44 protein-coding genes and 1 tRNA gene (1 of these 45 running past the window's edge) are annotated in these 50,323 nt (G+C 30.7%); 17 read left to right on the top strand and 28 right to left on the bottom strand.

All coding sequences use genetic code 11. The features are described 5' to 3' along the window. Positions 1-465, top strand: partial view of an AbgT family transporter gene (locus L992_RS08870; RefSeq protein WP_047395742.1) — the end only. 1,143 nt of this gene lie to the left of the window's left edge; only the last 465 of its 1,608 coding nucleotides appear in the window; the start codon falls outside the window, past its left edge; its stop codon occupies positions 463-465. Between the two features lie 36 nt (positions 466-501). Here L992_RS08870 and L992_RS08875 read toward each other — a convergent pair whose 3' ends face one another. Then, entirely contained in the window at positions 502-1,224 is a 723-nt protein-coding gene (locus tag L992_RS08875; protein ID WP_047395745.1) for a hypothetical protein, read from the bottom strand. Positions 1,225-1,325: 101 nt separating this feature from the next. After that, positions 1,326-1,538 carry a hypothetical protein gene (locus tag L992_RS08880; RefSeq protein WP_047382286.1) on the bottom strand — a complete coding sequence of 71 codons (213 nt, stop codon included), beginning with the start codon at positions 1,536-1,538 and terminating at the stop codon, positions 1,326-1,328. A 132-nt stretch (positions 1,539-1,670) separates the two neighbouring features. Between L992_RS08880 and L992_RS08885 the strand changes: the two genes are divergently transcribed. The 4 genes from L992_RS08885 (at position 1,671) to mscL (ending at position 4,537) form a co-directional block, all read left to right on the top strand. Next, positions 1,671-2,378 (top strand): TrkA C-terminal domain-containing protein, encoded by a 708-nt coding sequence (locus L992_RS08885; RefSeq protein ID WP_047382284.1) that lies wholly within the window; start codon positions 1,671-1,673, stop codon positions 2,376-2,378. A 73-nt stretch (positions 2,379-2,451) separates the two neighbouring features. Continuing rightward, a complete protein-coding gene (locus L992_RS08890; RefSeq protein ID WP_052193953.1) occupies positions 2,452-3,783 on the top strand; it encodes an MATE family efflux transporter in 1,332 nt (443 codons plus the stop codon). Positions 3,784-3,866: 83 nt separating this feature from the next. After that, positions 3,867-4,106 carry a hypothetical protein gene (locus L992_RS08895; protein ID WP_047382281.1) on the top strand — a complete coding sequence of 80 codons (240 nt, stop codon included), beginning with the start codon at positions 3,867-3,869 and terminating at the stop codon, positions 4,104-4,106. 35 nt (positions 4,107-4,141) lie between these two features. Next, entirely contained in the window at positions 4,142-4,537 is a 396-nt protein-coding gene (gene mscL / locus L992_RS08900) for a large-conductance mechanosensitive channel protein MscL (protein WP_047395746.1), read from the top strand. Positions 4,538-4,590: 53 nt separating this feature from the next. On the opposite strand, the gene uidA is transcribed toward mscL, so the two are convergent. Genes uidA through L992_RS08930 form a run of 6 tightly spaced genes read right to left on the bottom strand, consistent with a single transcriptional unit; the run spans position 4,591 to position 11,738 of the window. Beyond that, positions 4,591-6,429: a beta-glucuronidase gene (uidA, locus tag L992_RS08905; protein WP_047395747.1), complete on the bottom strand. Its 1,839-nt coding sequence runs from the start codon at positions 6,427-6,429 to the stop codon at positions 4,591-4,593. A gap of 25 nt (positions 6,430-6,454) precedes the next feature. Then, positions 6,455-7,882 (bottom strand): MFS transporter, encoded by a 1,428-nt coding sequence (locus tag L992_RS08910; protein ID WP_047395748.1) that lies wholly within the window; start codon positions 7,880-7,882, stop codon positions 6,455-6,457. Positions 7,883-7,899: 17 nt separating this feature from the next. Then, positions 7,900-8,706: a sugar phosphate isomerase/epimerase gene (locus L992_RS08915; protein WP_047395749.1), complete on the bottom strand. Its 807-nt coding sequence runs from the start codon at positions 8,704-8,706 to the stop codon at positions 7,900-7,902. Beyond that, positions 8,703-9,689 carry a Gfo/Idh/MocA family protein gene (locus L992_RS08920; protein ID WP_047395750.1) on the bottom strand — a complete coding sequence of 329 codons (987 nt, stop codon included), beginning with the start codon at positions 9,687-9,689 and terminating at the stop codon, positions 8,703-8,705. Before L992_RS08920 ends, L992_RS08915 begins: the two co-directional genes overlap by 4 nt. 2 nt (positions 9,690-9,691) lie before the next feature. Continuing rightward, positions 9,692-10,861, bottom strand: a complete 1,170-nt coding sequence (locus tag L992_RS08925) for a Gfo/Idh/MocA family protein (protein ID WP_052193954.1) — start codon at positions 10,859-10,861, stop codon at positions 9,692-9,694. Positions 10,862-10,874: 13 nt separating this feature from the next. Next, positions 10,875-11,738, bottom strand: coding sequence for a sugar phosphate isomerase/epimerase (locus tag L992_RS08930; RefSeq protein WP_047395752.1), 864 nt, complete (start codon positions 11,736-11,738; stop codon positions 10,875-10,877). A 147-nt stretch (positions 11,739-11,885) separates the two neighbouring features. Between L992_RS08930 and L992_RS08935 the strand changes: the two genes are divergently transcribed. Continuing rightward, complete coding sequence (locus tag L992_RS08935; RefSeq protein ID WP_047395753.1) at positions 11,886-13,097, top strand: AraC family transcriptional regulator; 1,212 nt, start codon at positions 11,886-11,888, stop codon at positions 13,095-13,097. A 47-nt stretch (positions 13,098-13,144) separates the two neighbouring features. Here the strand turns inward: L992_RS08935 and L992_RS08940 are convergent, their stop codons facing one another. From L992_RS08940 to yvcK, 4 genes are all read right to left on the bottom strand, one after another. After that, positions 13,145-14,311, bottom strand: a complete 1,167-nt coding sequence (locus L992_RS08940; protein ID WP_047381301.1) for a M20 family metallopeptidase — start codon at positions 14,309-14,311, stop codon at positions 13,145-13,147. A 10-nt stretch (positions 14,312-14,321) separates the two neighbouring features. Then, positions 14,322-15,434, bottom strand: coding sequence for an ethanolamine utilization protein EutH (locus L992_RS08945; RefSeq protein ID WP_047381303.1), 1,113 nt, complete (start codon positions 15,432-15,434; stop codon positions 14,322-14,324). A gap of 95 nt (positions 15,435-15,529) precedes the next feature. Then, positions 15,530-16,465: a nitronate monooxygenase family protein gene (locus L992_RS08950; RefSeq protein ID WP_231549773.1), complete on the bottom strand. Its 936-nt coding sequence runs from the start codon at positions 16,463-16,465 to the stop codon at positions 15,530-15,532. Positions 16,466-16,569: 104 nt separating this feature from the next. Beyond that, the gene (gene yvcK / locus L992_RS08955; RefSeq protein ID WP_231549774.1) at positions 16,570-17,541 is read right to left on the bottom strand and encodes a uridine diphosphate-N-acetylglucosamine-binding protein YvcK; all 972 of its coding nucleotides are present in this window, start codon (positions 17,539-17,541) and stop codon (positions 16,570-16,572) included. A 112-nt stretch (positions 17,542-17,653) separates the two neighbouring features. On the opposite strand from yvcK, the gene L992_RS08960 reads away from it, so the two are divergent. Genes L992_RS08960 through L992_RS08970 form a run of 3 tightly spaced genes read left to right on the top strand, consistent with a single transcriptional unit; the run spans position 17,654 to position 19,869 of the window. Continuing rightward, on the top strand, positions 17,654-18,736 hold the full coding sequence (locus L992_RS08960; protein ID WP_047395755.1) for a histidinol-phosphate transaminase: 1,083 nt from the start codon (positions 17,654-17,656) through the stop codon (positions 18,734-18,736). A gap of 15 nt (positions 18,737-18,751) precedes the next feature. Continuing rightward, positions 18,752-19,597 carry an outer membrane protein OmpK gene (locus L992_RS08965; RefSeq protein WP_047395757.1) on the top strand — a complete coding sequence of 282 codons (846 nt, stop codon included), beginning with the start codon at positions 18,752-18,754 and terminating at the stop codon, positions 19,595-19,597. A gap of 20 nt (positions 19,598-19,617) precedes the next feature. Beyond that, positions 19,618-19,869, top strand: a complete 252-nt coding sequence (locus L992_RS08970) for a hypothetical protein (protein ID WP_047381318.1) — start codon at positions 19,618-19,620, stop codon at positions 19,867-19,869. A 30-nt stretch (positions 19,870-19,899) separates the two neighbouring features. On the opposite strand, the gene L992_RS08975 is transcribed toward L992_RS08970, so the two are convergent. Beyond that, a complete protein-coding gene (locus L992_RS08975) occupies positions 19,900-21,291 on the bottom strand; it encodes an aminopeptidase P family protein (RefSeq protein WP_047395759.1) in 1,392 nt (463 codons plus the stop codon). Between the two features lie 360 nt (positions 21,292-21,651). On the opposite strand from L992_RS08975, the gene nrdD reads away from it, so the two are divergent. Both nrdD and nrdG read left to right on the top strand, forming a co-directional pair. Beyond that, complete coding sequence (gene nrdD / locus L992_RS08980) at positions 21,652-23,841, top strand: anaerobic ribonucleoside-triphosphate reductase (protein ID WP_047395760.1); 2,190 nt, start codon at positions 21,652-21,654, stop codon at positions 23,839-23,841. Positions 23,842-23,858: 17 nt separating this feature from the next. Beyond that, entirely contained in the window at positions 23,859-24,368 is a 510-nt protein-coding gene (gene nrdG, locus L992_RS08985) for an anaerobic ribonucleoside-triphosphate reductase activating protein (RefSeq protein ID WP_047381323.1), read from the top strand. A gap of 48 nt (positions 24,369-24,416) precedes the next feature. Here the strand turns inward: nrdG and mglC are convergent, their stop codons facing one another. The 3 genes from mglC to mglB form a co-directional block, all read right to left on the bottom strand. Further along, on the bottom strand, positions 24,417-25,454 hold the full coding sequence (gene mglC / locus L992_RS08990; protein WP_047381325.1) for a galactose/methyl galactoside ABC transporter permease MglC: 1,038 nt from the start codon (positions 25,452-25,454) through the stop codon (positions 24,417-24,419). A 16-nt stretch (positions 25,455-25,470) separates the two neighbouring features. After that, a complete protein-coding gene (gene mglA, locus L992_RS08995; RefSeq protein ID WP_047381326.1) occupies positions 25,471-26,967 on the bottom strand; it encodes a galactose/methyl galactoside ABC transporter ATP-binding protein MglA in 1,497 nt (498 codons plus the stop codon). 65 nt (positions 26,968-27,032) lie between these two features. Then, positions 27,033-28,016 carry a galactose/glucose ABC transporter substrate-binding protein MglB gene (gene mglB / locus L992_RS09000; RefSeq protein WP_047381328.1) on the bottom strand — a complete coding sequence of 328 codons (984 nt, stop codon included), beginning with the start codon at positions 28,014-28,016 and terminating at the stop codon, positions 27,033-27,035. 186 nt (positions 28,017-28,202) lie between these two features. On the opposite strand from mglB, the gene L992_RS09005 reads away from it, so the two are divergent. Further along, positions 28,203-28,279 (top strand) — tRNA-Arg (locus L992_RS09005). Between the two features lie 2 nt (positions 28,280-28,281). Here the strand turns inward: L992_RS09005 and L992_RS09010 are convergent. After that, positions 28,282-29,265 (bottom strand): DNA processing protein DprA, encoded by a 984-nt coding sequence (locus tag L992_RS09010; RefSeq protein WP_047395761.1) that lies wholly within the window; start codon positions 29,263-29,265, stop codon positions 28,282-28,284. 311 nt (positions 29,266-29,576) lie between these two features. Between L992_RS09010 and L992_RS09015 the strand changes: the two genes are divergently transcribed. Beyond that, on the top strand, positions 29,577-30,899 hold the full coding sequence (locus tag L992_RS09015) for a YjiH family protein (RefSeq protein WP_047381332.1): 1,323 nt from the start codon (positions 29,577-29,579) through the stop codon (positions 30,897-30,899). A gap of 59 nt (positions 30,900-30,958) precedes the next feature. Here L992_RS09015 and L992_RS09020 read toward each other — a convergent pair whose 3' ends face one another. Next, positions 30,959-32,284 (bottom strand): MATE family efflux transporter, encoded by a 1,326-nt coding sequence (locus L992_RS09020; protein WP_047381334.1) that lies wholly within the window; start codon positions 32,282-32,284, stop codon positions 30,959-30,961. A 142-nt stretch (positions 32,285-32,426) separates the two neighbouring features. Here L992_RS09020 and L992_RS09025 point away from each other — a divergent pair, with 142 nt between their 5' ends. Beyond that, a complete protein-coding gene (locus L992_RS09025; RefSeq protein ID WP_052191650.1) occupies positions 32,427-33,176 on the top strand; it encodes a glucosaminidase domain-containing protein in 750 nt (249 codons plus the stop codon). Positions 33,177-33,214: 38 nt separating this feature from the next. On the opposite strand, the gene L992_RS09030 is transcribed toward L992_RS09025, so the two are convergent. The 3 genes from L992_RS09030 to L992_RS09040 all read right to left on the bottom strand — a co-directional run bounded on the left by L992_RS09030 (position 33,215) and on the right by L992_RS09040 (position 36,997). Further along, positions 33,215-34,495: a rhodanese-like domain-containing protein gene (locus L992_RS09030; protein WP_052193955.1), complete on the bottom strand. Its 1,281-nt coding sequence runs from the start codon at positions 34,493-34,495 to the stop codon at positions 33,215-33,217. Between the two features lie 14 nt (positions 34,496-34,509). Then, entirely contained in the window at positions 34,510-35,751 is a 1,242-nt protein-coding gene (locus L992_RS09035) for a GNAT family N-acetyltransferase (RefSeq protein ID WP_047381336.1), read from the bottom strand. Between the two features lie 79 nt (positions 35,752-35,830). Then, positions 35,831-36,997 (bottom strand): dicarboxylate/amino acid:cation symporter, encoded by a 1,167-nt coding sequence (locus L992_RS09040; protein ID WP_047381339.1) that lies wholly within the window; start codon positions 36,995-36,997, stop codon positions 35,831-35,833. 266 nt (positions 36,998-37,263) lie between these two features. Here L992_RS09040 and ahpC point away from each other — a divergent pair, with 266 nt between their 5' ends. Both ahpC and L992_RS09050 read left to right on the top strand, forming a co-directional pair. Beyond that, the gene (gene ahpC / locus L992_RS09045; RefSeq protein WP_047381341.1) at positions 37,264-37,827 is read left to right on the top strand and encodes an alkyl hydroperoxide reductase subunit C; all 564 of its coding nucleotides are present in this window, start codon (positions 37,264-37,266) and stop codon (positions 37,825-37,827) included. A gap of 84 nt (positions 37,828-37,911) precedes the next feature. Further along, on the top strand, positions 37,912-39,546 hold the full coding sequence (locus L992_RS09050) for an FAD-dependent oxidoreductase (RefSeq protein WP_047395762.1): 1,635 nt from the start codon (positions 37,912-37,914) through the stop codon (positions 39,544-39,546). Positions 39,547-39,612: 66 nt separating this feature from the next. Here L992_RS09050 and L992_RS09055 read toward each other — a convergent pair whose 3' ends face one another. Next, positions 39,613-40,122: a flavodoxin family protein gene (locus tag L992_RS09055; protein ID WP_047381346.1), complete on the bottom strand. Its 510-nt coding sequence runs from the start codon at positions 40,120-40,122 to the stop codon at positions 39,613-39,615. 13 nt (positions 40,123-40,135) lie between these two features. Beyond that, positions 40,136-41,365 carry a coproporphyrinogen-III oxidase family protein gene (locus L992_RS09060; RefSeq protein ID WP_047381347.1) on the bottom strand — a complete coding sequence of 410 codons (1,230 nt, stop codon included), beginning with the start codon at positions 41,363-41,365 and terminating at the stop codon, positions 40,136-40,138. Between the two features lie 125 nt (positions 41,366-41,490). On the opposite strand from L992_RS09060, the gene L992_RS09065 reads away from it, so the two are divergent. Further along, complete coding sequence (locus tag L992_RS09065; RefSeq protein ID WP_047395763.1) at positions 41,491-43,617, top strand: TonB-dependent receptor; 2,127 nt, start codon at positions 41,491-41,493, stop codon at positions 43,615-43,617. Between the two features lie 49 nt (positions 43,618-43,666). Here the strand turns inward: L992_RS09065 and L992_RS09070 are convergent, their stop codons facing one another. From L992_RS09070 to L992_RS13530, 5 genes are all read right to left on the bottom strand, one after another. Then, positions 43,667-44,701, bottom strand: a complete 1,035-nt coding sequence (locus L992_RS09070) for a ribonucleotide-diphosphate reductase subunit beta (protein ID WP_047381351.1) — start codon at positions 44,699-44,701, stop codon at positions 43,667-43,669. After that, positions 44,694-46,940 (bottom strand): ribonucleoside-diphosphate reductase subunit alpha, encoded by a 2,247-nt coding sequence (locus L992_RS09075; RefSeq protein WP_047395766.1) that lies wholly within the window; start codon positions 46,938-46,940, stop codon positions 44,694-44,696. The genes L992_RS09070 and L992_RS09075 overlap by 8 nt, the downstream gene beginning before the upstream one ends. Position 46,941: 1 nt before the next feature. Then, positions 46,942-47,145, bottom strand: a complete 204-nt coding sequence (locus L992_RS09080; RefSeq protein ID WP_047381357.1) for a glutaredoxin domain-containing protein — start codon at positions 47,143-47,145, stop codon at positions 46,942-46,944. Positions 47,146-47,320: 175 nt separating this feature from the next. Further along, complete coding sequence (locus tag L992_RS09085) at positions 47,321-49,795, bottom strand: heavy metal translocating P-type ATPase (RefSeq protein ID WP_156110671.1); 2,475 nt, start codon at positions 49,793-49,795, stop codon at positions 47,321-47,323. 12 nt (positions 49,796-49,807) lie between these two features. Then, entirely contained in the window at positions 49,808-50,071 is a 264-nt protein-coding gene (locus tag L992_RS13530; protein ID WP_047381359.1) for a metal-sensing transcriptional repressor, read from the bottom strand. Between the last annotated feature and the right edge of the window lie 252 nt (positions 50,072-50,323).

Genomic DNA, 50,323 nt, shown 5'->3' on the forward strand with positions numbered 1-50,323 from the left:
GTTTATGTTTTCTCAAAATCAAACATCGGAATTGTTATAGCTGTTAAGCTTGCTGATGTATTAAAAGATTTAGGAATTTCTGGAATCTGGGCTGCGGTTGGATTAATCTTCTTAACTGCGTTTGTTAACCTATTTATCGGAGGAGCTTCTTCTAAATGGTTAATGCTATCTCCAGTATTCATTCCTATGTTTGTTGAACTAGGATTAACTCCTGAATATACTCAATTAGCATACAGAATTGGAGATTCGACTACTAACATTATATCTCCATTAATGTCTTACTTCCCAATCATAGTTGGTTTTGCTTCTAAATATGAGGAAAAAGAGGGATCAATGGGAATTGGAACTATCATTGCTATGATGCTACCATACTCTATTGTATTCTTAATTGGATGGACAATAATGTTCGTTGCATGGACTTATTTAGGATTACCAATTGGACCTGGAGTAAGCATGTTTATGTAAAAAAACTAAAGGATGAAGAAAATTTCTTCATCCTTTTTATATATCCTTTTCTTCTCCTACTTCTATTATATCAATATATTTTTTCATCTCTTTTCGAGCAGCTTCTCCCTTAGAAAAAATTGTAATTACATTTTCTGGATTTAAGGTTCTAATAAAACTATTTAACATAACTAAATCCATAGTCTTATCGTCACTGAAATAACTATTTTTTATTCTTCCTATATTTGCAATCATCAAATCTATTGGATAATATATAAGATTTTTTATTATGTTTTCAGCATATATAGTATCCGCTGTTATGTATATTCGTTTCACTTTCCCTTCTCCATCAATTATTGTCAAAAAATAACCATTAGCCTTCCCCAAAATTGGATTTGATAAAAATCCACCACCTTTATAGGTCGGTATTACTTCTATTATTATTTTATACCCTTTTATCTCTATCTCTCTTTTTTTAAACCATTCGACAAAATCTATATTTGAGTTTTTTTTATCTCTCAAAAGTTTTCCAGATTCTTTTCTAGTTATAATTCTAGCGTTTTCTTCTATAATTTTAGCACCCTCTTCATCAAAATGATTTAAAGAACACTCTGTTATCAACCATAATTTTATATTTTTAAAACTTTCATCTTCCGATCCAACAAATCTAATATCCTCTCCTTTTTTATTTAAAAACGATGGATTACATCCTATTTTAAATTTTTTATCTATCTCCAATATCCAACAAGTTTTTCCTAAAAATTTAAATTTCAACTCCATAGTTCCCTCCAAAACTTAAATTCAATGATATAAGTCTTTTCTGCAAACATCTGTATCTTCCTTTAAAAAAAAGTATCCTTACTATGGATACTTTTCTTCATCTATTTCTCAGTTTTTATAACTCCTTTTGTATACTCAATTTTTATAACTTTATCCGTAAAAGGAACCTCTTGAGTTACATATCCATCAAACAATTTCCCTTTATAATATAATTTAGTTCCCTTCAACTCTAAGTTTTCATCTCCAAATTTAACCTCTTGTTTACTGCAAGCAACCAAAGATAAAATTGCTATCCCTAATAATATTTTTCTCATACCTTATTACTCCTAACTAAATTTAATTAAAAATATTATAGCATATATTTTTTAACTTTTTCTATTTATTAAAGGATTTTCTTTTTTTTATAGTACTTATCTTTATACAAACTATTATCTATAGGTGGTGTTATGAGTACTGACTTTGCAATCTTAGCTTTTTTCAGTTTAATGTTAGCTTATCTTTTAATCTGTGAAATTTTCACTATTCTTTTTAGATTAACCGGCTTAACGGAAGAAACAGCACGTTTTCAAGTTATCTCTATGTTAACAACATGTGGTTTTACAACAGTTGAAAGTGAACTTATTACCTCTTCTAGAAAAAGAAAAAAACTTGCTTTTATAACTATCCTTTTTGGTTATATTTTCTCAGTTACAATAGTCTCTATGGTTATAAATTTCTTTATGCGTTTAAGTGATGAAAATAGCCTACAAATTATTCTAAAAGCTATTTTAGCTATAATTTTTATTATTATCATCTGGTATATTCTTCTAAAAGTAAATTTTGTTAAAACTCGATTTGATAAAATAATTAGTAGATTCGGAGTAAAAGCTATGTTTAAAAACCAAAATAATCCTATTATGGTTTTAGCAATTTTTAAGTCTGAAGTTATTGCAGAAGTTACAATTACTAATTTACCTGAAGAACTTATAGATACAAAGTTGAAGGATTCTTATATTAGATTACACTACAATCTTCAAATTTTAACTGTAATAAAACCTAATGATGAAAGCACTCCAGTAACCGGAGATACAATACTTGAAAACAATGATAAAGTTATTATTTTTGGAACATTAAAAAATATAAAAAAACTTTTTATCAGAGAAAAGAAATTTTAAATAAAGAGACTTACCAGTCTCTTTTTTTTATGTTATAATCTACCTCGGCGTAAAAATTTTAAAGGAGTAGATAATGAAACTTGGATCAATTGATTTAGAAAAAGATTCTATAAGTAAGCTATTTTTTAACTTTTCTTTTCCAGCTGTAATGGGAATGTTAATCTCAGCTTTTTATGTTATTATTGATGGTATTTTTATAGGTAGAGGTATCGGTGGAGATGGTTTAGCAGCAATTAATGTTGCATACCCTGTAATCACTTTAACTATTGCTTTGAGTCTTATGTTTGGAACTGGAGGAGCCACAGTTATCTCTATAAAACAGGGAGAAGGAAAATCTGAAGAAGTTAATAAATATTTTTCACATATGATTATTTTAAATATTATTTCCTATATTATCATATGTTCGTTAACACTTATATTCCAAAATAAAATTATCTATTTTTTAGGAAGTAGTGATAAATTATTTGACTTAACAAAAGCTTATTTAATTCCAGGAGTTATTTTCAGTATATTTTTTATGTTATCTATATCTTTAAATGCTGTGGTTAGAAATAACAATAGCCCTAATTTTGCTATGGCATCTATGGGAATTGGAGCCATCGTAAACATTTTATTAGATGCACTTTTCATTCTTAAGTTTAAATGGGGAATGTATGGTGCAGCATATGCTACCGGTATAGCCCAGATGTCATCTGCATTATTTTTGCTTTCTTATTTTTTAAGGAAGGATTGTAATATAAAATTTATACAAAACACACTAGATATTAAAGCTATTAAAAGAATTTGCTTGAATGGATTCCCATCTTTTATTCTAGAATTTGCGGTTGCTGTAATTACAATTTTATTCAATTCAACTTTAATGGTTTTAACTGGTGAGATTGGAGTAGCAGCTTTTAGTATAATCGCTTATATATTTTATGTTTTTAGAATGATTTTCAATGGTTTGGCACAAGGGATTCAACCTATTATCAGTTATAACTTTGGTGCTAAACAATGGAGTAGAATAAAAGACACCTTAGTTTTAGGTCATAAGATATCTTTAGTTGTTTCTTTACTAATTCTTTCACTTGTGTATTTCGAAAGAGATTTTATCATCGAATTTTTCAACGGAGATTTAGAATTAATCAAATTGGCTTCTAGAGGTTTACTTATATACTCATCAGCAGTTATATTTTTAGGAGCTAATTTTATTCATATATCTTATTTACAGTCTATGGAGAAAGCTACTATCGCTAATTTTTTATCTTTTGGTAGAAGTTTTGTATTTATTATTATTGGTATCTTTACTTTACCAAGTTTTATTGGTATAGATGGTGTTTGGCTCTCTCTTCCCTTTGCTGACTTCATGACATTTATTACTGGAGCGGCTATTGGATTAAAAAATAGAAACAACAAAACTACATAATTTTTTTTCTTGAGAGAAAAAGAAATCAACTTTTATTTCGTATATAAATAACATAATACTTTTGACAAAAGGAGGGAAGTCTTATGTTGCATTTTGTACACGATTATGAATTTTTAGGTCTAGCTAAGAAAAATTTTACTGATGATTATGGTAATGAGATGTGTCAGCTTTACTATATATATAAATGTAAAAAATGTCATAAAATTAAAATAAAAGAGTTTATGGTTTCTAAAGCTGATGAATCGGATGGAATCCCTACTGTTTTAGGTCTATATCGCAACGCTTTAGATTGTGATGTTCTTAGAGCTATTGAAATTTCTTAACATTTATAAGTTTTAAATTATAAGGAGGGGTACAGATGTTTTTAAAAGAGTTTAAAGAGTTTGCTATCAAAGGAAATGCTATTGATTTAGCTGTCGGTGTTATAATTGGAGGGGCTTTTGGGAAAATTGTAACCTCTATTGTCAATGATCTTTTGATGCCTATTGTTGGTATTTTATTAGGTGGAATCAATTTCTCAGACCTTAAATATGTTATAAAGCCCGCTGAAGGAACTATTCCTGAAGCTGCAATAAGATATGGTAATTTTATTCAGTCAGTTGTTGATTTTACAATCATCGCCTTTTGTATCTTTTTGATGGTAAAAGCTATTAATCAATTACGAAAGAAAGATGAAGTTCCTGCTGCACCACCAGCTCCTACAAATGAGGAAAATCTTTTAACTGAAATCAGAGATTTATTAGCTAAAAAATAGATAAAAGAGTGTATCGATTATTTTTAATCAATACACTCTTTTTATTTTTAACTTTATTTTTTATAATTAAAATCTGGAATTTGCTCCCATCTTTTCTTTAATGTATATGCTGCCATTTTAGGTTTTCTCTCTCTTGTAAAGATTCCTTTTTTATTTCCTCCAACTCTCATTATACTATCATATCTTGTTGCAAAGTCTGCAAAGTTCCAAACTTGTTCACCTATAAAATATTCCATCTTATCAAAGGCTCTTCCATGAACTTCATAATAAAGCTGTTGATAATCTTCACTATAAATAACAGGGGTCGTCTCTTTTAAACCATTTACCGTATCAGCACCAAACTCTGTATACATCATTGGTTTTTTATGATGCTCCCACCACATCTCTAACTCTTTAACAATCACACCTTCAACTAATTCAACTTCACCAACACCCCAGTACCAACCGTAATATCTATTAAAGCATAGTACATCTAACTCAGCACAAACTTTATGAGCTTCCTCTGTATTTAAAGGGTATGCTATATGAGAAACCAATGTAATTGGTCTCTTTTGAGCATCTAAACCTCTTGCTAAATCTATTATTGGCTTAAAGTATGCATACGATCCTTCCTCTTCTAAGGCTGTTTCATTTGCAACACACCACATAACTACACATGGATGATTTTTATCTCTTTTTATAAGTTCTCTTATATCTTTTTCATGTTGCTCTTTTGTTTTTAAAACTTCCCAGGTTGACTGAGAAGATTTTATTCCCATATAAGTATTCATAAAGTTTACATGAAGCCCTACAGCTGGAACCTCATCAATTACAACAATCCCTTCTTCATCCGCTAATCTCATAATCTCCTCTGAGTAAGGATAGTGTGATGTTCTAAATGAGTTAGCTCCAATCCATTTCATCAAGCTAAAATCTTTTCTATTGATAACTTCATTTAATCCTCTACCGTTTGAATTTGAATCCTCATGTTTTCCGAATCCTTTGAAATAGAATGGTTTTCCATTGATTAAAAACTTTCCAGCTTCAACTTTCACTGTTCTTACTCCACATTTTTCATAATAAACATCTAATATTTTATCTCCATCTTTTAAAGTAACTTTAATCTCATAAAGATATGCTGCACCTGGCTCCCAAAGTTTAGCATTCTCTATTTCAATCCTATTATTTTTTCCAGTTGCAGTCGCTATATTTTTCCCCTCTTTATCTATAACTTCTACGAACACATCCCCATCAAAAGATGCTTGTACACTGTAATCTATAATCCCTTTTTCTTCTACTATATCTGTGATTAAAGTTATATCTTTTATAAACTCTTTAGGAGTTGTATATATTTTTACAGGTCTGTGGATACCACTATAATTGAAGAAATCTACGCAATATGCTATATGTCTTTTAACTTTAGGTATCATTAGCTCCTCTAAACCTTTTGAAACATTATCCAACTCTTTAACTCCACCAACTGGTAAAGTTGTATTATCTAAAGTATTATCAACCAAAATCGTCAGTCTATTTCTATTCACTAGCATATCTTTCTCTAAAACTACTTCAAAAGGAAGAAACCCACCTTTATTTCTACAAATCTCTTTTCCATTTAAAAAGACAACTGCCTTATGCGTTACACTTCCAAATCTTAAAACAACTCTATCTTCATTTAAAATTCCTTTTGAAAGTTCAAACTCTTTTTCATACCATACTGCACCAACGTGCTCTCTTACTTCTTTATCCTCTATTAAATCATTAAAACTTGAAGGAACTGGCATATTATACACTTTGCCATACAATCTATCTTTAAAATATCCATTCTCAATACCTTTTCCGTCATCTAACTTAAATCTCCAAACTCCTGATAAATCTATTAAATTTCTAGTTGTTGTCATTATTGGGTATAACATCTATTTACCTCGCTTTTTATTTTTTTTATGCTAACTCTAATTTTTCATCTACAAGTTCCTCTTCATACTCATTTTTTTGTGAATTTAAAGAATTTTGGATATCTTTCATTTTCTCTATATTTAACTCGTAATATTTCATTGCCACTAAAGATGCTACAAAACCTAAAATTGGAATTATACAATATACAAAAAGTACTACCGAATTAAACTTTGCACTTATAAACGTATTCGGTGAAATTACTGTCTTACTTACTCCTGCATAAGCTAATGCAAATCCTACTATAGTTGTTGAAAGAGATGAAACAAATTTATCTATAAACGAAAACAATGTTCCCATCATCCCTGGAATAAATTTACCAGATCTATATAGCTCATAATCTGTTACATCTGCAATCATAGGAATCACTATCGGGCTCGAAACTGCCGAAAAACCTTGTTGTATAAACATAAAAGTTAAAAATAATGTTGTACTAGCCCCTGTCATTCCTAATATATAAACTATCACTGTCGAAATCATTCCAAGCCATGTTGTTGCTACAAATGATTTTTTTAAACCTACTTTTCTAGCCCAAAACAGTCCACATATTCCCATTATTGTTATTGGTATTCCTGTCATTGCTGAGTAACTTCCCTGTAATTTAGAATCAAGTAATATATTTGCAAACAGATAAACCGAAACACCTTTCATTGCATTAATAGCTAACTTATCTGTTGAAGCTGCAATTGTTAACATCTGTATAGCTCTATTATTTTTCAAAACATCAACATAATCTGAAAATTTTAGCTTCACACTCTTATTCATTCCAAAGAATTCACTTCTATCTTTTTCCCATATTCCAATCAAAGCTAATATCGTACAAATTACCGAAAGAATTACTGTTGACTTTGATACAAATGTCCAAAGTTCAGGGTTTAAAAGTCCATTCTCGTATCTTGGAGCAATCACGCTCATTAAAACATATATTCCACCCGTAAATATTATCGTATTATATATTGTGTCAAATATTGAAAAAAGTGGTCTTTGCTTAGGATCGTTTGTCAAAACTACTTGCCCACCTTTTGTACAAGCGGTTTGGAATGTATAACCTATTATGTAAACCACATAAAAAGAGGTCGTCCATATATATTTTCCCATCTGTGAAAACTCTAATGGTGTATTAAAAATTGCAAATAAACTAGTTACTATTATTATATTTCCTACAAGCATAAACGGTCTAAATTTTCCAAATCGACCATCAGTTTTATCTATAAAATAACCTATAATAGGATCTGTTATCCCATCAAATAGCCTCATACATGTTGCGATTATTCCAACTAAAACCCCAGATAACCCCAATATATTTTGTGTGTAGTACATATAGTAAAGTGTTAAAAACATAGCTAAATTTGTTGCTGAGTTATTTAATACAAAAAGTCCAATCTTATATGATTTCGAACGATTATACATTTCCATTTGTTACACTCCCCTTATTACACTATTTTTTTTAAAAACTCAAGACTCTTTTTATAGTCACCACTAATGTCTTCATCTAAAGAGTAATCTTGCTCTATAATAATCCAATCTATTTTTAAACTTTTTATCTTTTCTACAATAGGTTCAAATGCTATATTTCCCTCTCCTAAAGGACATATCACCTGTTTTCCTAAATCAAAGAACTTCTCCCCAGTGCTAACTATTTTCATATCTTTTAAATGAATTGTATTTAATCTATCACTATATTTATCAATTAAACTCAATATGTTTACCCCACCATATTGAGCCCAATATGTATCAATTAATAACTTCACATTTTCTTTATTTGTATTCTCCATAAGAATATCCAATCCAAATTTTTTATTAAACTTCATAAATTCAAAAGCATGCATATGATACATAAAGAATATGTTTTCTTTTAAAAGGTCCCCACCAATTTTATTTATAATATTAGAAAACTCTACATACTTTTCATAACTACCTTGATATTCCATTGGCATAGCACCTATCCCACACAAGTCACATCCCCATTCCTTATGTGCCTTTATTACCATTTCCAAATTCTGAGTCAAATCTAAAAAGTTTATATGTGTTGCTATTATTTTAAGATCTAACTCTTTACATGTATCTCTATAAAAATCTATAATTTCATCAGTTACTCTTCCAAAACCAGAAAGTTGAACTCCATCATATCCCATCTCTTTTGCATTTATTAAAGACTCTTTTGCAAAAGAAAGTTCAACAGCCTTTCCCTCTTTTAAATAAGGCATAAAATAACCTATCATCTGCACTGCAATTTTCATCTTAAGTCACTCTCCTTATAGATATCTGTTATAATTTTCAAACTTTTTAGAGATTCTTCTAACGGAAGATATAATTTTTTATTTTTTCCAAGAGAGTTATAGAAACAATCAATCTCTTTTTCATGTGAAGCCCCATAGTAATCTTTTATCTCTCCTTTTTCATCTCTTTGTAAAACTATCTCTTCATTATCTTTACTTAACAAAAGTTTTCCATCTCTTATTGTATAAGTTCCATTTTCACAATAAACTTTTAAAGTTACACTCGTATTATTAAAGTTACACAAAGTTCCACTAAAGAATCCTTGAACTCCATTTTTAAAATCTAACTTTATTGAAGCTGTATCCTCTACATCTAGTGTTAGATTTTTAAGCTTAAAAACTTGGCCAGATATATTTTCGATCTCTCCTCCAATATCCTGTAAGTAATCTATTGTGTGAATTGCTTGATTTATAAGTAGCCCACCACCACCTTCAAGCTTCTTTCCTCTCCAAGGAGCAGCTTCGTAGTAGTTTAAATCTCTTCTCCAAAACACGGTCGCCTCTAAGCCTTTAATCTTTCCCGCTTCGCCTTTGTCCAACTCCTCTTTCAACTTTATATAACTTCTATTTCTTCTATTTTGATATACTACTGTTGCTTCCACATTTGGATAGATTTGAAGAAGCTCTATCAATTTTTGAGCTTCTTCATAAGTATGAGCTAATGGTTTTTCTATTATAAAATGAATTCCTTTTCTACATGCTAACTCAGCTATTTCATACCTTATATTATGTGGTGTCAAAATATGTATTGTATCTAAACTCTCATTTTCAAGCATATCGACAAAATTTCTATAATAATTACATCCATTTTCTTCTCCAACTTTTTTTGCAGCATCTAGTTTTAAATCACACACTGCAATCAGCTTATGATTTTTCTTTATTAAAGGTATATGTACATCACTTATAACTCCACATCCAATCACACCTACTCTTTTTTCCTCCATAATTAAATACTCCATTTCTTTGTGTATTTAGATGTTGCACACTTTTTCATTAACTCCTCATAATAAACATCTTTATCGATTGGTAAATCAATCTCTTTATTTAAAAACGTTGATAAAAGCATACTATTTATCAATTCTAAAGCTTTTATTCCCTCTATTCCTGGAGCTATTAGTTTATCTTTTCCTTCAATAGCATCTATCCAATTTTCTATAACTAAAGCATGTTCAATTCCCCAAGGTACTTCTCCTAAATCTTTTGATGTGTATATTGTTTCTTCTACTTGAGGCGTGTTCTTAGGATCTCTTAAATCTGCCGTTGCAACTAAATTCAACTCATTTTCAGGAACAAGAAGTTTTTTATAAGTTAACACATCATTCTCTATTACAATTTTTCCATTATTTCCAATAATTTCAAGCCTATTTGTTCCTGGGGCGTCGTGAGTAGAAGTTATAAATACTCCGTTTCCTCCATTTGGATACTCTACATATGCTGTTACATCTGTTTCAACCTCTACATCTCTATTCTCTCCAAATTTACAATATGCTCTTACCTTATTAGGCATTCCACAAAGCCATTGCCACATATCTATCTGATGTGGAGCTTGATTTATTAGAACTCCTCCACCTTCTCCAGCCCAAGTTGCTCTCCATTCTCCGTTGTCATAATATTTTTGTGGACGATACCAGTTTGTTATTATCCAATTTACTCTTTTAAATGTTCCTACACCATCAGCATCTATTATCTCTTTAGCTTTTATAAATAGTGGGTTAGTTCTTTGATTGAATAACAATCCGAATGTAACATCCCTGTTTTCTTCAGATATCTCATTTAATTCCTCAATATTTTTTGTAAACACTCCAACTGGTTTTTCTAAAAGTACATGTATCTTTTGCTTAATAGCTTCTATTCCCATTATTGGATGTAAGTAGTGTGGTGTTGCAACTATAACTGCATCAATCTCACCAGAACTTAACATCTCTTTAAAACTAGTAAAAATTTTCAATTCAGGAATAACCCCTTTTGCCCACTCTAATTTTTCTGTATCTATATCACAAACTGCTGTTAATTTTGCATTTTTTACCGTTCCATTTGGTATTAAAGGTTTATCTGTAAACGACATCACATGTACTTTCCCCATAAACCCTATTCCAACTATTCCAACTCTTAACATATCTATTCCCTCCTTAAATTCTATTTATCATTTCTAATAATGTTTTTAATGATGTTTCAAAAGCTTCTTTTCCATCTTTAAACTCGACTTTTCTATCTTTTACACTCTCGTGTTCTAATGATTGCAAAGTACTAAAATTTGTAAGATGAGGCTCTAATGATAAGAAATTTTCATAGCTATCATTTTTTAACTCTCTTAAAATTTCAAAAATTTGACCATCACCTGTTCCTATTAATACATTTTCATTTGATGAATATTTTGCATCTTTTAAATGAACATATTCAACATACCTCTTTAATTTTTGATAAGCCTTTAACGGTGAAACTCCAACTTGAACAAAATTAGCAGGATCAAATATCAATTTAAATCTATTTGAATTTTTTTTAGTTAACTCTATTAGATTCAAACAACTTTCAATATCATCTCCGTAAATTCCCTTTTCATTTTCATGAAGTAATACTAAATCTGTTCCATCAACCTCTTTTAAAAAACTTTCTATTTTTTCAAAAATTATATTTTCATATTTTTTCTTATTCTCTTTATTTAAAAAGAAACTAAAAACTCTAACATATTTAACTTTTAATCTCTTCGCTATCTCTATTACATTTTTAAATTTTTTAAAGTGTTCTATGAATTCCTCTTCGAAGTTTTCATTTTCAATATTTATTTTGCCTATCGGAGAAGCTATGCATGAAACCTCTATATTTTTTTCTAATAGATATTTTTGAATTTCATCAATCTCACTTAAAGACATCTCAGATATATTCTTTCCATCAATTGATCTTAACTCAATAAACTTCATTTTTAAATTTTTAATAATCTCCACTTCTTTTTTAAATCCAATATCTATTTCATCAATAAATCCTGATATTTTCATTTCTTCATCTCCTTTTTTGTGGCTCTCTTTACTAATCTAATTATATTATCTGTTTCTATTAAAAAAAATGTTAATACTTGATAAAATCGCAGTCTTTTTTTGACTTTTTTTATTTTTTGTGCTATTTTAAATTAAGGAGGTCGTAAAATGAATATTTTATCTAATTTGTGCAACATGTTAGGGATTTTAACAAACACAAATATTACTGTTTTTAATAAAAATGGAGAGAAAATTATTAAATATAGCTCTTTTCAAGTTATCGAAGATTTCTTTCTTACAGAAAATAATATTTTGGAAATGAAATCTTTTCTTATTGATCAAAAAAATACAACAATATCTTTAGAAAAAACTTGTGGCTATACAATCAACTTCATCGGAGTTAAATCGCTACAAAAAAATATCTTTTTTGTAATCGGACCGTTTCTTTGGAAAGACCCTTTTTATGAAAAACAAAAAGATATATATAACTTAAAAAAGAACTCTCCAGCTGAATACAATTTTTATTCAAATTTAAAAAAAGTTAAAACTATTCCTACTGAAATTTTATTTCCACTAGTTTTCAATCTCATAAACTGTGAGTTTATGAATGTTGAAAAAAATATACACACTATCAATGACACTATAAAAAAAATTGAAAATAAATCAGAAAACTTTAAAATATCATCAGAAAATATAGAACTAACAAATGAAAGGTATCATATTGAAAATTTAAAATTGAAAGCAATTAAACTTGGTGATTGTGAAAAGGCATTAAAATATCATAAAGCTATGTCCTCTCTAAGTGAATTGAACCAACGGATACCTAGTAATGTTTTTAGAGCCTTTAAAAATGGACTATTCATATCTAGTGGAATTATTCGAAAAGCTGTTGAAGAAGCTGGTGTTCCTCCTACACTTATTCATGATTTATCATCTAAAATCTTTACTTGGATTGAAAACTCTTCAACCTTAGCAGAAGTAAAAAAAATTGATGAAGATATTATAAAAGAGTATTCAAAACTTTGTCTTTTTCATAATGAGAAGTATAACTCTTTTAGCTCCAATATCAAAAATGCACTGCTTTTTATAAATATAAATAAAGATAAATCCATTAGTCTAAACGAAGTTGCAGATTTCACATCACTAAATCCCGAATATCTTTCTAGATTATTTAAAAAAGAAGTTGGAATGAATTTCAAAGACTACCTTCAAGATATTAAAATTAAAGCTGCTATTGATTTTTTAGAAAATACTAATCTAAAAATTTCAGAAATCGCATTAAAACTTGATTATTGTAATGTTGAAAATTTTTCAAAATCCTTTAAAAAATCTACAGGAGTTACACCTGCTAAATTTCGGAAAAACTCGAATATAAAATAACTAAAAAAGAGATTCTACAATTTTAAACTGTAGAATCTCTTTTACTTTTATCTATTGCTAAACTCTAGCTTTATCTCATCTAAAAGTTTAGTATTTTTTAATAGTTTAACCCCTGTTACAGCTAGTGCTAAAACAGCCTCTTCCATTCCTTTATAAGCTCCATCCTCAACAGTACACTCTGCTAACTCTCTACTGTGACTGATTACATCTTTATAAAGAGGCATATACGGGTGTATTGTAGCGCAGACATGACTTACATCTCCTGCATCTGTCGACCCACTATCCTCAGAGTTCTCCATTTTTTCAACTCCAATATCTTTCAAGCTTTCTTCATAAACTTCCATTAAAGTCTTATTTGTTATTAAATCTAAGAAACTTGTTTCATAATTCTCTATTTCTAAAGTAGTTCCTGTTGAAACAGCAGCCCCATTAGCACAATTTAAAACTTTCTTTAAAAGTATATCTAACTCTTTCTTATTTCTTGATCTTACATAGAAGTTTGCTACTGCTAAATCTGGTATTATATTAGCAGCTTCTCCACCTTTTGTTATTATTCCGTGAACTCTATCGGTAGGCAGAATCTGCTGTCTCAATGCATTTATTGTATTAAATAGTGTTATAACTCCATCTAAAGCATTTATCCCAAGATGAGGTGCACCTGCAGCATGAGAAGTTTTTCCTCTAAATGTGAATTGTAAAGCTTCCATAGCTTGACTAGAACTACTTCTCAAATGAATATTTCCACTCGTTGGATGAACTATCATCGCTACATCAATATTATTGAAAGCTCCCTCTTTAACCATCTTAACTTTTGCTCCATCTGTTTCCTCAGCAGGTGTTCCTATTACTAAAACCTCTCCTCCATAGACATTCACAAACTCTCTCAAAAGTATTCCTGCGGCAACACTCGTAACTCCTAGTATATTGTGTCCACATCCATGCCCAATCTCTGGTAGAGCATCATATTCAGCTAAATAAGCTATTCTTGGACCAGGTTTCTTAGCAGCATAATTTGCCAAAAATGCGGTCTCTATTCCACAGTATCCTTTTTCAACAAAAAATCCATTTTTACTCAATAACTCACAATGCTTATCTCTTGCTTTTACCTCTTTTAATCCCAATTCTGGATTTTCAAAAAGAAACTGATTTAACTCTTTTAATTCATCTAAAATCTTTGCATATCTCTCTTTTAAATCTATAATGATTTTCTCCATTTATTCCTCCCTAGTTTATCTTCAGACCTTTGTTTAATACAAAACTATTATTTCTTTCCTTTTTATTTATAAACATAGTTTTTGCTAGATATATAGCAGCAAAACCAGAAACCAATTTAGCCACAATAAATGGTAATATATTTTCTGGAGATACTCCCGCAACAAAACCTAATTGTCCACCAAAAACATAAGACCCCGCGACAGCAAAAGCACTATTTATTATCTTACTATTATTATCCATCTTTCCAAAAATTCCAAACATCGGTATACTACTTACTAAAGAAGCCATAAATCCAGCGGTTCCACTTTCATCTATCCCTAGAATACCACCCAATGTTTTTAATCCTGTTTTACAATATTTTTCTATAAAATATAAAAATGGATATGCACCACTCAATGTAAGCGATACTCTTGTAACAATTTTCATACTCTCATCTATCGGATTTAATCCATCAACTATCGAATACCCAAACATTGTTTCAATTAATGTTAAAGTCAAACCTACAGTTACTAACAGTGTCATCAATTTACCAAATTTATCAAAAATATTGCAAGTTTTCTCTGGATAAAACCATAACCCACTACAAATAGCTACAGAAAAAAGCACTACTGGTATCAAATTGTAAATAACTAAAGATAAATTCAATCCCATCATAACGCCCGCAACCAAACATCCCAAAGGTATTGTTGCTACTCCACTTAGTATTCCTTTTGAAAAGCTATTTTTCGAATCATTATCAATAATTCCAAATGCAACAGGCATCGTAAAAATAACTACAGTTCCTAGCATAGAACCCAAAATTACACCGGAAAAATCAGCTAAACTTTTATCTATTGCTAAGTCCTGAGCTAAAAAATATCCTCCCATATCTGTTGCTAATATAGAGTTTATATAAATTGAAGGATCTACTCCAGTTAAAGAGTAAAGTAATTCAACAAAAGGTTTTGAGAATTTTGAAATTAATGGACTTATAGATAAGATCCCTAACATCGCTAACATTAATGGCCCTGCCACACATATTCCATCTTGAAACCTTTGACCATATCCTAACTTATTTCCAAAACATCTATCTATAGCACCTAAAACAGCAAAAAAAGTTAAGATAAAAAATATAACTTTCACTCTAAAATCCCCCTTATTTTTGTTTAATATCAATTGATTATAACACAAAAAGAAAAAAAATCTAGCACTTGCGTACTAGATTTTAAAATTATTTTTTATCCTATCACTTTTCCTCTAAACATATCAAATACCTCTTTTACAGATAAAATACTATCGATTTTCCAAGCATCTTTCCCTGCAAAGAATATTCCTTCTAAAGCATTTCCTTCATGACCTTTTATTAAACTATCTTTAACACAGAATTTTCTACTACACTTTTTTAAGCAACTAGTACAGCTCTTTGGTGTTAATTTCTCCTCTGCAATCACTCTATTAACATAAGGTGAAACTATAGCATTCGCAGGTAATCCCGCCGAACTCATGATTTGAACGACATCTCCCTCTTTTGAGTTCACATACACTTCTTTGAACTCTTGGCTAACTTCACACTCTTCAGTAGCTATAAATCTACTTCCCATTTGAACTCCAGCTACTCCTAAAGCCATCATTCTTTCAGCATCTTCTGGAGTTATTACTCCTCCAGCTCCGAATACAGGAATAGAAACCCCTTTTGCTATCTCCTCTACAATGTCCCAAGAGTCTTTATCTGTCCCTAAATGTCCTCCGGCGTTTCCTCCCTCAACAACTATAGCGTCAGCTCCTAATTTCTCTGCTATCTTAGCTAACTTTAAACTTGAAACAATCGGTACTATCTTAACCCCAGTTCCTTTTACTGTGTCAAATATATCTCTTGAGAAACCAGCTCCACATATAATCATGTCAACTTTTTCCTCTATTGATACTTTTACAGCTTCAGCAAAGTTAGAAGCAGCTACCATTATATTTACTCCTAGTGCTCCACCTTTTTCTATAATCATCTCTTTTGCTTTTCTTATCTCGTCTCTAAATTCATCTGCAGGAATAGCTGTTCCAGATATAACTCCCACTCCACCTTGATTAGCTACTGCTGATGCCAATCTTGACATTGAAGCTCTTATTCCCATTCCACCTTGAATTATTGGTACTTCTATATTTAAATCTCCGATTCTCACTAAAATTCACCTCCAATAATAATAACACTTGTTATGATAACACATGTTATTCTAAAATGGAAACTTTTTTTGAATTTTTTTTTGACGAGTCTTCAAGTTACTTTTTATTCATCATAAAACTTCTCTAAATTATCTATTTGTGAGTACACAACTGCTGCTAACTTATGCGATAAATGTCTCACCCTTCTCTCACAATCTATCTTTATCAAAGGTTCTTTTATCACTTTCACTCTCATTTTTTTCAATCTATTTATATCTAATTCAACAGGCGTACTACCCTCTTCATTATATCTCTCAATAATCTCTTCAGGTATTTCGACAGAATTAACTATAACTTTGTCAATCATATCAAAACCTACATGTCTATTTATAGATTCAATATGATCTCCCACACTATAATTTTCTGTTTCACCCATCTGCCCCATAGCGTTACAGATATAAATTTTTTGGGCTTTTGATTTCTTTAAAGCCTCTTGCATATTCTCTAAAAGCAAATTTGGAATAATACTGGTATAAAGACTTCCAATCGAAAATACAATCAAATCGGCTTCTTCAATAGCCTTTATATTTTCTTTTGGACTATTTACTTCTCCGTCATAAAACACCCTTTTTATCTTTTCTCCCATAACTGGTATATCCGACTCTCCAAATACAAATCCTCCACTTGTTTTTTCTGCAATTAACTCTATCTTTTCAAGCGTTGCTGGCAATATTTTTCCATTGATATTAAATAGCTTTCTAAGTCTTTTCAATGCAATTTGAACATCCCCTGTTATCTCAGTCATCGCTGTTATTAAAAGATTTCCTAAAGGATGGGCTCCTATTGAAGAATCCTCTCTAAATCTAAATTGAAAAACTTCTTCAATTAATGGCTCTACATTACTCAATGCTATCATTACATTTCTTAGATCTCCTGGAGCAGGGATATTAAACTCTTTTTTCAATATTCCGCTACTTCCACCACTGTCAGCTACTGATACAATTGCCGTCACATCTATAGGAAAGTGTTTTAATCCTCTTAAAACAACTGATAGTCCACTTCCCCCTCCTATTACTACTACTTTTGGATTTCTCATTATATATATTCCCCTTTTTATTTTTAGTTTCTACTATATTTTATAACATTATTTTGCAAAAAAAAACTATATTTGTTAAAATAGTTATATATTTTAATTATGGAGGGGTTTTATGAAAAGTAATCATGGAGCAAATCTTCATCAACTATCTGATGTACTTGGTATTAACCAAAATGCAATTATTGATTTTAGTTCAAATATAAATCCTTTTGGACTAAGTCCTAAAGGATTGGAAAAACTAAAAAACAACTTAAATTTAGCTAGTATCTATCCTGATCCAGAATATACTGAACTTAAAAATAGTATTGCTAATTACTGCAATTGTAATACTGAAAACATCATTCTTGGAAGTGGGGCAACTGAATTGATATCATCGACAATAAAAGTTATCAGTCCAAAAAAAGCTTTATTATTATCCCCAGCTTACTCAGAATATGAGAAAGAATTAAATAAAATTGGAGCCTCGATTACAAAGTTTTTTTATAAAAAAGAAAATAATTTCAAATTAAATATTGATGAAATTATTCAATTGATTACAAAAGAACAGTTTGATATGATTATTATCTGTAATCCCAACAATCCTACTGGAACTCTTATTTCTATTCAAGAAATTGAAAATATATATAAAGTTTTCCAAAAACCAATTATGATTGATGAAACTTATATAGAATTTACTGAATCTTCACAGACATCAGCAATAAATTTAGTCCAAAAACATGATCAAATCATTGTTATTAGAGGTACCTCTAAATTCTTTTCGACTCCTGGAATCAGATTAGGTTATGCTATTATATCAACGGGAGATATTTTAGATAATATGAATCTTATTCCTAATCTTTGGAATATAAATATTTTTGCTTCTATCATGGGTGAAGCAATGTTTAGTGATTCAGATTATATCAATATGTGTCACTCAAACTTTTTAGAAAACTTTACTATTCTTTACGAAGGGCTTAAATCATTTAAAGATTTCAAAATTTACGACTCTAAAAGTAATTTTATTCTTTGTGAAATTTTGAATCCAAAATATGACGCAACTTCTCTATATAATTTTCTTTTAAAAAAAGGAATCATAATTAGAAAGGCTGAATCGTTTGATGGATTAAATAGTAATTTTTTTAGAGTTTGTGTGTTATCTCAAGAAAATATTAATCTTTTATTAAGTGAAATACAAAAGTTTATACTAACGTTTTAATTTAGGGAGGGTTTTATGTTAAAAAAATTTTTACTTATAGGTTCTGTAGCTATTTCTGCTACTACTTTTGCTAAGTATGAGCCTTGGAACTTTACAGTTTTAGAGGGAAGTCTTGTAAAGTCAAACTATTTACCAGATGGATGGGGACCTTCAAAAAAAGAGACTTTGTTTGAAATTCAAGGTTCTACTAGATATAATCTTTTAGATTTATACTGGTTTATTGATAGATCAAACGTTTTCAAAGACTCTAATTTAAGTGATAAGAACGGTGTTGATGATAACTATACTTATGCCGAGTTCACACCTAGATTCTCAATAGATGGTCTAACGGGAAAAGACCTTTCTATTGGTCCAGTTTCTGAGTGGTTCATAGCTTACCAATTTGACTATGACAATGCAAGTACTAGAAATCAATATACTGGAAGCAAAGATGGAATTAGAAAGCACTATATTGGTATTGGTAACTACATCTCTATCCCTGAGATGAAGTATATGAAGTTTGATTACTTTAAAACAAACCTATATGCTAGATATGTTGATAGAAATTATGGAAGAGATGAAAATCAATGGAATGGATACATGTTTAATATCGCTTACGGTGGAACTATATACAGATTTGAAAATGGAATGAAGTTTGGATTTAGTGGTTGGCTAGATTATGATTTTGGTGCTAAAAATGATTCAGCTTCTAAGCAAACTCATGACTCTTTACAATGGCAAAACCAAGTTAGATTTTTCTTAAATAACAATTTGTCTGTTAGCTACACATACCAAATAAACAACCATTTCTCACAGGTAGACCAAAACAGTTCAAATAGAAACAACGAATCATTCGGTATTCATTACGCTATTATGTTCTAATTTATATAAAGGAGGTTATTATGTTAAAAAATGAGTTATCTTTAATAGGAAAAACTTTAAACTTTGAAGAGTTAAACAGTTTTATGATCGAAAACAATTATTACAACATTCACAATGATTTAAGTCCGTCTGAAATCAACGACTGTCTTAATGAAGGTGTTGTTGCTTTCGAAAGTAAATTACAAGAAAGTGATTTAGATATCTATACTTATATAGAATTTGAACTTATTGGGAAAGACACTTTAAAAATTATAAACATTTTTGAAATGTAAAAAAACCTCCCTTTTTAGGGAGGTCATTTTTTATTTATTTGCTAATACATCTTCAATCTCATTGAAATATTTAGGTATCTTGTCACCTAATCTTTTATTTCCTGTCTCTGTTACTAAGAAATCTCCTTCGTATCTCATTCCACCAAAGTCAATGTAATTTTCAACTTTATCATAATTTATATACTCTTTAAACAAATCTTCACTTTTCCATTTTTGAATCAATTCAGGGATAAAATAGATTCCCGGTTCAATTGTCAGTACATATCCCGCTTTAAGTTCTTTCCCCATTCTTAAAGATCTAATTCCAAACTGTGTTTCTCTCGATGTCTCTGAATCATATCCTACATTATTCTCTCCAAAGTTCTCCATATCATGTACATCTAAACCAATCATATGTCCTAATCCATGAGGGAAGAATAAAGCATGAGCACCAGCTTTTACAATATCTTCTACGTTACCTTTCATCAATCCTCTTTCAACAAAACCTTTAGCTAAAACTTTACATACTTCTAGATGAACAGTTTTATTTGTAATTCCTGGTTTTGTGTACTCTTCTGCTTTTTCAAACATCTCTATCAATAGCGAATACAAATCTTTTTGTCTTTCGTCAAATTTTCCTGAAACAGGGAAAACTGTTGTCATATCTCCACAATATCCATTTTCTAATCTAGCACCACAATCAAGTAATACTAAATCTCCTTCTTTAAATACATTTCCATGGAAATGGTTATGTAATATTTGACCATTTGTTGTGCAGATTGTATGGAACGATGGAGTAGCATTATACTTCTTTGCCTCACACTCCAATAACGCAACCAGTTCATATCCTTTCATTCCAGCCTTTACATTTTTCATTGCTGTTAGATGCATCTCTCTTGTCACATTTGTTGCTTTTTCCATTTCAATTATTTCATAATCCGCTTTTATATTTCTCATCTCAATTATTGATGATACTAATTTTTCTGAAAAATCTTTTTCCACTTCATCTAATGATTTGTCTAGTAGTTTTGATATCTTTAAACTATTTTCTAGACGATATTGATTTGTAAAATGTATCTTTTTATCGTTTAACTTTGTCAATTCCAAAATTTTCTTTAACTCTTCAGTTTCTAAAAAGCTCTTTACTCCAACTTCTAAAGCTCTATCTTTAAAACTTTTTTGTCCACCCATCCAAATAATATCATTCATTGTAAATTCTTTTCCAAAAATATATTCTTCATTAGAATCTACATCTATCACACCTATTAAATCTGGAGAGTTTAAACCAAAGTAATATAAAAAAGTCGAATCTTGTATAAAGTTATAACAATTATCCCCATAAGACATTGGTGATTCTGAATTTCCAACAATAACAATCAGACCATCACCAACTAATTTTTTTAAACACTCTCTTCTTGAAACATAAATTTTCTTATCAAACACAAAACCCCTCCTTATATTTGGTATTTAAAAAATACTATATCACATTTTTTTAATCTTTTTTATTATTTTTTCGAAAAAATTATTTTTCAAAAATCAAAACACAAGATATTGTGTTATTTTTTTAAACCTAACAATATATATTGTGTTTTTCGAAAAAATTATTTGAATTTTTTTTGCTCGATTTTTTTCCATTTGATTATTTTTTTAACTTTATTTCTCTTTAATAACTCTATATTCTGGTGTCAAATATTTTTTTTTAACCATTTTTATACCCATTTTTACTTTTTTACACATTTGTAGAATCCTATAAAAGTGTGTATAATACTTGAAGAAAAAAAAATAAAAACTGGGGTGATTTTTTTGAAGGAAGTTATTAAAAGAGATGGTTCAACTGTACGTTTTGACAAAAGTAGAATTGTAAGAGCTATAACAATGTCTTTCACACAAAAAGAAAAAGCTGTTAATGCTGAGCTTATCGAAAAAATAGCAACTCAAATAGAAAATCTTGATACTCCTAAGATGCATGTTGAAGATATCCAAGATTTAGTTGTAAAAAAACTTATGGGATCTTCTGAAAAAGACATTGCTCTTTCTTATCAAGAATATCGTACTATAAAAAATGAACTAAGAAAAAAAGAACAAGTTATATATAAAAAAATTGGTGAACTAATTGACGCGTCAAACGAAGATATGCTAAATGAAAATGCCAATAAAGATGGAAAAACTATATCTGTTCAAAGAGATCTTTTAGCTGGAATCTCATCAAAAGATTACTATCTAAATAGAATCTTACCAAAACATTTAAAAGAAGCTCACGAAAGTGGAAGAATTCATATACACGACCTTGATTACCTTCTTTTCAGAGAAACAAATTGTGAGTTAGTTAATATAGAACAGATGCTTGCAAATGGATGTAACATTGGAAATGCTAAAATGCTTGAACCTAACTCTGTTGAGGTTGCCGTTGGACATATTGTTCAAATCATTGCCTCTGTTTCATCTAACACATATGGTGGATGTTCTATCCCTTACCTAGATAGAGCCTTAGTTCCATATATCATAAAAAGCTTTAAAAAGCATTTTGCAAAAGGATTAAAATATGTTGAAAGATTATCTGGAGATGTTATTGAATCTGTAATATCTGAAAACGAAATTAAATATTCTAATGAGACTTTAAAAGAAAAATATCCAATGGCATTTGACTATGCTGTAGATATGACTGAGGAATCTGTTAAACAATCTATGCAAGGATTAGAATATGAAATAAACAGCTTATCTACAGTTAATGGACAAACTCCATTTACAACTGTTGGTATAGGTACTGAAACTTCTTGGGAAGGAAAACTTGTTCAAAAGTTTGTCTTCAAAACAAGAATGGAAGGATTTGGAGCTAAAAAGGAAACTGCTATCTTCCCTAAAATAGTTTATGCTGTTTGCGATGGATTAAACTTTAACGAAGAGGATCCTAACTGGGATATATCTCAATTAGCTTTCGAATGTATGACAAAATCTGTTTATCCAGATATTCTATTTGTAACACCAGAACAAGTTAAGAACGGTACTGTTGTTTATCCTATGGGATGTAGAGCGTTCCTTTCTCCTTGGAAAGATGAAAATGGAGTAGAAAAATACTCAGGTAGATTCAATATAGGTGCTACAACTATAAACCTGCCTAGAATAGCTATCAAAAATAGAGGTGATGAAGCTGGATTCTATAAAGAGTTGGATGAAGTTTTAAATATGTGTAAAGAAAATAATATCTTTAGAGCTAAGTATTTAGAAAATACTCCTGCTGAAATTGCACCAATCCTTTGGATGGCTGGAGCTCTTGCTGAAAAAGATGCTAAAGAAACTATTAAAGATTTAATCTGGGGTGGATATGCTACTGTTTCTATCGGATATATCGGATTGAGTGAAGTTTCTGAACTTCTTTATGGTAAAAACTTTGCTTTAGATGAAGAATCTTATGAAAAATCATTTAAAGTTTTAGAGTATATCTCTAAAAAAGTAAAAGAATTCAAAGAGGAAACTAATTTAGGATTCGCTCTTTATTCAACACCATCTGAATCTCTTTGTGACAGATTTGCACAAATTGACTTAAAAGAATTTGGAGTAATTGAAGGAATCACTGATAAAGAGTACTATGACAACTCTTTCCATGTTTCTTCTAAAATTAATATAAATCCATTCGAAAAATTAAGATTAGAAGCTCCAGGACATACTCTAGCTTCTGGTGGACATATCAGTTATATAGAAACTGATTCACTAAAGAAAAACCTTGAAGCTGTTTATCAAGTTTTAAAATATGCTCAATCAATAGGAATACATTATATGGGGATTAATCAACCTGTTGATAAGTGTCATATCTGTGACTTCAATGGAGAATTCTTAGCTACTGAAAGAGGATTCGAGTGTCCTCAATGTGGAAATCACGATTCTACTAAGATGAACGTTATAAGAAGAGTTTGCGGATATCTAGCTCAACCTGATAGCAGACCTTTCAATAAAGGAAAACAAAAAGAGGTAATAAACAGAGTTAAACATATGTAAAACGATGGGAGATTGTTATGAACTATTCTGGTATCAAATATACAGATATGATTAATGGAGAAGGAATTAGAGTAAGTCTTTTCGTAAGTGGATGTTCTCACTTTTGTAAAGATTGCTTTAACTCTGACACATGGGACCCTAACTACGGGTCTCCTTTTACAGAAGAGATTGAAAATGAGATTTTAGACTATTTTAAGAAATACAATAAAAGTATTAAAGGGCTTTCTTTATTAGGTGGAGACCCTACATATATAGAGAATATAGATCCACTTGTAAACTTTATTAAAAAATTTAAGAATAGTTTTCCAGAAAAAGATATTTGGATTTGGTCTGGTTTTACTTGGGAAATAATTATTGCTAACCCAAAACTCCTATCTCTTATAAAATTATGTGATATTTTAGTTGATGGTAAATTTAACATCGAAGAGAAGGATTTAAATCTAAAATGGCGTGGAAGTAAAAACCAAAGAGTTATAGATATTAAAAGAAGTTTAGAATTAAAAGAAATAATCACATATATAGATTAAAAAAGTTCTAGAGAGTTTTCTCTAGAACTTTTTTTTATTCTAATTTTTCTATTTCTTCTTTACATACTTTAACGTATCTAAAGCAACTGCCATCACTATTATTACCCCTTTTATTATATATTGCCAATATGGGTTTACTCCTATAAACGTCAATCCGTAGTTTATAACTGTAAATATTATAACTCCAATTAAAACTCCTGGAACTGTTCCAACTCCTCCTGAGAATGAAACTCCTCCAACTACACAAGCAGCTATAGCATCCATCTCATACATGTTCCCTAAGTTATTTGTAGCACTTCCAACTCTTCCCGCTTCTAACATTCCACCGAATGCATAGAAGATTCCTGATAAAGTATAAACTAGTAAAAGTGTTTTCTTTACATTTACTCCCGATACTCTTGCAGCTTCAGGATTTCCACCAACTGCAAAGAGATTCTTTCCAAATGTTGTTTTATTCCATAAAATCCAAATAAACAATACTGCTAATGCTGCATATATTATTAGATAATTAAATCTAAATCCTCCTATTGTAAAAAATCCCTGTGCAAAAGTTGTAAAACTTTTAGAGAATCCTGCAATTGGAGATGCTCCAACATAATCATAATACAAAGAGTTCGCTCCATATATTATTATCATCGATCCTAAAGTAGCAACAAACGGTGTTACATTTAGGTATGCAACAACAAATCCATTTAAAAATCCTACAAAAGCTCCAATTACACATATTATTAAAATAACTACTGGTATTGGTAACGTATCTAATCCAGGAAATACCTTATTAACATTTGTAACAGCTTGTAATAGTGTTGCTGAAATTACTGCCGACAATCCAACTTGTCTTCCTACTGAAAGATCTGTTCCTTGAGTTACTATTATACCCGCAACACCAAGAGCCAAGATTGTTCTAACAGATGATTGCGTTAAAATATTTCTCATATTTCTAAAACTTAAGAACGCCGGTTCTTTTATTATTATTCCTGCTATCAATATTAGAAGAACAATATACAATCCTCCATCTAATAAAAGTTTTTTTGTATCTTTCCCCTTAAAGAAACCATTTTTTTTCTCTTCATTATTTAGTTCCATTTTATCCTCCCACGATCTATAAATATAATGATGCTAATTTTAAAATCTCTTCTTGAGTTGTTTCTTTTGTATCAACTATCCCCGCTATTCTTCCATTACTCATAACCAAAATTCTATCAGTAACTCCTAAAAGTTCTGGCATCTCAGAAGATATCATTATTATACCCTTTCCTTTATTTGCCAAATCTAGCATCAATTGATAAATTTCATATTTAGCTCCTACATCTATTCCCCTTGTTGGCTCATCTAACATCAAAATATCTGGACTAGTTAAAAGCCATCTTCCAATAATTACTTTTTGTTGATTTCCACCAGAAAGATTTCCTATAGGCGTTTTTTGATTTGGAGTTTTAACTCTCATCGAATCTATAACCCATTTTGTATCTCCGTACATTTTATTTCCATTTAATAATTTATTCTTTCCCTCATAGTGACTCATATTTGAAATCAAAGAGTTAAACTCAACATTTAGTTGTGGAAATATTCCTGTAGCTCTTCGTTCTTCCGTTACAAGTGCAAATCCATTTTGTATCGCTTCCAAACTACTTCTATTTTCCACCACTTTTCCATTGATTGTAACTGTTCCAGTCGATTTCTCTCTGATTCCAAAAATTGTTTCAACTATATCTGTTCTTTTAGAACCAACCAACCCTGCAATTCCTAAAATCTCTCCTTTTCTTAGATTAAAAGTTACATCCATTATTGATGGCCCATTTTTAGCTGTCAATCCTTCAACCTCTAAAATAATATTTTCTGGATGATTTGTCTTTTCAGGGAATCTCTGAGTTAAAGATCTTCCAACCATCATACTAATAATCTCATCTGTTGTTATTCCATCTAAACTTTTTGTAGCTACCCATTGCCCATCCCTAAGTATCGTTATATCATCACAAATCTCTTTTATCTCCTCCATCTTATGAGATATATAAACAACTCCACAACCTCTGTCTGTCAATTTTTTGATAATCTTAAAAAGATGTCCCACCTCTTTTTCCGTTAGAGAGGATGTCGGCTCATCCATTACTATTATCTTAGAATTATAAGAAAAGGCTTTTGCTATTTCAACCATCTGCATCTGTGAAACAGATAGTGTTGAAACCTTTGCTTTCGGGTCTACATCTATTTCTAACTCTTTGAATATCTCTTTTGTATCTTCGTACATCTTTTTATGATCTACAAATATCCCTTTTAACGGATATCTACCTAACCAGACATTGTCCATTACAGTTCTTTGTAAAACTTGGTTCAGCTCCTGATGAACCATAGAAACTCCATTTTCTAAAGCATCTTTAGCTGATATAAAGTTTACCTCTTTTCCATCTAAAAATACCTTACCCTCATCTTTAGAATAAATTCCAAATAAACATTTCATTAACGTTGACTTTCCTGCTCCATTTTCACCCATCAAAGCATGAACAGTATGAGGTCTTATTTTTAAATTAACTTTATCTAGAGCTTTAACTCCAGGAAAAGATTTTGATACCTCTACCATCTCTAGTAAATATTTCTCCATAAATATCTCCTCTTTAATCTCTAAGTTTTATTAAAGAAAGGGAGGCTTATACCTCCCCTCACCTATTACTTTTTAAAATCATTTAAATTGTCTTTATCTACACCTACATATGGTACTCTTAATATCTTATCTTTTAACTCCCACTTAGTTCCTTCTGTTGGAGCTTTCTTTCTTGCTAAGTTTTTAGCTATTTCATATGTAGCTTCTCCTTGATTTTTACCATCATTTAACACAGTTCCAGCTATCTCTCCATTTTCCACCATAACTAAAACCTCAGCTAACGCATCAACTCCAAATACTGGTGTTTTTGCTCTACCGTTAGCTTTTAAAGCTTCTACTGCTCCCATAGCCATTCCATCGTTATTTGCAATAACTACCTCTATTTTATCTCCATTTGGTCCTGATAACCAAGCTTCCATTTTATCTTTTGCCATAGCTGCATCCCACATACCAGTATCCATATGTAACTCTTGAGTTTTTACTCCTTTTTCGTTAAGAGTTTTTGTTACATAAGTTGTTCTAGCTTCTGCATCTGGATGTCCAGGCTCTCCTTTTAATAAAACATATTGAACTACCCCATCTTTATTTAAATCCCATTCAGGATGCATAGCCCAATGTTTAGCTATTAATTCACCTTGGATTACTCCAGATTCTTTTGAGTCTGTTCCCACATAATAAGCTTTATCATAGCTATCCATATCAGCCTTAGATGGTTCTTTATTGTAGAATACAACTGGAATATCTTCTGCTTTTGCTTTTGCTATAACTGTTGATGCTGCAGCTGGATCAACTAAGTTAATTGCTAAAGCGTCAACACCTTTTGCAATTAAAACATCCACCTGATCATTTTGTTTAGATTGGTCATTTTGTGAATCGTTCATTAATACTTCAACATCTTTATCATTTTTTGCAACTGCTTCAATACTTTGTCTCACTGTTGACATAAAGTTGTCATCATAACGATAAATTGTCACTCCAATTTTTGTTGGTGCTGCCGATGCTACTGTTGTTAGAGCTAATGCTCCTAATAAAACCGAAACTCTCTTCATAAAACCCCTCCAAAATTGTAATTATATGAAACATAATGTCAATTATACTTCATGTTTAGACCTAATGTCAAGCAGTTAAAAAAAGTAAAGAGTGACTTTTTTTCTCAGGTAAAATAACCCGGAATTTTATCACTCTTTTTTCTTGACAAGATATTTTTTTTATGTTAAATTTTGACTACATTACGTGTATCTGTAGCTCAGTTGGATAGAGCAACTCCCTCCTAAGGAGTAGGTCATGAGTTCAATTCTCTTCAGGTACACCACTTTAAGAAAACTTAAATGTAAAAAGTGTTGCTGGCTTTGCTGTCAAAATTTTTATTATCTCCATATCAGAATAACAACTTATAAATGTCAATTTCGATATATTCTTCAACGTAAACATAGTTTGATTCTTCTTTATATTTCTGATATAAACTTTTCTTTTTTCTAAAAAAGCTGCTTTTATAGTCGTTATTGTTCCACCTTTATTTCCCGTCTCCAAAACTAATAACTCCTCAGCTAAATAAGCTTGAAGTCTATTTCTTGCCAACAAATAAATCCCTCTAACACCTATACTCGGAGGAAGTTCTGAAACTAGCGTCCCCTCATTTTCAAGTATCTCTTTACTCAATTCTAAATTTTCTTTTGGATATATCTCTGTTCCTAGCCCTTGACCTAAGATAGCTATATTTTTTATCTCATGCTCCATTGTTATTTTATGCCCAATCGTATCACACCCTAAGGCCAAACCACTTATATTATATCTCAATTTTTGCTTAAGATTTCTTACAATCTCCTCTGTAAATTGTGTTATTTTTTCATCTTCAGGATTTCTCGTTCCTACTATCGATATGCTGTCAGTCAAAAAATCATTATCTAAAGGTTTTCCTTTATAATATAAAACAAATGGTGGCGTTTTACACAATCGCAACTTCTCAGGATAATCAGAACAAAAATATGTACACATTTTTATATTCTCTTTCTCCATTAGATTTTTTTCTTTTTGTATTCCATTTTTCAGATCTCTCAAAATCTTAAAATCACCAAACAAATTCTTTATTTTTTCTTTCTCTACTCCATCTTTCAATTCGTTTATAATTTCTAAAACATCCTTATAACTCTCTTTAAAGACATTTACTCCTAACTCACTTGATCTTCTAAAAACCTTAAATAAATACTCAGGTGAAAAAGCTAAAACTTCTAATCTACCTACATCTACAATCATAGATCCTATCATAGACCACAAAATCATATCATCTTTCGAATACATAAATCACCTTCCTTTTAAGTACTTATAAGATTACTACTCTATTTCCGTACTCTATCTTTTATTTTTTATTTTTTTCTTTACAATCTCTTTATTTTAATGTATACTTAACTGACAATTTAAACAGAGGTTAGTTCACTTATATGTTTTGAGCCTAAGGCCGATGGCGATGACGACATGTTCCTGTGAATTAAGTATTACGAAGCTGCCATAGTAATACGCTTAATAATATAAGTTCTCAATTCAGGCATACTTTTTATTAAGTATGTTTTTTTATTTGGCAGAAATTTTAAAATTTCTGGAGGTTTTTTATAATGGCAATACTAAAATTTGGTATTTATTCTTTAATAGGACTATTAGCTTTTTTAGCTCCTATTTCAATTGGTGGTGAGTCTTCTATAATAATGGGTCACCTAAAAAACTTTGTTCTAAATAACTATTCAAGTTGGGTTAATTTCCTAATAATGTTCTGTTCTACAATAACAATAGCTGGAACAATCTTAGGATTTATTAAAAAAAGCTTTAAAGAGCAATACTTAAATGACCTTTTCGTGACTGATAAACTTAGTGGTATTTTAAGAATTGGTGGATCTTTAATGTTTATAATGATCTCACTTGGAGTTGCACCTGAATTTTTAAGTAATGAGAATACTGGTGGATTAATGGCTGGAGATATGATTCCTCCTCTTATGGTTACTTTCTTCATAGGAGTTATGTTAATGCCACTACTTACATCTTTTGGACTTGTTGAATTTATTGGAACACTTATCGCTCCAATTATGAAAAAAGTATTCAAGGTTCCTGGTTATGCTGCTATTGATGCTCTTGCTTCATTCTTAGGAGATGGAACAATTGGTATAGTAGTTACAGATCAACAATATCAAAAAGGATACTACACTCAAAGAGAGGCTGCTATAATCGCAACTTCATTCTCTATCGTTGGTATTTCATTTGCTGCTGTTGTTGCTGATTTATTACAATTTTCGAAAATTTTCTGGGTATTCTACGGAACAATAGCTTTCTCAACTATAGTTGCTGGATTTATTATCGCTAGATTACCATTAAAAAAGTTTAAAAATGAATATTTCGAAGGTAACAAAGTTGATGATAATGGAGCTAAAAGTTTTGCAGAGGCTTTACACTTAGCTACATCAACTGCTGGAAAGGCATCTGAAAAAGAGATTGTTGTAGATTCATTATTCAAAGTTTTAGTTATCTACATTACATTTATTCCGGTTATTATGTGTGTTGGTTCTATCGGTTTAGTTATTGCTGAAAATACAAGTTTCTTCAATATACTTTCTATGCCTTTAATGCCAATCTTAAAAATGCTTGGATTCTCACAAGAGGTTGCATCTCAAATGGCACCAGCTATGATTGTTGGATTCTCTGACATGTATTTACCTGCATTATTCATTGAAAATACTACTAGTGAAGTAGCTAGATTCATTGTTGGAACGCTGTCGTTTGCGCAACTAATCTTCTTGAGTGAAACAGGAATGATTCTTGTTAACTCTAAAATGGGATTCTCTATCTTAGATGTTGCGAAGTTTTTCATCTTAAGAACAATAATCACATTCCCAGTTATATATACAATCGCTATGATACTTGTTAAATTTGGAATATTATCATACTAAAATATACTTTTCAAAGTAATAAAAAAATAAAAAAAAACGGATTAAAAAATCCGTTTTTTTTATATAAACCCTTTGGCCATCCATCTCTTTGTTTTCCAACGCCAAAGCATTCCAAATCCTCTTATCCATTCATCTGTTCCATTAGCTATCCAAACTCCAACTAACATCCATTCCATTCTTATTCCTAAAATCCAAGAAAGTGGTGCTGCAACTCCTAACATAACGATACATCCCATAATCATCGGGAATTTTATATCTCCTGCTGCATGAAGTGCATTTATTACAACTATATTAAATGTTCTTCCAGTTTCAATATATATCATCCACGGGAAAACTTTCGCTGCAGCTTTTATTACTTCTGCATCCTTTGTAAACATCTCCATAATTCCATATCTAAAAATATACACCAATAAAGAAATAATTGTCGCCGAAATAAATGAAAGTGTTAAACTTCTCATACACTGATCATAAGCTTTATCCTTATCTCCTGCACCAACAAGTTGTCCAACTTGAATAGCCGTTCCATGTCCTAATGCTATCGAGAATATCATAATAAAAGATGAAATCAATGCTAAGTATGTTCTTGCTGTAATCTCTATTGTTCCCATCGTATTTACCATAGAAAGTATTATAACTTGTGTTAGACTCCAAGTTAGATGCTCTCCAGCTGTCGGAATTCCTATCGATAATATTTTTTTTACTTTTTCGAAAGTAAATTTTTTCAAATCTTCAAATCTAAACTTACAGAAATATGACATAACTACCAGAGAAACTATAGCTCCTATAAATCTCGAGAATACTGTTGATAGCCCAACTCCTGTAACTCCTAAAACAGGTGCTCCCAACCATCCAAATATAAACATACCATTTCCTAAAATATTTAAAAGGTTAACTCCTATATTTACAAAAAGCATCGGTTTTGTATTTCCATAACTTTTTAAAATAGCTCCATTCGTTAACGAAATCGCTTGGAATATACAAAGACCTCCAACAAGTTTAAAATAATTCATTCCCATATCTCTCAAAGCTAAAGGTAATTTTATTTTTACTAAAATCCATTCCCAACCTATAAAGTATACCAGACCTAGAACTAGACCTATGAACACATTCATTATTAAAGAAACAGCAATTACCTCTTTTGTTGATTTATGATTTTTAGCTCCTATAAATTGAGCCATTAGTATCGTAGTACCTAAACAGATAAAACTTAGAATTGTATTTTGAATCAATAATACCTGACTCATACCTCCAACTGCCCCTACAGCCTTATCACTGAATCTTCCAAGCATAATCGTATCAATATTTCCCACTACTGTCACTAGTAACAACTCTAAAAAGATCGGAATCGTTATTGAAAATAATGATTTTTTTCGTTCTAACGTCATTTTCATCTCCCACTTTTATTTAAATTTTTATATCGTTTTATTATACTACACCTTTTGTTCTCTGTAAATTTTTTATTGATTTTTCATATATTTTCATATATAATCTAGTCTATACAAAAATTATTTTAATAAAGGAGAGGTTATGTTGAAAAAATTAATTATCTGCATGCTTACTTTTTTCCTTTATTCATCTATCTCATTTTCTACTGAAATTGATTTTCATATTCCACATGAAATCAAATATAAAACTATAGAAGTTAAATCAGTTAAAGATTTAGAGAGAAAACCTACTGGAAATCACGTCTACTCTTTAGATGGATTGGATCTAAAAAAATTAAGTGTCACGAATAGAAAAGAAGCATTTATTTCAATGCTACTCCCTAGTATTGAAGTAGTAAACCAAGAAATCGATAGAGATATATCTATCATTGATGCTTTATCAAAAAAAACATCACATACTACGGAAGAAAAAAAAGAATTAGATAGAATTTTTAAAGCCTATAAAGTCTCTGCTTATAATTGGCCTGAGTTAAAAAGAAGAATGATTAAATATCCAACTTCTTTAATTTTATCTCAAGCAGCAATAGAAAGTGGCTGGGGAACATCAAGAGTTTTTAAAGAAAAAAATAATCTTTTTGGTATGAATGCATTTAAACATACTAATCGTACTTATAAAGAATATGATTCTATTAAAGATTCTGTTAAAGATTTTGTTCTAACTCTTTCTAGAGTTAATGCATATAAATCACTTAGAACCAGAGTTCATGCTGGCGAATCTCCTACACAGATAGCTTACGGTTTAACAAGCTACTCAGAATTAAAAGGAGCGTATATAAAAAAAGTTCAAACAATGCTTAAAAGTAATAATTTTGAAAAATATGACGATGCATAAAAAAAAGGAATCAAACCTTTGTTTGATTCCTTTTTATTTTATCTCTCTTCTCCTATCTCAATTGGATTTTGTGAATTTGCACTCCATCCAATCCATCCGTCAGAATAAAGAGAGTTATTTTTCAATCCCATAACCTCTGAATAAAATAGAACTTCCGCAGCTCTCCATCCAGATCCACAGAAGAATGTTAATTCTTTTTCCTCTGAAATTTTTAGCTCATTCCACATAGATATAATCTCATACCCATTTCTCATAGTATTATCAACATTTCTATAATCTTCTAAAGTTGTTGATTTGCTTCCTGATTTTCCCCAAATCGATCCTGGAATTCTACCTTTTCTGTGCATATAAGAGTACCCAGATTCTTTTCCTATTCTCTCATTATATGATCTAATATCTACTAAAACTTTATTGTTATCTTCTAATACCTCTTTTGCTCCAACTTCATCCACTATCAATTTTTTATTAATCGGCGTCTTAGATCCAAATTCTTTTATTGGGGTAGCCTTTACTACACCCATATCTGTTTTGTATCCTGCTTTTTTCCAAGCTGCTAAACCACCATTTAAAACTCTAACATCTTTAACTCCTAAATATTTAAAGATAATTGCCAATCTATAAGACGCCATTACATCATCACCATATAAAACAATAGCATCATCTTTTGATATACCAATCTCTGCTGCAAATTTAATTAGATTTTCATCTGTATTTATCATCCACTCAGGTGGTGGTTCTATACTATCCGTATTAATATGCGGAGCACCAGGGATATGGTTAGCAACATAAACTGCGGCATCCTTTATACTTCCCCAAGAAGCTTCATAAACCTTAACTTCTTTTTTCTCTAATTTTTCTTTTAGCCAACTTGGTGGAACTAACATCTCATAGCCTTCATAAACTTCAAAAGGAATTTGAGTATAATCTTTATTTTCAATCAAGTTATATGTATAAACCTCATCTAAACCATTTTCCTTTAGATAATTTTCTACCTTTGCTATTTGAGAATTATCAACACCATATAAAACGATATTTTTTTCTTTAACAATCCCTTTTTCAACAACTCTTTGTTTTAAAATCTCTTCATTCTTAGAATTTAAGTATTCAGCATCTAACCAAGTATATGAAAAATCTGTAGCTCCTTTTATATGTCCATTTTTCTCTAAATTTGACAAGTTCCATCCGTTATATTCATTAGTATCTCTCGTGTCAACAAATACCCACTCTGGATTACTTAAATTCTTCAACACCTCATTTGTATCAATATTTTTACCAAATATTAATGTCGATAAAGTAAACATAAATAATAATATTCTCATCTCTTCTCCTTCTTTTAATCTATTATACAATCTAAATGTATCGTTATATTTTTTACCAATGGAAAATCCTGTTTTATCGAATTCTCTAAGTCATCAGCTATTTTATGTGCCTTATAAACAGTCATATCTTTAGGTACTCTTATATGAAACTCTAAAAATATCTTATCCCCTGATTTTCTCATCATCAGATCATGTACATTTTTTATATCCGTATTTTCATAGATATACTTTTTAATATCATCTATAAACTGTATATCCTGTTTATCTAGTATTGTATCTGTTATATCTAAAATAACATGAACTCCCTCTTTAAAAATTACCACAGAAACCAGTATACTTATAAGTACATCAAATATAGGATTTACAAATATTGATAACCCTATTCCTAAAACTACTCCTAAAGATGAAAAGATATCATTTCTACTATCTTTTGCATCAGCTATTAAAGCTCTATTATCTGTTTCTATTCCAACCCTCATCTTTTGTTTATACATAAAGTACTTTACAACAGATGAAAACAATCCAAAGTATATAGCTACAGTTCCTGGAACAGCTCGCTTTTCTCCTGAAAGTATTAGCTCAACTCCACCTTTTCCTAATTCAAATGCTGTCAAAATCATAAATATTCCCATGACAACACCAATAACACTTTCGATTTTCTCATGCCCAAACGGATGGTCTTCATCCTCTGGCATATTACTGAAATGAATTCCTAGCAAAATTCCAGCTGATGTAACAACATCTGACAATGAATTAAATCCATCGGCTAATAGTGCTCTAGAATTAGATATCATTCCAAACCCTATTTTAGTTGCTGCCAAGATTATATTCCAAATTATTGAAGAGATTACAGTTTTTTGCCCCTCTTTTTTTCTAGAAGCCTTCTCCTCTAAATTCTTCAAAATATACATTTCATTCTTATCTTTTTCAAACCCTATTTTCATTAAAAAATTACAAATCTCAATGGGATTTTCTACTATTAAACTTCCTTTTTTTATTTCAGTATTAACAATAAATGAAATTAATTTTTTTCCATAAGATTTAAATCGTTCATCTTTTCTTACAAAAATTCTATTTAAAAAATAATCGTCATTTTTTTTCGTTAAAAAAATGTATCCTATAATCTCATCTTTTATTTCAAGAGCAAAAAATAGATCATCTCTTTTCAACTCTTTATCAATTTTAAAATCCGAATCTATTTTTTTTAAATCTTCAACTCTTTCTTTAATCTCATCAAAATTATAACTTTTATACATTTTCCACCTCCTATTTTTCCTCTATCCCAATATTATAAATTAAAAACTCTCCTTTTACAAGAAAGGAGAGTTTTTTTCATTAATTTTTATTTTTTTTAAACAAACCGTTAAGTATTAAAGCTAATGCTCCATCTCCAACCACATTACAAGCAGTTCCAAAACTATCTTGAAGTGCAAAGATTGTTAGCATCAAAGCTATTCCTGTATCATCAAATCCTAGCACAGATGCAATTATTCCTAAAGAGGCCATAACCGTTCCTCCCGGAACCCCTGGAGCTCCTATTGCAAATATTCCCAGTAAAACTATAAATAAAATCATAGTTCCCATTGTTGGAAGTGTTCCATATAAAACCTGAGATACAGTCATTACAAAGAATACTTCTGTAAGAACAGATCCACATAGATGAACTGTCGCTCCCAAAGGAATAGCAAAGTTAGCTACATCTTCATCTAGAGTGTTTGACTTCTTAGCACAAGATAGAGCAACTGGAAGTGTAGCTGCTGAAGACATTGTTCCTACAGCTGTCAAATACGCTGGACCATAACTTTTTAATAAGTTAAATGGATTTTGTTTTGACACTGCTCCACCAATACTATATAAAATAGTTAACCAAATAAAATGTCCTATTAAAACTATAACTACAACTTTTAAAAATACAGGTAGTTGTTTTGTAATACTTCCCTCATATGCTAAAGTAGCAAACGTTGATGCTATAAAAAATGGAAGTATTGGTATTATTATTCTGTGAACGATAGATAGAATAACATTATTAAACTCATCTAAAGCTGCTTCTAATTTTTTTGAATTTGTCCATACTATTGCAAGTCCTAAAAACAGAGCTAAAACCAAAGCTGACATTACCGATAAAACTGGTGGAATATTCAATTTAAACAGCATTGGTGGCAACTCTTTCAATCCATCTACAACTGTCACTATATTCAACATCGGAATTATTGCATATCCTGAAATCATCGAGAATAAAGCTGCTCCAACTGATGACATATACGCTAATATCAACATGGCTACAAGCATCTTACTCGCATTCGATTTCATCTTAGTTATAGCTGGTGCTATAAAACCTAAAATTATCAACGGAACTATAAATGATATAACCTGCCCCAAGATAAATTTAATTGTTTGAACGACTCCAATCAAAGATTCATTCGCAAACAAACCAATAATCAAACCTACTACTACACCAAATACTAGCTTAAATATCAAATTATCTTTTTTTTCATTCGACATTTTAAACCCCCTTAAAATATATTGTTTACCCTATTAGTAAGTTTATTACGCTTCGATAGAATTGTCAAATTTATTTTATCAATATTTTTTTTATTTTTATTAAAGGAAATCTATTTTTTTTAAGTAACTAACCTATGTGCAAGTAACAATATTTTAATATTCAAAATATTTTTAAATAAAAACTTGACTTTTTTTCAAAAATAAATTATTATTAGTTTGTAATGATTACAAATTAATAATAATTATAAAATATAGGAGGTTATCAAATGTCATTAATTGGAAAAAATATTGGAGAATTCAAAGCTCAAGCTTATCACAACGGAGATTTTATTGAGGTTACAAACGAATCTATAAAAGGAAAATGGTCAGTATTCTTCTTCTATCCTGCAGACTTTACTTTTGTTTGTCCTACTGAGTTAGGAGACTTAGCAGACAACTATGCTAGTTTTAAAGATATCAACTGTGAAATCTATTCTGTTTCAACAGATACTCACTTCGTTCATAAGGCGTGGCATGATACTTCTGAAACTATCAAAAAAATTCAATACCCTATGATTGCAGATCCTACAAGAAAAATTTCTGAAATGTTTGGAGTTTTAATTCCAGAAGAGGGATTAGCTTTAAGAGGAAGTTTCGTTATAAATCCTGAAGGAAAAATCGTTGCATACGAAATCCACGACTTAGGAATAGGAAGAGATGCAGGAGAGCTATTAAGAAAAGTTCAAGCTGCTCAATTCGTTGCTCAACACGGTGGACAAGTTTGTCCTGCTAAGTGGAAACCTGGTTCAGAAACTTTAAAACCATCTTTAGACTTAATTGGAAAAATCTAATAATTTAAATAATAACTTTAAAGGCACTTCTTAGTGCCTTTAATTTTTAAACACTATATAATCGATACTTTTATGAGGTGAAATATGGAAAAAATATATGATTTAATAATTATAGGCGGCGGTCCTGCTGGATTATCCGCTGGAATTTATGCCGGTAGAGCACAAATGGATGTTCTTATTATTGAAAAGGGAGAAGTCGGTGGACAAATTACAACAACTTCAGAAGTTGTTAACTATCCTGGTATAAAAGAGATTTCAGGTCATCATTTAGGTGCTCATATGAAAGAGCAGGCTGTTGGATTTGGAGTAGAATTTTTAAAAGCTGAAGTTACAGATATGAATTTTCAAAATGATATAAAAGAAATTTTAACAACTTCTGGAACATACAAAGCTCTTAGCACAATTATCGCTACGGGAGCTAATCCTAGAAAACTTGGATTCCCAGGTGAATTAGAGTTCACTGGAAGAGGAGTAGCTTATTGTGCTACATGTGATGGAGAATTCTTTACAAGACTTGAAGTTTTTGTTATTGGTGCTGGATATGCAGCCGCAGAAGAGGCGATGTTTCTAACTAAATTTGCTAGAAAAGTTACTATTATAGCTAGGGAACCTGAGTTTACATGTGCTAAATCTATAGCTGAAAAGGTTTTAAAACATCCCAAAATCGAAGTTAAATTTAATTCTGAGATTTTAGAGGCTAGCGGAGATACAAAACTTAGAAAAGCTATTTTTAGAGATAACTCTACGAACACAACTTGGGAATATATTCCTGCTAATAACGAATCATTTGGAATCTTTGTATTCATAGGATATAAGCCACAAAGTGATCTATTTAAATCTCATATTCAGCTAGACTCTGCTGGATATATTATAACTAATGAGGATTTACAAACAAATGTAGAGGGCGTTTATGCAATCGGAGATATTAGACCTAAAAGACTGAGACAGGTTGTAACTGCAGTAGCTGATGGTGCACTTGCTGCAACTGTTTTAGAAAAAGTTGTCGAAGATAAAAGAGAGAGACTAGGAATAGAAAAAGAAGAGAAAAAAGTAGCTACAACTTCTGATATATCTAAAGAAGTTTCAGATTCTAAATTCCTAGATGAAGGAATCATCTCTCAACTTACAGGTATCTTTGAAAGATTCAAAACTAATATTAAAATTGTAGCAATATTAAATGAATCTGCACTTTCAAAAGATATAGATTCATTCCTAACAGAAATCTCTGATATCTCTGATAAAATAAGTTTAAAACTTTACAAGGAAAAAGAAAATCCTGAACTAGAGAAAAAAATAAAGTTGGAAAATTATCCTACTATCGCTATCTTAGACTCTGAAAATAATTTTAGAGGAGTTAAATTCTCTGGTCTTCCAAGTGGACATGAGTTAAACTCATTCATTCTAGCACTATACAATATAGCTGGCCCTGGTCAAGAGATTTCACCGGATTTAAAAACAAAAATCGCATCTTTAAATAAGGATGTGAACTTAAAAATAGCCGTTTCTTTATCTTGTTCTCTTTGTCCTGAAGTTGTTACTGGAGCTCATAGATTAGCGATAGAGAACCCTCATATATCAGCTGAAATGATTGATATTTTTGCCTTCCCAACTTTAAAAGATAAATTTAATTTAATGGGAGTTCCCGCTCTTATTATAAATGATAACGAAGTTGTATTTGGAAAGCAGTCTATCGAAGAGATTTTAGAAAAACTTAATTAATACTTTAAACAAAAAGGTGTGAAGCTTGAACTGCTCCACACCTTTTTTTATCTATTATATACAACTTTATCCTAAAATCATTTTAAAATATTTTTGTGCATTCTCAAAATCTTGCTCATCTGGATGAGTACTTGCATTTTCAATTCTTGCTAATCTTTCAGGAGTTAATGGATGAATTAAATTGATTGGGAATTTCCCCATTCTTTCTACTAATTTATCTGCAACTTTTCCTAAAGATAAAAATCCTCCAAGAAGAGTGTTGTTCTTAGTACAAAGCTCTGTAACTCTTCTATGAACTTTTTTTCCATGGTCTGAATCAGGTTCAGCTCCTAAAGTTCCAAAGAAAGCTACCTCTTTACCTGAAGTTTTACCCAATAATTTTCTAATTCTAGCATCTGCAGTTCCTTTATCTACCCAGAATCCAAAAATTATTCTATCATAATTTTTTATCATCTCTGGTGTAACCTCTTCTACAGAGAATATAGCTTTTTCTCCTTCTATAATTTCAAAAATAGCTTCTCCTACTTTTTTTGTATTTCCTGTCAACGATGAATATATAAGTGCTGTCTTTCTCATTTATCTCCCCTTTTTATCCTTCAAAGTATGCTTCAACTAATAATGATGATATATTATTTCCCCAGAAAATCCCTTTTTGTGTATACTTATACTCAGTTTCTCCTAATTCAATATATCCTTCTTTTTCTAAGTTCTGTAACGCTTCATAAAGTTTCGGATATCTCTCTCCTGCAACCAATTTTAAATCCTCTAAAGCAACATGCTCATATTGAGTTAATCCAGATATTCTTTTCATCTTCATAACTTGCTCAGAATCTTCAGAGTAGAATGTTACTAACTTATTTAAATGGTATAACTCCATATTTTGAACTCTTCCACCTGCTCCAACTCCTATAGGAATTAAATCTTTTAATTTATGAACATTTCTTATATATCTATATGAATCTGTTCCTCTTGTAAGTTTTGTATGTTCTAAAACTTCATATCCATTATTTAATAAATTATTTAAGAAAGCATCATGTAGCTCTCTATCTCTTTCAGTTTTATAATCAAAACTTTTTTCTCCAGAACTTAGATCTTTTGAAATTGATGATCCATCATGTATCATAAGTGAATAGAAACTTACGCTATCTGGTGCTACTTCTCCTACTATTCTTGCATCTTCAAGAACCTCTTCTAAAGACTGATCTAAATAGTTATAAATTATATCTAAGCAAACCAATCCACCAAACTTCTCTTTTATCTCTTTCACTCTATTCGCAACAAACTCTTGCTCATAAGTTCTATTAAGTAATTTTCTTCCTCTGTTTGAGAACGTTTGAATTCCAATACTCAATCTGTTTACTCCATATTTTTTCATTATCTCCAACTTTTCCCAAGTTAAATTATGTAAAGTCGTCTCAAAAGTAAACTCATAAGTTTCGTCTAAAGGAAATACCTCTCTCAAAGTTGATAGAACCTTTTCTAACTGATGAGGCTTTAATATCGTCGGTGTTCCTCCACCAAAGAAAATTACAGAGAATTTTTTCTTTTGAATATAAACTTTATCTCTATATTTATTAATTTCTTTTATTAGAAACTTTGTATAATCCTCCAAATCATTGTCTAATTGCTTTCTATTCATATTGCAGAATGAACAAATCTTATCGCAGAATGGTACGTGAACATATATTCCACCATCTAAATCTTCTGGTTCTTTATTCATTAACTTCCAATAAGAAGTCGGTAATTTTAACTTTCTTTTACTTTTTGATAAGATTACATCTTTTACATCATGATGTGATTTAAATCTTGTTTTAAACATCTTCCCTCTCCCAACTACAAATTTTTTCGTTACAAAAACATTTGACTTTCAAATTACTTTATACTACAATTGTAATAGTTTATTTTAATTTTGTCAATTTATTTATGGGGAGGATGCTTTAAAATATGAAAAAAACTTTAATTTTATTGGGAATTATAAGTATTTTAACAACTGCAGAGGAACAAGGAGTTAAATTAGAAGACACAGTAATCGCATCTACAACAGGTTTCGAAGAAAAATTGGGGAAAGAAAATAAAAATATTATTCTAATCACAAAAGAAAATTTAGAGAAAAAAGAGTATAAAAATGTAGAAGAAGTTTTACGAGATTCACCAAATGTTATGGTTCAAGAAACATACTTTGGACCAGTTATTGATTTAAGAGGAAATGGAGAAAGAGCTCTTTCAAGAGTCAAGGTTTTAGTTGATGGTGTCGCTATAAACCCTCTCGATGAATCAATGGGAACTCTACCTATCAATACAATTCCTGTTAATTCTATTGAAAAAATTGAAGTTATTCCTGGAGGAGGAGCAGTTTTAAATGGATCTGGTACAGCTGGTGGAGTAGTTAACATAATTACAAAAGCTACCGAAAGAAAAGATTATTTTATTTTAAACTACGGCAATCACTCTTACGATACAAATAAAATCTCATTCAGTACTGGTTATAATGTAAATGATAATCTTTATATAAATACTGGCTACTCATATCTAAATGGAAAAGGATATAGAGATGGAGATCAAAAAGAAAATGGAAGCTTTACAGGAGGATTTGATTATAGATTAACTCCAAATCAAAGAATAAAGTTCCAAGGAACAAAATTTAGAGGTAACGAGGATACTTCAACTGCTCCTATGAGAGAGGAGCTAGCAAAAGATAGAAAAATAGCTGGTTTCCCTGTTCAAAGTAATAGTGACAGAGAAAGCTACACTTTAGATTACGAGTTAAAAGTTAATAACCAACTAACTTTACTTACAACTCTTTATGACCAAAGATATAAAAGAAACTTCATAGAAGATTCTATAATGGATTACAAAATGGATAAAATTGGTTCCATGCCATTTGATTTAATTGGCTATGATTTACCTGCTAGAATGGATGGAAGATTTGATGAAAAATCAAAAGGTGCTAAAATTAGAGGTAAGTACTCTTATGATAAAGGAGAGTTAGTTCTTGGATATGATTATAACAACACTAAACTAAAAAGAGCTAGCTATATAACAACATCTGGAAAATTTTATCCTCTTATGAATGGAAATCCACTACCTATAGGAATGAATGCAGATGTAAATATCGATATATTAAATGATGTATATAAAGAGACAAACGCTGTTTATGCTCTTAATAAATATGAACTTACCGATAAGTTAAATCTAATTACTGGACTAAGATATGAGCATTCGACTTTTGGTGGAGATAGAATAAGCAATACCAATGTGACGGCTTCTCCTATGAAACCCATAAATACATCAAAAACTATTAGTGACGAAAGAGAATCTGACAATTTCGCTGCTGAAATTGGTCTTAACTATACATACAGTGATACAGGAAGTGTTTTTGGAAGATATGAAAGAGGATTTATATCTCCAATGCCTGGTCAAATAACTAATAAAAATCAAAATTTAGAATATACAAGTAACGATTTAAAATCAGAAACTTCTGATAACTTTGAAATTGGAATTAGAGATTTTGTTGGAAATACTTATCTTTCTTGGAGTGTATTCACAACATATACAAACGATGAGATTACTTTAATTCAAGGGAATGTACACAACCCAGCTACAAAATGGTGGGCTTACGAAAATCTTGCTAAAACTAGAAGAATCGGAACAGAAATTTTTGCTGAACACTACTTTGATAAACTTACAATCAGTGAAGGTATCACTTATATAGATTCAAAAATAACTAGTGGAGATTTTAAAGATGAAAAGGTTCCATTAGCTCCAGAAGGAAAACTTACTTTAAAAGCTGACTATAAATTTACATCTAAATTCAATGCAGGTCTTGCATTTAATTACGTCGGTAAATCAACTGTTAGAGAGTTTAATGAGGATAACTCTACATTTACTACAAAAGTTTCTGGATATCACTTCACAGATCTTTCATTACAATATAAAATAAATGAATTTTTTGTTGTAAGCGGTGGTATCAATAATATATTCAATGATAAATATAACTATTCTGAAACTAAAAATACAGCAACTCCAGCACCAGAAAGAAATTACTATATAGGTGGTACATTATCATTCTAAATAATAAAACGACAGAAAAAATCTGTCGTTTTTTGTTTGTTAACCACTATTAGAATTCATCCCATCCATCTACAGATGAACTCATATTGTAACTCGTTACAGTTCCTTCGAAGAAGTTTGCTTTAACATTTCCCTCTCCCTCTGTATCTGCAAATTTTTCTAAATGTCTATACGGATTTTTTTCAAACCCTTCATATATTGGTTTTAACCCAATAGTTTTTAATCTCTCATTTGCTAACCACTTCGTATATCTTTCAGTCGTTTCTTCAGTTATACCTAAAATCCCATTTCCGATTATATGATTTGTCCAAGCTATCTCTTCATCAACAGCATTTTTAAACATCTCATATATCATATCATCCGAGAAGAATCCTGGATTTTCATTTTTAATCTCTTTAATTAACTGCCCAAATATAACGACATGTGATAACTCATCTCTATTTATAAGTTTAATTATATCAGATGTTCCCATCATTCTATTTCTACTTGCTAAAAGATAGAAGAAATTAAATCCATTATAGAAATATATTGCCTCTAGAAGGTAATCCGCTACAATAACTCTTGAGAAGTTTTCATCACTCGGATTTTCTAAGAAACTTTGATATATCTCTGCTATATATCTGTTTCTTTTAAACAGAACCTCATCCTCTCTCCATTTATCATAGATTGAGTTTCTAATCTCTTTTGGAAGAATAGACTCTATTATATATTGATAAGATTGTGAGTGAATAGCCTCTTGGAAAGTCTGAATCGAAAGAATCAAATTTATCTCTGGAGCTGTTATATAATCTGATACATTTGGAATATTATTTGTTTGAATACTATCTAAAAATATTAAAAATGATAGTATCCCATCGTATGCCGCTGCTTCTTCATCAGTCAGATTCTCATAGTCATTTTTATCTTGAGTTAAGTCAATTTTTTCTGGAATCCAGAAGTTACCCATCATCGATCTATAAAGTTGGTTTGCCCAACCATATTTAACATTATTCAGATTAAATATATTTGTACTATCACCCTTTATAATTTTTCTCTCAGATAAAGAGTCGTTTCCTAAAGGATTAAAAAGTTTTTTTCTATCCACTGCAGCTCTCACACTCCTCTTTTTCATTAACTATATTTGTATTTTTCTGTATCGTTCTTATATAATAAACCGATTTACATCCCTCTTTCCAAGCTGTCATAAAGGTATCGTATATATCTTTTGCTCTTATATCTTTATTTAAATCAAAAATTAGTTCCATAGAAACACCTTGAGTTATCCATTTTCCAATTCTACTCATAATTGTCACATAAGTCTTTGGGTCCACATTTTTAAACTCTGGATAGAACCAAGCTCTATCTTTTAAATGTTTTACAACTCTTGGAACAGCACCCTTTTGATTTTTCTCTATATAGAATCTAGAGAAAGTAGGATTTACAGAAGCTGTCGAACCCATAAGTAGTGATGTTGATGTGTTTGGTGCTATTGCTGTAAGCTCACCATTACGCAACCCATAAGTTTCTACTAAATCGAAAGCCTCTGCCCATTTCTCAGCAAACTTTGAACTTTCTAAGTATTCAGCTTTCTCTTTTCCAAAGAAAATACCTTTATCCCACATTGAACCTTTAAACATAGGATATACTCCTCTAGTTTTCGCAAGTTTTGCAGATGATTTTACACTGTAAATTGCAATCTCTTCAAACAACTCATCTATCTCATTTAAAGATTCATCATATATCATAAACTCTCTAGCTAAGTAATCAGCTAATCCCATAGTTCCAACACCTATAGTTCTATAAGCTAAATTATGTTTATCTGACTCTTTTATTGGAGTTTTCGTTAGGTCAATTGTATTATCTAAAATTCTTACAGATATATCTACAATCTCCTCTAACTCCTCTTTTTCTATCTCAGCTAAGTTCATAGAAACTAGATTACAAGTGTGAACCTCTCCCAACTTTGTAGTTCTAACACCCATCTCACCTTCAGTTTCCTCGTTAAACTTTTTACTTGGCGAGAAGTTCGAGAAACTTTCCATACAAAGATTTCCATTTCCTATCATCCCAGCATGACTATTATGATTCATCTTATTAGCTCTATCTTTAAAGAAAATATATGGCATTCCTGTTTCTATTTGAACTTTCATTATCTCTTTAAATAGCTCTCTAGCTTTTATAACTTTTTTAAGATTTAGCTCATCATCAGCCTCTATTTTTAAATATAACTCTTCAAACTGCTCTCCGTAGATTTCACATAGTTCAACATCATATTTTTTACGAATCTCATATGGATCAACTAAAGTCCAAGCGGCATCCTCTTCAACTCTTCTCATAAACATATCCGACAATACAACTTGCGGATAGATATCATAAGCCTTTCCTCTTTGATCTCCATTTTCTGTTTGAAGCTCTAAGAAATGTTCTATATCTAAGTGCCAAGAATCTAAAGCCACTGTAACAGCTCCAGCTCTTCTTCCTTGCTGATTAACAGCAACAGCAGTATCATTTATAATTTTTATCCAAGGAACTACTCCTCCACTGGCATTATAGTACCCATTTACCATCGAGTTTTTTGCTCTAACTCTTGATATATTTAAACCTACTCCTCCACCATTTTTACTAATTTTTGCAACTGTATCTACATTATAGAAAATAGATTCTATATTGTCATCCATTGCTGTAATAAAACATGATGAAAGATTTCCATTTGGAAGTCTTAAATTTGCTAAAATTGGTGTCGCCAATGAAACTTTTTTCAGCGATAGTGCTTCATAAAATCTTTTTGCAACTCCTACCTTATCTTCTTCATTTATGGCTAAAAGCATAGCGATACACATAAAAACTTCTTGAGGTAATTCGAAAATATCCCCTCTATATTTTAATAGATATCTATTTACAAACATATTCGCACCAGCATAGTCATACATCATATCTCTTGATATATCGATAGCCTTTTGAAGCTCTAAAACTTCCTCTTCTGAATAGTTTAGCAATCTATCGTCATATATTCCTAACTCTACTAATTTTTTTATACTCTCAAAAAACTTTCCATAAGAGAACCCTCTTTTATGAAAAACCTCTCTCTCTGTTTCCATCATAAGTAATCTTCCAGCTACATATGTCCAATCACTCTCATCAAAACTGGTCATAGCTACAGCTTGATTGATTAGAGACTCTTGAATTTTCTTAGTCGTTATATTCTCTTGATAGATTGACTCTATATGACTTTCTAACTCAATCATATTTACTTCTAAACCTTCACAAGCTCTTTGAAGTTTCTCTCTAATTTTAGTTATATCTAAATTTTCCCTTATTCCAGCTCTATTTATAACCTGTCTCATTTTATAGAACCTCTAAAAAACTTTCCATCGAGTAGTATTTTCCATCTTTTTCAACAACAGGTGCACTCATAATTCTAGCCTTACTTGCTACGATCATAAGAGTTTTTAAATCTTGAATGTACTCATATTCTAAGCCTTTTTCATCTAAAATTCTCTTTAAAGTTTCACATTTACTACAATCTTCTTTACCAAATACCTTTATCATTATAAGCCTCCTAAACACAACATCTTGTGTCGTTCTCTTTTTCTTTTTACAACATATAGTATTATTACATAAATTCCAAAATTTTTCAATAAAATTTTATAGTTAAATAGTATACATTTTTTATTTTTTAAAATATAGAAAAGCCACCTAAAAAATTTCTAGATGGCTTCAATTATTATGCTACTTTTTCAATATTTATAACTTCGTAATCATTCTCTTTTAATATATTTACAATCGCCTCTTCTGAAACATCTCCAGAAACTATTGCACAGTTTTCAGGAAGGCTAACTTCTACAGCTTCAACTCCGTTTAAACTTTCTAAAGCTTCCTTTACATGCTTAACACATCTCATGCAACTCATTCCATTGATTAAAACTTTCTTTTTCATAACTTTCTCGCTCCCTTTGTCTGATATTTTATCTGGCTTAAATCCTTTTAATCTTAAAGCATTACTTATAACTGACACTGAACTTATACTCATAGCTCCACCTGCTATCATTGGACTTAATAGCGGTCCACCAAACAGATGTAACACTCCCATTGCCACAGGTATTCCTAGAATATTGTATCCAAATGCCCAGAATAGATTCTGCTTTATATTTTTAATAGTTTCTCTACTTAACTTTATAGCTGTAGGAACATCCATTAAATCACTTCTCATTAAAACTATATCTGCTGATTCAATTGCAACGTCAGTTCCAGAACCTATCGCAATTCCAACATCTGCTTGAGCTAGAGCTGGAGCATCATTTATTCCATCTCCAACCATTGCAACTTTTTTACCCTCATCTTGCAATCTTTTTACTTCAGCCGCTTTATCTTTTGGTAAAACTTCTGCGAATACTCTATCTATTCCAACTTGAGCTGCTATAGCTTCAGCTGTTTTTCTATTGTCTCCAGTTATCATTGCAACTTCGATTCCCATAGCATGAAGAACCTCTATAGCTTTTTTAGAGTTTTCTTTAACTGTATCAGCTACAGCTATAATACCAGCTATCTCTTTCTCTATTGAGATAAACATAGGTGTTTTTCCTTCACTAGCTAATAAATCTGATTTATTCTCTAAACTTTTTAAATCTATTTCGCTTTCAATCATCAGCTTTTTATTCCCTAAAAGAACCTCTTTTCCTTCTATCTCAACTTTTATTCCATGCCCTGGGATAGCCACGAACGAGTCAACTTTTTTAAGATCCATTTTTTTATCCTCAGCAGCTTTTACAATAGCTTCTCCTAAAGGATGCTCTGAACCTTTTTCAGCACTTGCAGCTAAAACTAAAAGCTCATCTTTTGAGATTATGCTCTCTACTAATATATCTGTAACCTTAGGTTTCCCCTCTGTGATTGTTCCTGTTTTATCAAATATAACTGTTTTTACTTTGTGAGCAGACTCTAATGCCTCTCCACTTTTAATTAGAACTCCATACTCGGCACCTTTTCCAGTTCCTATCATTATAGCTGTCGGTGTTGCAAGTCCTAAAGCACATGGACAAGCTATTACTAAAACTGATATAAATATTGTAAGTGCAAACTCTAAATCTTTTGTAGCTAGATACCAACTTAATCCAGAAAGAATTGCTAGTACTATTACAACTGGTACAAAGTAACCTGATATTATGTCTGCTAACTTTGCAATTGGAGCTTTTGAACCTTGAGCATCTTCTACAAGTTTTATAATTTGAGCTAAAGCTGTATCTTTTCCAACTTTTGTTGCTTTATACTTTATAGAACCATTTTTATTTATACTTGCTCCTATAATTGATGAACCAATAACTTTTTCAACAGGGATACTCTCTCCAGTTAACATAGATTCATCTATAGCTGTACTTCCTTCAATAACAACCCCATCCACAGGAATCTTATCTCCAGGTTTAACAATAACTGTATCTCCAACCTTTACATCTTCTAAAGGTATAACTACCTCTCTTCCTTCAACTTCTATACGAGCAGTTTTTGGAGCTAATCCCATAAGTTTTTTTATAGCTTCTGATGTTTTCCCTTTACTTACAGCTTCTAAATATTTTCCAAGAGTTATAAGCAGTAAAATTGTTGCTGCTGACTCAAAATATAATTCGTGAGCATATCTTGGTTCTCCACCAAATATTTTTACAACTGCAAATACACCATACACATAAGCTGCCGAAGTTCCAATAGCTATTAGTGAATCCATATTTGGACTTCTTTTTAATAGCGTTCTAACTCCTACCTTAAAGAATTTATATCCAACCAACATAACTGGTGTTGTCAAAAGTAGCTGAGCCATCGAAAATGTTTTTGGACTCATCTCAGGTGAGATAAAGTCTGGAAGTGAATATCCAACCATATGTCCCATTGAGATTATCAATAACGGTATTGTAAATATAAGTGATACAATAAATCTGTTCCAAAGTTCTTTGATCTCTTTCTCTCTAGTATCTTCACTTTTAGATGAATCAAACTCCTCTACTGGAATAGCTTTATATCCTGCATTTTCAACTGCATTTATAATTTCATGATTATTCAATTTTTTCTCATCATATTTGACAACCAATTTTTCTGTTGCTAAATTTACATTTGCTTCTATTATTCCGTTTAATTTTCTAACTGCCTTTTCGACATGACCTGAACAAGCTGAACAAGTCATTCCCTCTATTTTGAATGTATTATCTTTCATGATTCTCTCCTCTTACTTCATAATTTTATTTAAGACATCCACAACTTCACCAATTTTTTCATCAACATCTGTACTGCTAAAAGCATTTTTTACACAACTTTCCATATGTTGTTTTAAAATTAATTTATTTGCTTTTTTCAATAAAGCTTCTGCCGCTAAAATTTGATTTACTACATCTAGACAATATCTTCCATCATCTATCATCTTTAATGTTGCATCAATCTGTCCACGACACGTTTTTAACATCAATACTGCTTTTTCCTTATCTGTTTTCATATATTAATCACCTCGAGATTTACTTTATGCCTGAATAATATCATACTTTTTTTTCTGTGTCAACCCCCCCTATGGGGGTAGGGTTTATTTTTTGATTTTTTTTTGAACCATTCTTCAAGCTTCTCTTTTGATGCACTTTATTTTTTCTGTGTTCTTTTTTTAAAAAAATAAAAAAATTTCTTTTCTGAAAAAAAACATTGTTGACATTTTTTTACGGATATGGTATTATTAATTGAAACCGATGATTAAGTA

It is taken from the genome of Cetobacterium sp. ZOR0034, from assembly GCF_000799075.1.
In the GTDB taxonomy this organism is placed as follows: Bacteria; Fusobacteriota; Fusobacteriia; order Fusobacteriales; family Fusobacteriaceae; genus Cetobacterium_A.

What these genes read in the sequence shown, in the direction of transcription:
- L992_RS09025 (WP_052191650.1), top strand. Translation starts at nt 32,427, where the DNA reads ATGTTGAAAAAATTAATTATCTGCATGCTTACTTTTTTCCTTTATTCA.
- mglC (WP_047381325.1), bottom strand. Translation starts at nt 25,454, where the DNA reads ATGGAACTAAATAATGAAGAGAAAAAAAATGGTTTCTTTAAGGGGAAA.
- L992_RS08965 (WP_047395757.1), top strand. Translation starts at nt 18,752, where the DNA reads ATGTTAAAAAAATTTTTACTTATAGGTTCTGTAGCTATTTCTGCTACT.
- mglB (WP_047381328.1), bottom strand. Translation starts at nt 28,016, where the DNA reads ATGAAGAGAGTTTCGGTTTTATTAGGAGCATTAGCTCTAACAACAGTA.
- L992_RS09040 (WP_047381339.1), bottom strand. Translation starts at nt 36,997, where the DNA reads ATGTCGAATGAAAAAAAAGATAATTTGATATTTAAGCTAGTATTTGGT.
- L992_RS09085 (WP_156110671.1), bottom strand. Translation starts at nt 49,795, where the DNA reads ATGAAAGATAATACATTCAAAATAGAGGGAATGACTTGTTCAGCTTGT.
- L992_RS09080 (WP_047381357.1), bottom strand. Translation starts at nt 47,145, where the DNA reads ATGATAAAGGTATTTGGTAAAGAAGATTGTAGTAAATGTGAAACTTTA.
- L992_RS08940 (WP_047381301.1), bottom strand. Translation starts at nt 14,311, where the DNA reads ATGGAGAAAATCATTATAGATTTAAAAGAGAGATATGCAAAGATTTTA.
- L992_RS09010 (WP_047395761.1), bottom strand. Translation starts at nt 29,265, where the DNA reads ATGTATTCGAAAGATGATATGATTTTGTGGTCTATGATAGGATCTATG.
- mscL (WP_047395746.1), top strand. Translation starts at nt 4,142, where the DNA reads ATGTTTTTAAAAGAGTTTAAAGAGTTTGCTATCAAAGGAAATGCTATT.
- L992_RS08930 (WP_047395752.1), bottom strand. Translation starts at nt 11,738, where the DNA reads ATGAAAATATCAGGATTTATTGATGAAATAGATATTGGATTTAAAAAA.
- L992_RS08875 (WP_047395745.1), bottom strand. Translation starts at nt 1,224, where the DNA reads ATGGAGTTGAAATTTAAATTTTTAGGAAAAACTTGTTGGATATTGGAG.
- L992_RS08880 (WP_047382286.1), bottom strand. Translation starts at nt 1,538, where the DNA reads ATGAGAAAAATATTATTAGGGATAGCAATTTTATCTTTGGTTGCTTGC.
- L992_RS09035 (WP_047381336.1), bottom strand. Translation starts at nt 35,751, where the DNA reads ATGTATAAAAGTTATAATTTTGATGAGATTAAAGAAAGAGTTGAAGAT.
- L992_RS08890 (WP_052193953.1), top strand. Translation starts at nt 2,452, where the DNA reads ATGAAACTTGGATCAATTGATTTAGAAAAAGATTCTATAAGTAAGCTA.
- L992_RS09055 (WP_047381346.1), bottom strand. Translation starts at nt 40,122, where the DNA reads ATGAGAAAGACAGCACTTATATATTCATCGTTGACAGGAAATACAAAA.
- nrdG (WP_047381323.1), top strand. Translation starts at nt 23,859, where the DNA reads ATGAACTATTCTGGTATCAAATATACAGATATGATTAATGGAGAAGGA.
- L992_RS09020 (WP_047381334.1), bottom strand. Translation starts at nt 32,284, where the DNA reads ATGACGTTAGAACGAAAAAAATCATTATTTTCAATAACGATTCCGATC.
- L992_RS09030 (WP_052193955.1), bottom strand. Translation starts at nt 34,495, where the DNA reads ATGAGAATATTATTATTTATGTTTACTTTATCGACATTAATATTTGGT.
- ahpC (WP_047381341.1), top strand. Translation starts at nt 37,264, where the DNA reads ATGTCATTAATTGGAAAAAATATTGGAGAATTCAAAGCTCAAGCTTAT.
- L992_RS08885 (WP_047382284.1), top strand. Translation starts at nt 1,671, where the DNA reads ATGAGTACTGACTTTGCAATCTTAGCTTTTTTCAGTTTAATGTTAGCT.
- L992_RS13530 (WP_047381359.1), bottom strand. Translation starts at nt 50,071, where the DNA reads ATGAAAACAGATAAGGAAAAAGCAGTATTGATGTTAAAAACGTGTCGT.
- mglA (WP_047381326.1), bottom strand. Translation starts at nt 26,967, where the DNA reads ATGGAGAAATATTTACTAGAGATGGTAGAGGTATCAAAATCTTTTCCT.
- L992_RS08920 (WP_047395750.1), bottom strand. Translation starts at nt 9,689, where the DNA reads ATGGAGGAAAAAAGAGTAGGTGTGATTGGATGTGGAGTTATAAGTGAT.
- L992_RS08910 (WP_047395748.1), bottom strand. Translation starts at nt 7,882, where the DNA reads ATGGAAATGTATAATCGTTCGAAATCATATAAGATTGGACTTTTTGTA.
- L992_RS08915 (WP_047395749.1), bottom strand. Translation starts at nt 8,706, where the DNA reads ATGAAAATTGCAGTGCAGATGATAGGTTATTTTATGCCTTATTTAAAA.
- L992_RS08895 (WP_047382281.1), top strand. Translation starts at nt 3,867, where the DNA reads ATGTTGCATTTTGTACACGATTATGAATTTTTAGGTCTAGCTAAGAAA.
- L992_RS08970 (WP_047381318.1), top strand. Translation starts at nt 19,618, where the DNA reads ATGTTAAAAAATGAGTTATCTTTAATAGGAAAAACTTTAAACTTTGAA.
- L992_RS09050 (WP_047395762.1), top strand. Translation starts at nt 37,912, where the DNA reads ATGGAAAAAATATATGATTTAATAATTATAGGCGGCGGTCCTGCTGGA.
- L992_RS09060 (WP_047381347.1), bottom strand. Translation starts at nt 41,365, where the DNA reads ATGTTTAAAACAAGATTTAAATCACATCATGATGTAAAAGATGTAATC.
- L992_RS08935 (WP_047395753.1), top strand. Translation starts at nt 11,886, where the DNA reads ATGAATATTTTATCTAATTTGTGCAACATGTTAGGGATTTTAACAAAC.
- L992_RS09075 (WP_047395766.1), bottom strand. Translation starts at nt 46,940, where the DNA reads ATGAGACAGGTTATAAATAGAGCTGGAATAAGGGAAAATTTAGATATA.
- L992_RS08925 (WP_052193954.1), bottom strand. Translation starts at nt 10,861, where the DNA reads ATGTTAAGAGTTGGAATAGTTGGAATAGGGTTTATGGGGAAAGTACAT.
- L992_RS09065 (WP_047395763.1), top strand. Translation starts at nt 41,491, where the DNA reads ATGAAAAAAACTTTAATTTTATTGGGAATTATAAGTATTTTAACAACT.
- L992_RS08960 (WP_047395755.1), top strand. Translation starts at nt 17,654, where the DNA reads ATGAAAAGTAATCATGGAGCAAATCTTCATCAACTATCTGATGTACTT.
- L992_RS09015 (WP_047381332.1), top strand. Translation starts at nt 29,577, where the DNA reads ATGGCAATACTAAAATTTGGTATTTATTCTTTAATAGGACTATTAGCT.
- yvcK (WP_231549774.1), bottom strand. Translation starts at nt 17,541, where the DNA reads ATGAGAAATCCAAAAGTAGTAGTAATAGGAGGGGGAAGTGGACTATCA.
- uidA (WP_047395747.1), bottom strand. Translation starts at nt 6,429, where the DNA reads ATGTTATACCCAATAATGACAACAACTAGAAATTTAATAGATTTATCA.